Source organism: Luteitalea sp. (genome assembly GCA_009377605.1).
Classification (GTDB): Bacteria; Acidobacteriota; Vicinamibacteria; order Vicinamibacterales; family Vicinamibacteraceae; genus WHTT01.
Map to the genome: position 1 here is coordinate 1 of WHTT01000018.1, position 57,671 is coordinate 57,671.

The following is a 57,671-nucleotide window of genomic DNA, read 5'->3' on the forward strand; positions in this document are numbered from 1 at the left end:
GGACACTCGCAGGCCGCACGGCCCTCTCTCAACAGCCTTGTGGCCTACCCGGCGAATGGCGTGGCCAGGGCGGGGAAGGGACCCGTGTTTCTCAGTGCAATACGAATGCCTATCGCCTGGACCACATTAACCAGTTGACACCTGATTCTCTGTCACCTGAAACTGCTCACACAGTGTGGCACCGCGTCCTCTTCGGAACAAGTCTGGCAGCGCTGGGACTTGCCGTTTCGGTTACTCGTGCCCTTCAGGCCGCGCAAGCACCGCCCCGCGTGCCAGACGCCTCCGATCCTTCCTCGATTGCGGATCTCGCGCCGCTGTCAGCGCCCACCGACGCCCTCATGGCGGGCGCCGTGGAGGCATTCCGGCGTGGCGACCTCTTGCGCGCGCGCGATCTCGCGACGCGCGCGCTGGCAGCGGGCCAGCGACAGGCGCCGCTCTACAAGCTGCTGGCGGTGACCGAATACCTCCTTGGGGATGCGCCACAGTTCGAGACCCACATCCGAGAGGCGCTGGCCCTCGCCCCTGAGGAGGCGGACCTGCACTATCATCTGGCGCGCCACCTCTACGAGCAGAAGCGGTATCGGGAAGCTGCCACATCCTTCGGGCGAGCGAGCACCCTCAGCCCGGACCACTACAAGGCGCGCTACTACGAAGGTCTCGTCGCTGAGGTCATGGGACAACCGGACCGGGCACGCGAGCTGTTCAGCAATGCCATCGCGACGATCGAGCGGCTTCGGGTTCGTTACGTGTGGCCCCACGTGGACCTTGGCCGGCTCTTGGTGGATCAGGGTGACATCGAGCGCGGGCTGGGCTGGCTCTATCGAGCCGTTCGCACCGATCCAGAGCTTCCCTACGGGCAGTATGAGTACGCAAAAGCGCTCCTTCGCGAAGGGCCGACGGCCGACGTCGAGCGCGCTCTCTTGGAGGCAATCCGCCTCGATCCGGGTTACGCGTCGGCGTACTACGTGCTAGCCCGTTATTACGCGAAGATCGGCGACGAGCAGCGGGCACAGCAGACGTTGGCGAAGTTCAAGGATGTGCAGGCCGACGACATGCCATCGCCCTACGGCTTGCGGCGGTGACGGGGCCTACCATTGCAACTCCTGACGCTTCTCACGTTCGCCCTCTTCACCTCCCTCGTGGCTGTGGCAACCTGGCGGCTGACCAGGCAGGATGATCACCTCACCGGAATCGGCTACTTCCTTGCCGGCCGCCGCCTGACCGCACCGTTCATCGCGGGCTCTCTGCTGCTGACCAACCTCTCGACCGAGCAGATGGTTGGGCTCAACGGCGCAGCCTTCAACGATGGGCTCGCCGTGATGGTTTGGGAGGTCGTCGCCGTGCTGGCGCTGGTCGCCATGGCGTTGTTCTTCCTGCCGCGGTTTCTCAAGAGCGGGATCGCCACGGTGCCGCAGTACCTGTGCGAGCGCTACGACGCGGTGACGCGCACGATCGCGGACGTGATCTTTCTCAGCGCGTACGCCGTGATCCTGCTGCCAATCGTGTTGTACACCGGCGCGGCGGGACTGAGCCAGATGCTCGACATCCAAGGGCTCCTCGGGATCTCGGGGGATGCGGTGACCTTCCTCGGTCTGCGGGTGGACGCGGACACCTGTGTGTTGTGGCTGATGGTCTGGCTCGTGGGACTGATCGGCTCCTGCTACGCGCTGTTCGGCGGGCTGCGGACGGTCGCGGTCTCCGATCTGATCAACGGGATCGGGCTCTTGATCGGCGGGCTGCTGATGACTTACTTCGGCCTCGCCGCGGTCGGCACCCTGCAAGGCGATGGGGGAGTGGTCGAGGGGCTCCGCCTCATTCACTCACAACAATCGGCGCGCCTCGACTCGATCGGAGGACCCGACTCGTCGGTGCCCTTCGCGACCGTGTTCACTGGGATCATCCTGCTCAATCTCTTCTACTGGTGCACCAACCAACAGATCATTCAGCGAACCTTTGGCGCCAACTCCCTCAGGGAAGGGCAGAAGGGCGTACTGCTCTGCGCCGCGCTGAAGCTCCTCGGCCCGCTCTATCTCGTGCTCCCGGGCATCGTCGCCTACCAGCTGTACGCCGAGCAAGGGGTGCGGGCAGACTACGCGTACGGGACACTGGTCCGCGACGTTCTGCCCTGGCCCCTGGTGGGCTTCTTCGCCGCCGTCATGGTCGGCGCGATCCTCAGCTCGTTCAACTCTGCGCTCAACAGCACCACGACGATCTTCAGCTACGGGATATACCAACCGTTCATCAACCGCGACTCGAATGATCATCAGCTGGTCCGCGCGGGCAAGATCGTCGGATGGATCATCGCCATCGTCTCGATGCTCATCGCGCCGTGGTTGGCGCAAACCGAGAGCATCTTTGCGTACCTCCAGAAGATGAACGGTCTGTATTTCATCCCGATTTTGAGCGTGGTCGTGATCGGAATGCTCAACCGGCGCACGCCGCCACTTGCGGCAAACACGGCGTTGATTCTCGGGCTCGCGCTGATCGCTGCCGGCTACTTCGTGCCGCTCGGCCAGGAGGTCAGCGACGGGGTCACGCGGTATCGGTATCTCGCCCCGGACGTCATGCACGAGTTCCACTTCCTGGGCCTCGCGTTCGTCGTATTGGTCGCCGTAATGCTGGCCATTACATCCCTCAGACCGCTTCCGCAACCCTGGCAGCAGCAGTATTCCGGCGATGTGGAGATGACGCCTTGGTCCGGAGCCAAGGGCTACGGCGCTGCACTTTGCCTGTTCGTCGCGCTGATCTACATCGCCTTTGCGGGCGGGACGGGATAATTGCATCATACGAAAAAGGAACCGGGTACCTTTCGGGGTCGAAAACGTACCCGGTTCCTTTTAGCGTCCACTCCAGTCCGCTGGCACGTCGACGTACGAACGATCGAGCTCGGCAACCGAGGCACAGCCGAGCAGCTTGAGTGTGCGCAGAAGGTCCGTCTGGAGAATCTGAATCGCGCGCGCCACTCCCGCGCCACCCGCCGCGCCCAAACCATAGGCATACGCCCGGCCGATGAGGACCGCGCTGGCGCCAAGGCATAGCGCCTTCGCGATATCGGTCCCGCGACGGATCCCACCGTCGAGAAACAGCTCCGCCTTCCCGCCGACGGCCCCGGCAACCTCCGGTAACGCACGGAGGGTGGCTCTCACGCCGTCGAGCTGGCGGCCACCGTGATTGGATACGACAATGCCCTGCGCCCCCTCGTCTATGGCGCGCCGTGCATCTTCGGCGGTGAGCACGCCCTTGACCACCAGCGGCCCCTTCCACACCTCACGGATCCATTTCAAATCGCTCCAGGTCACCGCGGCTTCTTCGAGGGCGACGCTGACGTCCGCATACGACATCGGGCCTTTCCCCGGAATGACGACGTTGGGAAACTGCATGAGCCCACCATCGCGAAGGAAGCCGGTGAGCCAGCGCGGACGCGCGAGCAGCTGCGGCGCATAACGAAGCTTGGACACGATGTTGCCACTCAGCAGCTCTTGGCTGCCGTTCCGCACGTCCCGCTCACGGAGCCCGGCAACTGCTGTATCGATCGTAATGACGAGCGCCGAAAATCCTGCCGCGCGCGCGCGTTCAATGGCGGCTTGGGCCACGTCACGCCCACCGACCAAATAGAGCTGATACCAGAGCGGTCCGGTCGATCCCGCCCTGACTTCTTCGAGCGTGCATCCGGACAGCGTGGAGAGCGTATACGCCGTACCGGCTTCGCCCGCGGCGCGTGCGGCCACTGCCTCGCCGCGCGGATAGAACATGCGGGTGCTGCCCACAGGCGCCAGCAGGAAGGGCACGTTCAGGCGGGTGCCCAGAGCCGTTGCTCCAAGATCGCAGCTCGCCACCGTTACGGCATGGCGCGGCCGAAACGTCACCGTCTCGAAGGCCCGCCGATTCTCGCGCAGCGTCACCTCGCCCTCGGCGCCGCCATCGATGTAGTCGAAGACCACGCGGGGCAGCCGGCGCTTGGCAAGCGCCCGCAGATCATCGATATTGACGACGCGCGGAGGGAAGACCCGGCGCGCGGGACCGCTATCGAGCGACATCATGAGGTAGGGCGCGCTCGCCGAGCGCGCCGTGCTAGAAAGTTTTCAGGTAGATGTTGCGGAACTCCACCTTCATCGGATCACCGCTGTGCATCTGGAAGCCGATCAATCCGCCGAGCGACCGGTTCTCGGCGTCGTCATCCACGAGTAGGCTCGTCACCTGCCCGTTCACGATCTGCACGATCATGTTCGCACGCGCGATGATGTGCACATGGTTCCAGTCGCTGGTCTTGATGATTGCCTTGAGCTCGTCGGCGCTTCGCTCCAGGTTGCCAACGATTCGCGGACGCGCACCCTCGCCAGCCGGCACGTAGACCGCCTGGCCGCGCCGCGCGAGAAAGCCACGCCCGCGCTCCTCGTAGATCATCCCGGTGTAGGCGTTCTCGAAGTCGATGTCTGCCTGGTAGCCCGCTAGCACCCACTTGCCAACGTCACCGCCGGCCGGCACCTGCGCGCTGCGGATCTGGATGCCACTGTTGGTCGCGCTGAGACGGAACTCGACTTTCAGCTCGAAGTCCTTTGGCTCGCCGCCGCGCCAAATGAGAAAGGTGTTCTGCTCGACTGGATTCTCGGCGGTGCTCTCCCCGACGAGCGCGCCGTTCTCGACTCGCCAAAAGGAGGCGTCGCCATCCCATCCGTTCATGCTGCTGCCGTCGAAGATCGGCTCGAACCCCGTGTGGTCGTCGAGCGCGAGCGGCTCGGCGTCGGGCGCGGACGGCTGTGTGCGCACCGCAGGTGACGTGGTTTCATGGACCAGGGGTAACGGCGGGGCAGCCCCGCCAGAGCTTCCAGCGGCGCAAATTGCCGCCGCAACAGTCGCGGCTCGCATCACCTGGCGTGGGCATATCCTCGGAGCGGTTTTCCTCTGGTCAGTGCGCATCACCATCCCTCCACGGTCCCCCCGCGGTGCACGATACCGCCTCGGCAAGGTCGCTTCAAAGCGTATTTCATCGGTTGGACGCATTTTACGTAGAGAAACGTCGCCGCGCGTATACTGTTGCACCTAATCCCCAAGCTGGTGCGGTCTGCCGCGCCAGATCACGAGGTTTTCTCGTGCGCCGCCATCCCGCAGGACCCGGCTTCGTCCATTTCGCAGTGCGATACACGTGCGCGCGAACTGTCTTCTGTTTCCCCGCCGGCGGCGACGTGACAAAATTGTCCCGCACCATAGCAGGAGGGATGTGGGATGTCAGCAATGACCCCGCCGAAGCTGCCGACGGCGGCAGCGGCAGGAAGTGATACGGGTATGACCAGCCAATCGCCTGCGCGGGATCGGTATTTGGTCAAGTCAGTCGTGCACTCGTCTCAGTTGTTGTCGGCGTTTCGCTCGCCCGGCGAGGCATTGTCTCTGCGTGAGGTCACCGCCCGAAGCGAGCTCCCCAAGAGCATGGCGTTCCGGCTCCTCTACACGCTCGAGCGATGCGGCATGGTCGAGAAGGTCAGCGAGAACCTGTATCGATCGTGTCTGCGTCCGTTCAAACAGAAGCTCCACAGGCTCGGGTACGCGGCGCAAGGCACCGACTATCAGTTCTCGAAGGAGGTCTCGGCAGGGTTGATCCGCGCTGCGAACGCGGAAGGCATCGAGCTGATTTCCGTCGACAACTGCTACAACGCGAAAACGGCGCTCCGAAACGCTGACGTGCTCGTCCGCGAGAAGGTCGATCTCGTGATCGAGTTCCAGACCGACGAGTACGTCGCGCCGATCGTGGCCGCGAAGTATCGGGAAGCAAACATTCCACTGATTGCCATTGAGATCCCGCACCCCGGTGCCACGTACTTCGGCGCGAACAACTACGAGGCGGGTCTCATGGGTGGGCGCCAGCTCGGTCGGTGGGCGAAACATCGCTGGCACGCCGAGGTGGACGAGATCCTGCTGATGGCGTTGCCACGCGCCGGCAGCTTGCCGAAGATGCGGCTGACCGGGATGCTGGTGGGGATGAAGGACATCTGTCCGTCACTCGAAGGCTGCCGGGTCACATATCTCGATGGTGATGGCAAGCTCGGAACCAGCTTCGAAGCCATGCGGCGGCACTTGCGAACCACGCGGGCGCGTCGTCTGCTGGTCGGCGCCATCAACGATCCGAGCGCCTTGGGCGCCCTGCGCGCGTTTCAAGAGGCAGGCCGTACCGAGTGCTGCGCGATCATGGGGCAGAACGCCTCACCGGAAGGACGCGACGAGTTGCGCGAACCGGACACCCGCCTTATTGGGTCGGTCGCGTACTTTCCCGAGCGCTACGGTCCAGCCATCGTCGGGGTGGCACTCGATATCCTGCACCGACGACCGATCCCGCCAGCCGTATTCGTCAGGCACCAGTTGGTCACGCCCGACAATGTCGATCATATCTATCCGAATGACGAGTTGATGCACATGGTACCGGCGTAACCGGAAAAGGGGACTGTCCCCCTTTTCCGGTTCAGCGCAGGAACGCCTCGGGCAGACCGCCATCGACGGGAATCACATGGCCGGTGGTCTTGGCGCTGTCGTCTCCGGCCAGCCAGCAGATCGCGTTTGCGCAATCCCGCGGAAGAATCGGCTGGTGCGTAATCGTACGACGCGCATAGAACGCCGCCAGCTTCCCGCGCAGGCTCTCGGTCGATTCGTCTTCCGTGTGCGCGATGCCGTACTTTTTCAGCGCTACGATCACGCGATCACGCGGAAACATCGCGGACCCTTCGATGACCGTCGCCGGCGCGATGCCATTCACGCGGATGAGCGGCCCCAAGCCGATGGCCAGCTCCCGGATCAGATGATTGATGGCGGCCTTGCTCACATCGTAGGCCTCACTCCCACGCTTCGGGACGATCGCGTTCGCCGAGCTCGTCAAGACCATCGTCGCCGGCAGGCCCTGCTCCTTCAAGACCTTCGCTGCTTCCTCCGCCAGCACGTAGTTGCTCGTGACGTTGATTTGCAACGCCCGGCTCCAGACCTCTTCCACGTTGGCATCGGGGTCTGGCGTGGGGTAGATGGCCGCTGTATTCACGACGATGTCGAAGCCGCCGAAGCGCAGCACGGCCTGACGCAGCGCCGATGCGATCGTCTCGCGCGACGCCAAGTCCAGCGGCACCGCGGCGACCATCTCGCCGGACGACAGCGCCGCCGTCTCCCGAGCGGCCGCCTCCGCGCTAGCCGCGTCCCGATCGGCAATGACCAGATGACCGCCACGGCTGGCAATCTGGAGCGCCACCTCGCGGCCAATGCCGCTAGCACCACCCAAGACGAGGGCCACCTTGCGACTGAGCTCGCGCTCGGGCGGCATGCGCTGGAGCTTTGCCTCTTCGAGCGCCCAGTACTCGATGCGGAACGCTTCCGACCTCGGGAGCGCGACGTAGTTGTGGAAGCTCTTGAACTCGCTCGCCTGGTCGGCGTGCCGCGCCTGTGGCAGATGTCTGGCAGGGCGACCCTTTAGGGCCGCCGTGTCCTCCGTGCCTGCGTGCGCCTCCAGGGCGTTGGCGCCGGCCATGACGTGAATCGCGTTGAGGAAGAACTCCGTCGTGATGCGGGCTTCGCGCTTGCTCTTGCCAAACCCAAACACGCCGAGCCCCGCGATCACGACGACCGAAGGATTGGAGTCTCGAAGAGCGGGAGAGTCAGGCTGCGCGAACGATCGGTAGTATGAGACGTAGTCCTCGCGATACCGCTCGAGACGCTCGAGGATACGCGCCTTCAACGCGGGGAGCTCCTCTTCTGCAGGATTCCACGGAATGAACAGTGGACAGATGCGAGTCCGGAGGAAGTGATCTGGACAGCTCGTGCCCATCTGGCACAGCTCTGCGGCCCACTGTGAGCTCGCGAAGGTGAGCGCATCGTCCGAATCGTCATCGTGGGCGATCACGCGCCGCGTCGAAGAGACGAGACCCCGGAGGTACGGCAGCACAGCCGCTCTCAGTGACTCGCGATCGGATGCTGCGGTCACTGCCGGCCCGCCGAACATGGGCCGCTCGGAACGTCGCGCGTGGTCTTGGATGAGCTCGCCCATCTGGTCGATCGTCTTGATGCTGTTCCAGTAGCAGTCGCGCTGTGAATCGCCCCAGGTGAACAAGCCGTGGCTCCCCAGAACGATGCCGTCACATCCCGGGTGTTCCTCGACGGCGCGCCGCAACATCAGCGCCAGCTCGAAGCCGGGACGCTGCCACGGCACCCACACGATCCGGCGCCCGTACCGCTCGTTGAACGCCGCGAGCTTCCGCTCACCGTTTGCGCTCGCCGCGAGCGCGATCGCCCAGTCCGGGTGGAGGTGATCGACATGGGGAAACGGCAGAAAGGCGTGAAGGGGAGTGTCGATTGAGGCGGCCACACGGTTCTCGCCGAACGCGCACAAGGGATAGTACGCAACCATCTCGTCTTCGTGCGCTTCACCGCGATAGCGTGAGATCAGGCTCTCGAGCCGGTCGAGCGAGAGGATCGCAAACCCGGACGCGCCGATCGACCTGAGGTCGCCGCCGCTGCCCTTGACCGCAAGCACACGCTCCGGCTTTCCGGAGACCGGATCGGGTAGCTGGAACTTCGAGCTCGTGTTGCCGCCGCCGAAATTCGTGATGCGCAAGTCGGCGCCAAGCAGATTCGAGCGATAGCGCAACAGCTCGAGAGGGCGGTCTTCGAGGGCCGCCGCTTGCTCATCCTCCCATAGGTCCTGCAGAAATTTGGTCTCGCTCGTGAGCGTATCAGACATACATGAACTCCACGTACTCTTGAAAGCGTCGATAGTGTGGCTCCCACCGCTCCGATGCTGATGGCTCGAACCGCTCGACCGGGAAGGACCGGTCGATTACGCGTCTGGCCTCGTCGAGGGAGGCCACCGCCTGCGTCGCGAGCATCTGCATGGCGATGTTCCCCAGGGCAGCGGCCTCGACGGGCCCCGCGACCACTGTCCGGCCTGTGGCATCGGCGGTGAACTGGTTGAGCAGCCGGTTCCGTGAGCCTCCGCCGATGATGCGGATCTCGTCGAACCTCGTTCCCGTGATCTCTTCGAGCGACTCGAGGACGACGCGATACTTGAACGCGAGGCTCTCGAGAATCGATCGCGTGTACGCGGGTGGCCCCGACGGCTCCGGTTGTCCTGTTTGGCGGCAGTATTGCGCAATGGCCGATACCATGTTCTCCGGATGGAGGAATGCCCGGTGATCCGGGTCGAACAGCGACAGGAACGCATGCTGATCCTCACCGGCAGCCGCCATCAACTCCGCGTAGTCGAAGCGCTGTCCCGCCGCCGCCCAGCTCCGCCGGCACGACTGCAGGAGCCACAAGCCGCCGATATTCTTCAGCAAGCGCGTCGTTCCGCAGACACCGCCTTCGTTGGTGAAGTTCAAGTCCCGAGCCTTCGGCGTAATCAGCGGCGCGGCGCGTTCGGTCCCCAGCAAGGACCAGGTCCCCGAGCTCAGGAATGCCGTGGTGCCTCCGCCCCACACTGATGCCACGGCGGAAGCCGTGTCGTGACACGCTGGCGCGACCACCGGTATGCCAGCGACCGTCGTGGAGACATCCTTGGTGATCGGTCCCATCACGGTTCCCGGCTCGACGATGGGCATGAGGAGCTGTGTGGGCAGCTCGAGATCGGCCAATAAGTCTACAGCCCAAGAGCGCGTCGTTGCATCGACGAACTGCGTGGTCGTCGCGTTCGTGTACTCCGAGTTGAGTCGACCCGTGAGCCAGTAGTTGAGCAGGTCCGGAATCGTGACCAGCGCGCGGGCGGCGGCAATGACGGCCGGCGTGGAACGGCACGCCGCATAGAGCTGGTACAGCGTGTTGATCGGCAGGAATTGAATACCGGTGACGGCATAGATCCGCTCGGGCGCCACCCGTTCGAACACCGCCTCCATGATGCCTTCGGTGCGTGTGTCGCGATAGTGATAGGGCTCCTCGAGCAGCTCGCCATCCTGTCCCACGAGCGCGTAGTCGATACCCCACGTATCCAGCCCCACGCTCTCCAGCCCCATGCCGGACACCCCATCCAGCGCCCGCTTCATCTCGTCCCACAAGCGCCGGATATCCCAGCGGAGTGAACCGTTTCGCCGAATCGGCTCGTTGGGAAATCGGTCGATTTCCCGCACGTCGAGGACGCCCGATTGCAGTCGGCCGAGCATCGCTCGGCCACTCTCGGCACCGAGATCGAACGCAAGATAATGAGCGCTCACGCCACCCTTCCTTCAGCCGCGAAAACCCGCCGATGCTCCCACGGCCCGGCTACGCCTCTCCACGGGATCGCCCTTGGCTGAGACGCTGATTTGTTGCGCCGCGCCAGACCAGCCCCTGGCCAACGCCACCAGGATACGCCGACACCCGGGACGTCAAACAAGCCTTTCTTTGATCGGCGACACGGTTTTGCAGAGCACAACACAACGGCGACGCTTCCTTTCCGAGCACACCTGGACTAATCTTCGCCGAGGTGGCGGGACTTCTTGTCGAAGCGAGCGCGATCACCAAATCGTTTGCCGGCGTGCGCGCGCTGCAAGACGTGTCCTTCGAGCTGCGGGCCGGGGAAGTCCATGCGCTGATTGGTGAGAACGGTGCGGGCAAGTCCACGCTGATCAAGATCATCACCGGCGCGGAGACCGCGGATGCCGGCACGCTGAGCGTCATGGGCACGCGGATCCCGCACATGGATCCGGCCACCTCGCGGTCGCTCGGCATTGCGGCCATTTACCAACAACCCAGCCTCTTTCCTCATCTGAGCGTCGCGGAGAACATCGCTCTCGCTCTGGAGAGCGGGCACGCCTGGCGCCGGGTCGACTGGCGAGCCAGGAACCACCACGCCGCCGAGCTGCTGGCGCGCGTTGGCGCCTCCATCGAGCCAGCACGGCTCGTCGAGACGCTGAGCATGCCCGAGCAACAGCTCGTCGAGATCGCCAAAGCCGTGGGCGCCGACGCGAAGATCCTCATCATGGACGAGCCCACCGCGTCGCTCACCGGACGCGAGGTCGAGAGCTTGTTCAACGTGATCGCGCTGTTGCGCGGTCACGGCGTCGGCATCATCTATATCTCGCATCGGTTGGAGGAGATCTCCACCATCGCCGACCGTGTGACCGTCCTACGAGACGGCGAGGCAATCGCCATACGAGAGGTCGGCCAAGTCGCACGAGGCGAGCTCATTCAGATGATGGTAGGGCGCGAGCTCGCCGCCGTATTTCCGAAGCGTGTCGTGACCACGGGGGATGTCGTGCTCGAGGTGCGCCACCTGTCTAGTCGGGCGGCGGGCGTCGACGACGTGACGTTGTCCGTGAAAGAGGGCGAGATCCTCGGCCTGGCCGGTCTCGTGGGCTCCGGTCGAACCGAGTTGGCGGAAACACTCTTCGGTCTGAGGCCGGCTGATAGTGGTGACATTCTACTGCGCGGCGTGCCGGCCCGGATTGCCTCACCGGCGGATGCCATTCGGCTGGGCATCGGCTACCTGCCGGAAGATCGACGGCAGCATGGAGTCCTGCTGGACATGCCGGTAACCGCGAACACGAGCCTCGCAAATCTGCGAGCGGTCGCACGCCGAGGACTCATCGATCGCGCTCTCGAGCGAGCGACGGCTCGGCGCTATGTCGATCAGTTGCGAATCAAGACCGCCTCGGTCTCGGCAAATGTTGGATCGCTCTCCGGTGGCAATCAGCAGAAGGTGGCGCTCGCGCGCTGGTTGTCGATCGAGCCCAGGGTGCTGATTCTCGACGAGCCCACGCAAGGAGTGGATGTCGGCTCGAAATCGGAGATTCACGCGCTCATGCAAGATCTGGCGGAGCAGGGTCTTGCCGTTATCATGATCTCGTCGGAGCTGCCCGAGATTCTCGGGATGAGCGACCGGATCGCCGTGATGCGTGCCGGCACGCTGAGCGGTGTGCTGGCGCGCGAGGAAGCCACACAGCAGAAGATTCTGGACTTGGCGCTGGAGCACACCGATGGAGTCGGCAAGGCGAAAGGCCCGCGCTACGAGGGTCAGCACAAGTGATGCTCAGGCGCCACCGTAGGGAAGTCTCCGTCGTCATTGCCATCGCGGCATTGGCGATAGTCCTCGCAGCCGTCGCCCCTGGCTATTTTGCGCGCGCCAACCTCAGGGATCTCTTTCTGGCAAATCTGCCGGTGCTAATTATCGCGCTCGGTGCGACGCTCGTCATCCTGACCGGCGAAATCGACATCTCCGTGGGATCGGTGTTCGCCGTTTGCGGCGTCACGGCCGGCCTGGCGGCAAAGGCCGGTCTTCCCGTGCTGGCCGCCGGTCTCGCCGCGTGCGCTGTCGGCGCCGCCACGGGAGCGATCAACGGCCTGCTGGTCGCCAAAGTACGCGTGCCCTCGATCGTGGTCACGCTTGCGATGATGGTGGCGCTCCGTGATGCGCTGCGATGGGGCACGGAGGGCGCGTGGGTGCAGGATCTGCCCACAGGGTTCCAGTGGCTTGGACTGACGCAATCGCTGTACCCCGTCGCGATGGGCGCCGTCGCTATCGCCCTGGTTGGCGCGATGGCGTGGGGGATGCGCCACCTGGCCGTCGGACGAGCCATCTACGCCACGGGATCGAATCCAGATGCCGCGCGGCTCGTGGGATTCGACACCGCGTTCGTCAAGCTGTCCGTCTTCGCTGTCGCTGGAGGGTTGACCGGCCTTGCGGCTCTGCTGAACGCAGTGCGCTTCAACCAGATCCCGACCAACGCCGGATTGGGCCTCGAGATGAAGGTGATCGCCGCCGTCGTCGTCGGCGGCGCAGCCATTCGTGGAGGTCAAGGGAACATCGTGGGAACGCTGCTCGGCGTCACCCTCCTGAGCGCCATCGGTCCTGCGCTCACATTCCTGGGCGTGAGCGCGTACTGGGAACGAGCGATTCAGGGCGGTATCATCCTCGCGGCGGTCGCCCTCGATGCCGCGCGTGAACGCGCCGACACACAGAGGACAAGGATCAGGCCCCAGGGACCCGCCTATGTTTGACCGTTGGTTCCCGAATGGCGAGTGGATCCTCCTCGTCGCGCTTCTAGTCGAGATTGCCATCTTCTCCGCCATCGCGCCGAACTTCCTCACCCTGGGTAACGGCTTCGAGGTCACCAGGCTGAGCATCGAGCTCGGCCTGCTCGCGATCGCCCTCACGCCAGTCATCATTACGGGTGGCATCGATCTCTCCGTCGGCTCGCTGCTGGGCTTGGCAGCGGTGCTCTTTGGTGCCGCCTATCGCGACTGGGGCCTCCCGCTGCCGGCGGCCGCGTCGATCGCCGTGCTCGTCGGCCTCGCGGGTGGTGGGTTGAATGCGCTCTTGATTGCGCGGCTCAATCTGCCGCCGCTGATCGTCACGCTGGGCTCGTTCTCCCTGTTCCGCGGGCTTGCGGAGGCCGTCACGCGCGGCGCGGTGAATTACACCGAGTTTCCCAGCGGCTTCCTGTTGTTGGGGCAGGGATATCTATGGAGCGTCGTACCAGCACAGCTCCCAATCTTTCTGCTCGTCTTCGTCGCCTACGTCATTTTGCTGCACCGTTCGGTGCTCGGTCGTGCACTCTACGCGATTGGATTCTCGGCGGCCGGCGCCCGTTATGCCGGCATCCCCGTCTCGAAGCGCCTGGCTCTCGTCTATCTTCTCGCCGGCTTGGTCTCGAGTGTCGCCGCGCTCATCTATGTGGCACACCTCGGCCAAGCAAGGTCGGACGCGGGGACCGGTTATGAGCTGGATGCGATCACAGCAGTCGTGCTCGGCGGCACCTCCGTGTTCGGCGGGCGCGGCAACTTGTGGGGCACGCTCCTTGGCCTGGCGGCACTCTCGGTCTTGAAGAACGGCCTACACTTGGCCGCGCTGCCGTCCGAGCTCACCGGCGTGTTGATCGGCACGCTCCTCGTGGCAACGATTGCCGTCGACCGTCTGCGCACGCGTGGACACGCCCCGCTCGCAGTACATTCCGAGGAAGAGGAGACACCTGTGAAGAACAGCCAAGTGGCGATCCTGTGCGGCGCGATCCTCGGCGGCGCGATCCTGGTGGCCGGCACGAATGTCTGGCTGATCCGGTCCATCCAACCGGTGCTTCGCGGCGGCTCCGAGGCCAGTGCGCCCACGGGCACACGACGGCCTGTGGTTGCCGTCATGCCAAAAGCGAAAGGGGACCCGTATTTCGTCAGCTGCCGCACCGGCGCCGCGGAGGCCGCGAAAGAGCTTGGCGTCGATCTGATTTGGGACGGGCCGACCAGCCTGGATGCGGCAAGACAAAACGAGCTCGTCGAGAACTGGATCACGAGGGGCGTGGACGTCATTGCGGTGGCGGTGGAGAACCGAGCGGGGATATCAACGGTGCTGAGGAAAGCGCGGCAGCGTGGAATCGGCGTGCTGAGCTGGGATGCGGATGCCGAGCCGGACGCCCGCGACTACTTCGTCAACCAGGCCACCCCTGAAGGCATCGCGAATGCGCTGACAGACGAGGCGGCGCGCCTTCTCGACGGCAAAGGCGAGTTCGCCATCATTACCGGTGCTCTCAGCGCCGCGAATCAAAACGAATGGATTGCCTTCATCAAGAAGCGGCTCGGCGACAAGTACCCCGATCTCCAGCTCGCCACGATTCGCCCGAGCGACGATGACCGCGACAAGGCCTTCTCCGAAACACAAACGATTCTCAGGGTGTACCCATCGGTCGAGTTGGTGATGGCCATCTCCGCGCCCGCCGTCCCTGGTGCAGCCGAAGCCGTTCGCCAGGCGAGACGCTCGGATGTCAAGGTCATAGGGCTCTCGCTGCCCAGCATTTGCAAGCCGTACATCGACGCTGGCATTGTGCAGACGATCGTGCTCTGGGACACGCGCGACCTCGGGTACCTCACTGTGTACGCGGGCTCACTCCTGGCCCAGGAAAGCATTCCAGAGGGGACGAAGTCGCTGGAAGCCGGCAGGCTCGGCTCCGTCGAGGTCCGCGGGACAGAGATCGTGCTCGGTCCTCCGGTCCTCATCAACAAGGCCAACATCGCGCAATTCGATTTCTAGGCGTCAGGGATCAGTAAGTCGCGCGGCCGCCGCTGACGTCGTAACACTGGCCAGTCACGAAGCTGGCGCCTTCGGAGGCGAGGAAGGCCACAACGGCAGCCACCTCCTCTGGCTTGCCGAGGCGGCCGAGTGGAATGCGGCTCGTCATGTACTCGACCTGCGTAGCGGTCAACGTGTCGAGAATGCCGGTCTCGATCACGGCAGGTGCGACGGCATTGACGCGCACCCCCGTGGCGGCCACCTCTTTCGCCAGCGCCTTGGTCAGCCCGATCACGCCAGCCTTGGCCGCCGAGTACGGCACCATGTTCGGGTTACCTTCTTTGCCGGCGATGGAGGCAACGTTGATAATCGCGCCGCGGCGCCGCTCCAGCATGTGGGGAATCACCGCTCGGCAACAGAGAAACACGCTCGTGAGGTCGACGGCCATCATCCTCTCCCAGTCCTCGTCCGTGACGTCCGCGATGGGGGCGGCGCGGCCGGCAATGCCGGCATTGTTGACGAGCACGTCGATCTGGCCGTGGCGATCCAGTGTCGTGCGCACCAGCGTCTCGACGCTCGTGCGACGAGCGACGTCGGTTTCGATCGAGATGGCAGGGTAACCGGCGTCAGAGAGGCGGGCCGCGGCTTCGGCTGCTGCGGCCGCGTCGAGGTCGGCGAGAACCACGCGGTAACCGTCGCGCCCGAGCCGCTCAGCGATGGCCAGCCCGATGCCACGTGCTGCTCCAGTGATAATGGCGACAGAGCTCATGCGTCATTACTATACGGTGAAGCTAGTGTCCTAGCTCTCGAGCAGCAACTGACCGGGATCCTCGATGAACTCTTTGATCTTTACGAGGAACTGGACCGCCTCGCGTCCGTCGACCATCCGGTGATCATAGGTGAGCGCCACGTACATCATTGACTTCACGACGACCTGACCACTCACAGCAATCGGACGCTCTTCCATCTTGTGTAGCCCGAGGATACCGACTTGCGGCGGGTTGAGGATAGGCGTGCTCAGCAGCGACCCAAAGACGCCCCCGTTGGTAATGGTGAACGTGCCGCCGCGCAGATCCTCGAGGGTGAGCTGGCCCTCCCTGGAGCGTGTTGCGAAGTCTTGGACCGCGCGCTCCATATCGACGAAAGTCATCAGCTCGGCATTGTGCAGCACTGGCACGACGAGGCCCCCCTCGGCGCCAACCGCCACACCGATGTCGTAGTAGTGCTTGAGGACGATCTCCTCACCTTGAATCTCCCCGTTGAGGCGAGGGAATGCCCTGAGTGCGCCGATCGCCGCCTTCACGAAGAAAGAGGTGATCCCGAGGCTCACGCCGTACTGCTTCTGGAAGGCTTCTTTGCGCCGCTTTCGCAGCTCGATGATCGCGCTCATGTCGACCTCGTTGAAGGTCGTGAGCATCGCCGCGGTCTGTTGCGCCGTCACGAGGTTGCGGGCAATCGTTAGACGCCGCTTGGACATGCGCGAGCGCTCCTCGCCTCGCTCACCGGGCGCGACACGCCGGGGCGCCGCGGCAGGAGGAGCAGCGGTCGGGCGCGGAACGGCTACCGGGCGAGCGGGGGCAGCGCCAGACGCCGTCGTCTCGGCCGGCTCCGCTGTTCGTCGAGCGCGATCGACGAACGACTCGACATCGCGCCGCATCACGCGGCCCGCTTCGCCGCTGGGTGGCACGGTGGCGACGTCCACCGCGTGCGCCGCCGCCACGCGCTTGGCGGTTGGCGTGGTTCGCCCGCCTTCGCTCGCCTCCGGCGAGCTACGGCGAGGCAAGCCCGTTTCCTGTTTCCCGCTTCCTGTTTCCGGTTTCCCGACTCCTGCTTCCTGAGATTCCTCGATGGTGCCGAGCTGTTCCCCAACCTTCACATCCTCGCCCGCCTGGCGGACGATCTTTGCCAGGACGCCGGAGCGCTCGGCGCCCACCTCGACGTCAATCTTCTCGGTCTCCAACTCCACGACCGGTTCTCCAACGCTCACCGCGTCACCTTCCGCCTTCAACCAGCGCGCGACGCGCGCCTCCACGACCGACTCACCGAGCTGTGGAACCACGATACTTGCCGACACATCCACTCCTTCTTCGCGACAATGCCTTTTTCAGCTTCTACTTGGCCGTCACCTTCTGGCGGACCTCGCGCCCGGCCGGCGCTGCCCCCGGGGCTTCGTGCTCGAGCGCCTGAACGACGAGGAACCGCTGATTGACCTCGTGCCAGGCGTGGGACCCCTCTGCCGTGCTGGCGCACCGCGGCCGCCCGATGTACCGGACCCGCAGGCGCGAAGCGGCCAGCGCTTCGAAGCAGGGCCGCACGAAGTCCCAGGCGCCCATATTCTGTGGCTCCTCCTGGAGCCACACCACTTCGTCTGCGTGCCGATAACGTTCGAGCACAGCAGACACCTCCGCATCGGGAAACGGGTAGAGCTGCTCGAGGCGGCAGATGGCCACGCGCGGCTCCTTCGACCGCTCTTCAGCGCCGATCAGATCCACGAACACCTTGCCGGAGCAAAAGAGGACGCGCCGCACCTCGTCTGCCCGTGACGCCGCGTCCGCGTCATCGATCACGGGCTGCCAGTGGCCTTCTGCGAGCTCCCGCGGTGCAGAAGCCACCAGCGGATGCCGCAACAAGCTCTTCGGCGTCAAGACGATGAGCGGAAGCGGATCGGAGCGAAGCAGGAGCGCTTGCCGCCGGAGCAGGTGAAAGTACTGCGCTGCGGTAGTGCAGTTGGCAAGGCGGAGATTGATGTCTGCCGCGACTTGCAGGAAGCGCTCGGGCCGCGCGCTCGAGTGATCCGGGCCTTGACCTTCGTAGCCATGCGGCAGTAGCAAGACGAGCGAGGGGCTCTGCCCCCACTTGGCGCGAGCCGACGTGATGAACTCGTCGATGATCACCTGCGCGCCGTTGATGAAATCACCATACTGCGCCTCCCAGAGAACGAGTCGGCCCGGCTCCTGAATGCTGTACCCGTACTCGAAGGCCACCGTGGCGTTCTCGGTGAGCGGGCTGTTGTGGATCTCGAATGCAACCTTGGCTTGCGGGATGGATTGCAGCGGTATGTGGCGCGCGCCCGTTTGCACGTCATGGAAGACCGCGTGCCGATGGCTGAACGTGCCACGCTCCACGTCCTCACCCGTCAGGCGGATGGCGATGCCATCCTCCAGGATCGACGCGAAGGCCAGCTCCTCGGCCGTGGCCCAATCGACGCTGCGCTCGTTGGTTGCCTTGAAAACACCCCGACGGCGATCGCGGCCACGATCCAGCTTGCGGTGCTGGGTGAACCCCGGCGGCCGCTCGAGTAGGGCCTCGTTCAGCGCGCGCAGCCGGTCGATGCTGACGGCGGTCTTCACTCGCCGCGCGGCGCCGGGGGGCGGCGGCTCCGGCAGGACCGGCCGGTAGTCTTCGGGCCGTAGCGACTCGAGCACCTGCTCGAGGTGTCGCAAGCGCTGCTTGATCAGCTCGTCCGGCAGCTCCGGCGCTGCGCCGTGGTCCACGACCCGTTTCGCCCAGGCCTCGCGGACCGTCGGATGCGCGGCGACCTTCTGATACATGAGTGGCTGTGTGAACGACGGCTCGTCGCCTTCGTTGTGTCCGTACCGCCGGTAACCCACCAAATCGATCAGGAAGTCGCGCTTGAAGCGCTCCAGGTATGCCCAGGCCAGGCGCGCCGCCGCGAGGCACGCGACCGGGTCGTCCGCGTTCACGTGCACGATGGGAATCTTGAAGCCGCGCGCGAGACCGCTTGCGTACGACGTGCTGTACGACTGTTCCGGTGTGGCCGTGAAGCCGAGTTGGTTGTTGACGATCAGGTGGATCGTCCCGCCAACGGTGTAGCCGCGGAGACGCGAGAGATTCAGTGTCTCGGCAACGATGCCCTGACCGGGGAAAGCGGCGTCACCGTGGATGAGCAGCGGCAATGTGCGCGCCGGGTCGAACCGCGGCGCACCAGGCCGATCGACGAGCGTGCCTGCCGCGCGCGCCATCCCGGAGGCGACCGCGTCAACAAACTCGAGATGGCTCGGGTTGGGTGCCATCGACACAGTCAGGCCGCCTTCGACCCGGCTTGCCGCTCCGGCGTGGTATTTGACGTCGCCGGTCCACCCGAGGTCGATTCGAAAGCCGTCGCGTCGCTGAACCGGCTCCTTGAACTCGGCCAGGATCTGCGCGTACGGCTTGCGCAGGATGTGGGCCAGGACGTTCAGACGGCCGCGGTGAGCCATGCCGATGAGCACGTGCGACAGCCCGTTGCGTGCTGCGCCTGTCACGACCTCGTCGAGCATCGGGATGAGGACGTCGAGCCCTTCGATCGAGAAGCGCGTCTTGCCGGGGAACGTCCGATGTAAGTAGCGCTCGAATACCTCGACCTCGGTCAGGCGGTCGAGCAGATGCTCTTCGTCGATTGCGGCATGCGGCGGACTGAAGCGTCCAGTCTCGGCCGCCATGCGGAGCCATTCGCGCTCCTCTGGCACGAAGACGTGCGCATAGTCGTAGCCTGTCGTCGAGCAGTACACGCGCCGCAGTGCCGCGATGGCTTCCGCGGCAGTCGTCTTGCCCTCCGCCAACGGCCCGCCGACGAGCGTCGCGGGTAGTCGCCGCAACGTCTCCTCGGTGACACCATGGGCTTCAGGGGCCAGCGACGGATCTCCGACTGGCCGCGTACCGAGGGGGTCGAGCTGGGCGGCGAGGTGACCATACCGACGGATGCACTCCGTCAAGTTGACCAGGCCGACGACCGCGCTCATGCTTTCGACTGGCGCGGCACTGGCCATCCCGACGGCAGGGGCAACCGTCAGATCCGACGGCGGCGCCCAGGTCTGAAAGAATTCGCGCGCATCAGGATCGACCGACTCGGGGTCGCGGCGAAAGCGCTCGTAGAGCTCGGCGACATACCCGGCGTTCAATCCCTGGAAGTCCTGCCATCCGCTCATAATCGAACCCACGCAAATTCTGTATTGTACGCCAAACGTCTCCCTGGAATCCTACTCGTCGGTGGGCTCAACCCAGTGATGGAGTGGCAGGCGGGGTAGGGGATAGCCGTTCCGCACGGCGGACATGCGGAGGCTCTAAACGTCCAGCTCTTGGGCTTCTTCGGCGCGCTCCATGATGAAGCGGAATCGCGCCGAGGCATCGCGGCCCATGAGCTCGTTGATAACGCGGTCGGTGAGGATTTCGTCGGCAATCTCCACGCGCAGCAGGCGGCGGCTCTTCGGGTTGAGCGTCGTTTCCCAGAGCACCTTGGGCATCATCTCGCCGAGTCCCTTGAAACGCGTGATCTCCACCTTGCCCCGGCCATTCCCATGCTGGGCGAGGAGCTGCGCCTTTTGAGCCTCGTCCAACGCCCAGTAGGTCTCCTTGCCGGCATCGATGCGGTAGAGCGGCGGCTGCGCGAGAAACACCTTGCCGCGGCGAATCAGCTCCGGCAAGTGGCGATAAATGAACGTGAGGAGCAACGTCGAGATGTGGTGACCGTCCGAATCGGCATCCGCGAGGATGATGATGCGGTTGTAGCGAAGCTTAGTGAGATCGAACGACTTCCCGAGCCCACAGCCGAGCGCGGTGACGAGATCTGCGAGCTCCTTGTTCTCGAGCACCTTCGCGAGCGACGCGCTCTCCGTATTGAGCACCTTACCGCGCAGCGGCAAGATCGCCTGGCGCGCACGATCGCGGCCCTGCTTGGCGGACCCGCCGGCCGAGTCGCCTTCGACGATGAACAGCTCGCTCTGCTCGCGATTGGTGGTGGTGCAGTCACTGAGCTTTCCTGGCAGCGTGAGCCGGCCCGAGGTGGCGCTCTTGCGCGTGACTTCCTGCTGCGCCGCGCGGCTTGCCTCGCGCGCCCGCGCCGCCAGAATGATGCGTGCGACGATCGCTTCCGCCACCGACAGGTTGTGATTGAGCCAATGCTCGAGCGCCGGGCGAACGAGCGAGTCGACGGCCGAGAGCACCTCGGGGTTGTTCAGTCGATCCTTGGTTTGCCCCTGAAACTGCGGATCGGGGATGAAGACACTCAGAACGCCGACCAGCCCCTCGCGAATGTCCTCAGCCTGGATCGTGACGCCTTTGGGCCAGAGGCTATGCGTCTCGATGAAATTGCGTACCGCTTTGCCGATAGCCGCCCGCAGACCGTTCTCGTGCGTGCCTCCCGATCCGGTCGGGATACCGTTCACGTAGCTGCGCAGCTCCTCGTCGGTGGACTCGCTCCACTGCAGCACGAGATCCAGCCGAAGACCGTTGTCGCGGGCAACCACGAACGGTGCCTCATGGATGCGTGTGACATTGCGCTCCGACAGAATCTTCTGAAGGTAGTCGACGAGTCCCTGCTCGTGCGCGAACACCCGTTTGTGGCCGGTGCCCCGGTTCTCGAAGGTCAGCTTGAGGCCGCGGTGCAGGTAGCTGGCCACCTCCAGCCGGTACAGGATCGTGTCGGCGTCGAACTCGACCTTGGGAAAGATGATTGGGTCTGGGTGAAACGTCACCGTGGTACCGGTGCCGCGCGCCGCTCCGGCCTTCTTCAGCGGCCCAACCGGCTTGCCCTGTTTGAAGCGCTGCTCCCAGAGCGTGCCATCACGTTTGACACTGGCTACCAGCTCCTTCGACAGCGCGTTCACGACGCTGGCACCCACACCGTGCAGACCGCCCGCCGTCTTGTAGGTACCGTGCTCGAACTTACCGCCAGCATGCAGCGTCGTGAAAATGACCTCGAGCGCGCTCTTCTTGGTCTTCGGGTGCGGGTCCACGGGAATGCCGCGGCCATCGTCACTAATCGTCAGCGTCGAGCCATCCTCGTGCAAGGCGACCACGATGCTCGAGGCATGGCCGTTCATCGCCTCGTCTATCGCGTTGTCGAGCACCTCCCACACCAGGTGGTGCAACCCGGCCGGGCCAACGCCGCTGATGTACATACCGGGGCGCTTGCGGACCGGCTCCAAGCCTTCGAGAACTGTGATGTCCTTGGCTGTGTAGGCGCTCGTGCTGGCCATCGATACCGTGCGATTCTGCCCCGAAACTGCAACTCGAATGCGAGTCGGCGAAGGTGCGGCGGGAGCGACTCGAACCGCCGCTGGGACGGCAGCCGTCTCAATAGTAGCAGGTTTGCGATCTGTGGTCGCTGGCCCGAGGTAGGGCGCGTTCGCCGAACGCGCCGTCCGGACACCTCGGTAAGGGAGGGCCGCCTCGGCGAGGCGGCCCTCCCTCCTATTTGATGAACAGCATCTCGCGATAGGTGGGCAGCGGCCAGAGCTCCGACGGCACGATCAGCTCGAGCCGATCGCCGGACTCACGCAGGGCGCTCATTGCGGGAATCACCTTGCTCCGCATGTAGCGCGCGTGCTTTTCGGTCGTTGCGTGACTGTTGCTGTCGAGCAGCGCCGCCAGTGCGTCGGTCCGCTGTTTGAGCGTGTCGACGAGCTTGGTCAGATCGCCCAGGAGCTTCTTCGCCTCTTTGCTCGTCCCGCCCGCCGCCTTCACCGCCGCCACGCTCTCGGCCACCTGCCGCTGATAGGTGAGCGCGGCAGGAAGGACGTACCGGTTCGCCATCAAGACCATGAGCTGACCCTCGACATTGAGAGTCTTGACGTACGTCTCCAGCATCACCTCATGGCGGGCATGCAGCTCACGCTCGTTGAGCACCTTGTACTTCTCGAACGTGGCGACCGTCTCCGGCTTGGTGATCTCGGGCAATGCGTCCACCGTCGTCCGCAGGTTCAAGAGCTTCCGACGCGCAGCTTCTTTCTCCCACTCCGGCGCGTAGTTGTTGCCGTTGAAGATAATCGCCTTGTGCTGCTTGATGACCTTCCGCAGGAGCTTGCCGACGGCCGTCTCCAGCGTCTCGCCCGACGCCACGGCCTTCTCGAGCTCCGTGGCCGCGTAGTCCAACGATTCCGCCACTGCGACGTTCAGGACAATGTTCGGCAGCGCAATGCTCTGACCGCCGGATACGGCGCGGAACTCGAACTTGTTGCCGGTGAAGGCAAACGGACTCGTCCGGTTCCGGTCGCCCGCGTCACGGAGCAACTTGGGCAGCACGGGGACGCCGGTATCGAGGATGCCGCCGTGCTTGGTGCTCCGCGCGCTACCTTTCTCGATCTGCGTGAAGATGTCCGTCAGCATGTCGCCGAGGAACACGGAGATGATGGCCGGCGGTGCTTCTTGCGCACCGAGCCGATGGTCGTTACCGGCCCCAGCGACGCTGGCGCGTAGCATGCCTTGCCACGTGTGCACGGCCTGCAGCACGGCCGCACAGAAGACGAGAAACTGAATGTTGTCGTGCGGGGTGTCCCCGGGATTGAGCAGATTGTTCCCGAGACTGTCGACCATGCTCCAGTTCAAGTGCTTGCCGGAGCCGTTGATGCCCGCAAAGGGCTTCTCGCTCAACAGGCATGCCAGGCCATATCGCGGCGCGATCCGCTTCATGAACTCCATCGTCATCATCTGATGATCGGTGGCGACGTTGGCGTTCTCGAAGACCGGCGCGACCTCGTACTGGCTCGGCGCCACTTCGTTGTGACGCGTCTTGACCGGAACCCCACACTTGTAGAGCTCGGTCTCCACTTCTTGCATGAACGCAAGGACCCGCTCCGGAATGGAGCCGAAGTATTGATCCTCCAGCTCCTGCCCTTTGGGCGGCCGTGCTCCGAAGAGCGTCCGATTGGCGTTGATGAGATCCGGGCGCGCGAAGTAGAAGTAGCGGTCGATCAGGAAGTATTCCTGCTCCGGCCCGCACGTGGTGACCACGCGCGTCGCCTGCGAGCCGAACAACTTGAGAATGCGCACCGCTTGCGCCGAGAGCGCCTCCATCGAGCGCAGGAGCGGCGTCTTCTTGTCCAGCGCCTCACCGGTCCAGCTCACGAACGCGGTCGGGATGACCAGCGTGGTGCCGTTGGCGGTCACGAGCAGCCAGGGTGGGCTCGTTGGATCCCACGCGGTATAGCCGCGCGCCTCGAAGGTTGACCGCATGCCGCCGGAAGGAAAGCTCGAGGCGTCAGGCTCGCCCTTGATCAGCTCTTTGCCGCTGAACTCCGCCATGGCGCGTCCGTTCGAGTCAGGCTGAAGAAAGGCATCGTGCTTCTCCGCGGTAACGCCCGTCAGCGGCTGGAACCAGTGCGTGTAGTGCGTGGCCCCCTGCTCGACGGCCCAGTCCTTCAGGGCACTCGCAATCGCGTCCGCGACCGAGAGATCGAGGGGCTGGCCGAGTTGAAGCGTCCGCTGCAGCGCCTGATACACGGGTTTCGGCAGCCTGGCCTTCTGGAGATCGTCGCCAAAGGCCAGAGAGCCGAACAGCTCGGTTGCCCGTTGGGTGGGGCGCGTGAGATGGCGCCCCTCGTTCATCGACCACTTCCGAATCGCAGTAATAGCGTCCCGTGCCGCCGCAGAACCCATATCGTTGGTGCCCCTTCTGTCGTGTGGAGTCGGTGGCGCGACAGCTGTGGTTATCCTGCTGTCGCGAGGATTTTGCAAATTATGCATGAACCGGTGTACGCCTGGCAATAAGAAACGCCACTATCCCGCTATACGGCACGATCTCGCGCACGCTATGCACGTGACCATGGACACCGTGCAAGCTCTTCACGACGCCTTACGCATCATTTATTCCTCTTCACGCATTGAGGTTGGGTCACGAAAAGGAACCGGGTATCTTTTCGGTCGCGAAAAGGTACCCGGTTCCTTTTTTCGCGTGCCGATCTACTCCAAGGTGGGGATCGCGGGTGGTGGCGATATCACCCGGACGAACTGACCGCGCTGGAGGAGCTCGCGGCCCTTCCCGCCGCGCCCGGTGACGTCGTACTTCGCGGGACTGATGGTCTGCTGCGCGCCGCGGCTCGTTTCCACGGTCAAGCCGTCCTGGTCTCGGCGCGCCGCCATGAATCCCAGCACGCGATCGCGGGTGGGATCGATCTTGATGAGGATGACGCCACGGCCTGGACCGCCCAGGTAGTTCACCTCCTCGACACGGCACAGGACGGCACGCGCTTCCCGCGTGGCGGCGACAATCGTCTCGCGTCCGTCCACCACGGACACGCCCACGACCTCGGCGCCAGCCGCCGGACGCGCAAACCGGCGGCCGGCGCGCGTGCTCGGCTCGATGAACGACTCGAGGCTGAAGCGCAGACTGTAGCCGTCAGTGGTGACAGCAACCACCTGGCTCGGCGGGACAGCGCCCTCGGTTGCAGGCTTGAGGCCGGGCGTGGCGCGCGGGTCGAGGCTCCGCACCGACACGACCCGCTCGCCATCCTTCAACTTGAAGAACTTTTGGATCGGCTCTCCGTAACCGCTGGAGGCAGGAACGTCGACGAGCCGACAAGTGTACGCTACGCCGAAGTTGGTAAAGAACGCCACGGTCGCCCGCGTGCTGCCGGCGACCGCCGCCAAGACTTCATCACCTTCCCTCAGCCGCGTTGTCGACAGATCTTTCACTTCCTTCTGGCGCTTCACCCACCCGTCTCGCGAGACAATGACGACGTTGTCCTCTTCGACGATGAAGTCATCCGGGCGGTAGTCCGTTTCTTCGGCGACACCTTGGATGATCGTGCGCCGCGTGTCAGTTTTGGGGCTGTAGGTCTTTTGAATCTCCTCGATCTCCTCGCGCACGATCTGCCAGCGGCGGTCCTCGCTCTTCAACAGCCCTTGGATCTGGCGCTGCCGCTTGCGCTTTTCCTCGAGCTCCTTCCGGACAATCAGGATCTCGAGCCGAGCCAGACGATAGATCTTGAGCTCGAGAATTGCATCCGTCTGATCGGCGTCGAGGTCGAACTGCTTCATGATCTTCTGCGCCGCATCAGCCTTGCCGTCCGATCGACGAATAATGCGGATAATCTCGTCCAGCGCGTCGAAGACCTTCTCGAAGCCCTCCAGGATGTGGATGCGCCTGGCGAGCGCCTGCAGCTCATGCTCCAGCCGTCGCGTGACGACGTCGAAGCGAAAGTGCAGGAAGTACCAGAGCGCTGCCTTGAGCTCGAGGCGCTCTGGCCGGCCGACGTCGTCGGTCTCGGTCGGCACCAGACAGGTCAGGTTGACCGGGATAGTGACCTGCAGCGGCGTGTGCCGAAAGAGATACGCCAGCACCATCTTTTCGTCCACATCCCGCTTCAGCTCCAGCTCGATCCGCACATCGTCGGTCGACACGTCGCGAACGTCGAGGAGTGGTGGCAGCTTGCGCGAGACGACGACATCGGCAATGCGAGACACGAGCTCGGACTTGTCGATGTTGTAAGGGATTGCCGTGATGTGGACGATCTTGCTCGTGCGCGTGGCATCGGCAACCTGCCACGTTCCGCGAAGACGGATGGCGCCACTACCAGTGCGGTAGATCTCCTTTAGCTCGTCCGGCGTGTTGAGAATCTGGCCGCCGGTGGGGAAGTCCGGGCCCTTGACGTACCGACACAACTGCACACTGGTGAGATCTGGATTGTCGATCAGCTTGAGCAGCGCAGTGGACACTTCACCCAAGTGATGCGGCGGCACGTTGGTGGCCATGCCGACCGCAATCCCCATCGCGCCGTTCACCAGCAGGTTCGGAACGCGCGAGGGCAAGACGACCGGCTCGGTGCGCGTGCCGTCATAGCTCGGCCGGAACGGAACGGTGTCTTGCTCGAGCTCCGTCAGCAGCTCGTCTGACAGCCTTGCGAGGCGGCACTCCGTATAGCGCATCGCAGCGGCGCGATCGCCGTCGAGCGATCCAAAGTTGCCGGATCCATCGACGACCGGATACCGCATCGAGAAAGGCTGAGCGAGGCGCACGAGCGTGTCGTAGATGGCCACGTCACCGTGCGGATGATAGTTCCCCATCACATCGCCGACGACCTTGGCGCACTTGCGATATTTCGCGTCGGCAGTCAGGTTCTGCTGCCACATCGTGTAGAGGATGCGGCGCTGCACAGGCTTGAGGCCGTCGCGCACGTCCGGTAGTGCCCGCGCCGTGATCACAGACAGCGCATAGTTCAGATACCGCGACTGCGCCGCCTCGTGCAGCGCGACCGGCTGCTCACCGTCCGCACCGCCGCCGGGTGGCGGAGGCGGGGGAGGACCACCGCGTCCATCGCTTTCGGGAAGGTCGAACAATGAAACGTCTGATTGTGCTCTTCGTCTTGCCATAGACACAGATTCGAGAAGCTGTCGTAGCGCAGGGCTTTTAGCCCTGCCAAGGACTGTGGGCAGGCCTAAAGGCCTGCGCTACGGCTGATCCCCTAGAGACGTCGCAATGCCGTCTCGGAAAGGGTGCAACGGTTATTCCAGATCTGCGGGGGGGACGGCGTCGATCCATTCCCTGTAACTGCCGTTGTAACGAACCTCGCGCTGGCGGGCCACGGCGCGAGCCAACAACTCACTGGCTTTGCTGGGCGCAAGCGGGGCCACCGTCTCGAGGTGCGCGGCGACCGCCTGCGCTGCCGTTGCACCCCGCATCTCGGCCACCTGCGTGAGCTCCGCGATATCGTGTGCGTCGGACTCATTGGTCCCCAGATAGTGCTCGACCAGATACTGTGCCACCTGCTTGCCGTGGTCCTGCGATGCCTTGATGTTGCCTCGCCCAGTGACGACATTGCCAATACCAAACACCCCTGGAACTGACCGGTACCGACCGGTGTCCCAGTCGGCATAGTCGTAGTAGCTGCCTTTCGTCACAACACCGGGGATCGCCTCCGGGATGCTGCCAATCGAGCTGACGATGAGCTCGGACCGCAGCTCGAACGTCTGATCCGGCAACGCCACCACGCGGTTGCCGTCCAGCCGCGTCTCACACAGGCGCAAACCGGCGACCCGGCCGCCCTCGACCATGAGCGATTGCGGCAAGGCGAGCGGACGCACGCGAAAGAGGTATTTGTCCTGCGCCTTCTGGAGGATTCGGCGTCGGACGGCTCCAACCTTCTCCAGTTGTTCCGGCGTCGCCTTTGGCGGCGCCGGCGTCAGCGGCATGTCCTCGACGCGACGGCGGTAGACCAGCCAGCCATCTTCGACGCCGAGCGATCGGGGATCCACGCCGTGCTCCTGACATACGGCAGGGATGCCATGGTGCTCGAGATCGTACATCGACGCGTCGATCCCGCGATCGCGCAGGGCGCGGCCATAGAGCTCGAGCTGAATGATCTTGATGACGTCGATCGACGCGAGCCCTCCGCCTACGCAGATTGTCCCAGGCGCGACATGGTATCGGGGCCCTTCGTACCGCGCCTCGTTCATGTGATTGAACCAGTACACGAATGGATTTTGATAGACGAGGCCACGATCGACGTACTGCTCCGCTTCAGGCACGTCGAGAGGTCGATCCCGCCACGCGCCGTTCCCGAGTAACACTGCGCTCCAGCCCCACGAGACCACATCGAGGAAATCGATGTCGGTGCCAAGCCGGGTGCAGGGGACGAAGAGCACGCCGGGGCGCTCCAGCCTGCTGTCGATCTTGCGGTACTCCATGCGGCGCTGGGCGCGGTGCCACCGCGGAAGGCCGTCCTCGATCTTGCCGTACGGCCGCGCATTCTGCTCGTAGACGACCACGCTGACGCCGCGCTCCGAAAGGTGCTCCGCGGCCACGGATCCCGAGCAGGCGCCGCCAAACACCGCCACGACATGGGTAGGACGATCCAGCGTCATACACCCCTCAGATCAGCGCAGGTGACACGGTGACACGGTGACACGGTGACAAGGTGACAAGGTGACGGGGTGACGGGGTGACAAGGTGATAAGCAAGCTCGGACGCAGAACGTGCGCCAGCGCATTGGACCGACCCGCCACGCTTCTCGACCTGGACCTCCAGCATCCGACCACCCCCTCGCCTTGTCACCCTATCACTCTGTCACCTTGTCACCCCTGCTCACGGCGTCGCCGGCGAGATATCGACAGCAATGTGCCGCCACTTGCCCTGCCGAAACCGAACCACCGAGAGAAGGCAGCGGGTGATGTGACCGAGCACGATAGCGGTCCAAATATCCACCGGCTCCAGCCCCCTGAGGACATCGAGCGTCGCGCAGAGGCCGAGCGGAATGACGATCTGTGACACGAGCGAGATGTAAAAGGGGCTCCGCGTATCGCCACTCCCTTGGAGGCCGCCCGTGTAGACGAGCGCCACGGTGACGAAGAGTCCCGAGATGGCGAGGAACCGCAGGAGCTGCACGCCGAGCGACATGACCGCGGCCCCTTGCATGCCAAAGATCCCGAGCAGCGCGTGCGGTACCACCACGAAGGTGCTGCCCACCAGCACGGCGACACCGAGCCCGAGGCGCGCAGCCACACTCGCCGCAGCGGTGGCGCGCTCCGGGCGTCCGGCGCCGAGGTTCTGACCGACGACGGCCGCCGTCGCCCCCATCAGGCCCACCGATGTCCAGGTGATGAACGCAAAGAGCTGGCCGTAGCCGATCGTATACGCCGCTTGTGCTTCGGCGCTGTGAGCGAGCGACCCAATGTAATGCAGCAGCAGCACGCCGCCTACGTTCATCGCGATGCCCTGAAAACCGGTCGGGAGACCGAACCGAAAGAGCGACCGTATGATCTCGAAGTCGGGCCGCCACTGCATCTGCCACGTGAAGTGCACCGGCAACCGCCCGGAGAAGAGCAGCCAGAGGGACAGTGCGCCAACGATACCCGCGGCGAGTACGGTGCCCAACGCCGCGCCCTTCGTGCCCATCGCCGGAATGGGCCCGAGACCCGCGATCAAGATGACGTTCAGGACCACGTTCAGCGCGGTCATCAGGATGCCGAGCCGCAGGGGCGTCCGCGCGTCGCCCGCAGGGCGGAGCGCCCCTCCCATCATGAAGAAGACCACCAGGCCGATGCTCAAGCCGAGCATGATGCGCAGATAAGGCAGTGCCTCGCGCTGGACGTCGGGCGTGGCGTTGACGAAGGAGAGCAACCACGGCGAGGCGACGTAGCCGATCGGCGCCAGGATGCCGAAGACGAGCAGGAGCGAGGTCAGCAGCGCCTGGTAGACGACCCGGTCCACTTTCTCCGCATCGCCGGCGCCGGCAAAGCGCGCCACGAGCACGGCCATGCCCGACATGAGCGAGCTCACGAACACGATCACCACGAGAAAGATTTGCCAGCTCACGCCCACGGCCGCATTGCCGGTATAGCCGACGAAATGCCCAATCATCGCGTGGTCGACCAAGCCCTGGAGCCCCCCGATGACGTTTTGGAGCATGCTGGGCCAGGCCAGATGCCAGACGGCGCGCGCGAGCGACCCTTCCACGATCCTGCGGTCGAAACGTCGTGACGGGGCGGAATCGGCCATACCAGCCAATCTTAATTCGGGGCGAGGCGGGGGCCGGACCACGATACCCACGAAAGTTGACAAAGGGAGATAGTCCCCGTTGTAGACTACACGCTCGCCGCCTGCACCGAAACCGTGCCGGACGGAGTAGCCTCCGTGGGCCGCGCGGCGAGCTTGTCACGACTGCTCGGAGTAGAGAGTGATGTCGCTACTCGATCGGTTCCGTCAACCGCGATGGAAGCATCCCGATCGCGCGGTCCGTGCCAGCGCCGTCGAAGAGCTCGGCGATGAGGAGCAGGACGTGCTCCGGGCCATTGCCCGCGAGGACGAAGACGCCGCCATTCGGCGTCGCGCAACCGCCAGACTCGACGACCCCGCCCTGCTGGCCGAGATCGCGCGGACGGACACGAGCCAGGAGGTTCGGGACGAGGCGCGTGCGCTCCTGCTCGACCTCGCGCTGGACGAGCAAGATCCGGCGCGCGCCGAAGCGGCGCTGGCGGCCATCGACGACGAGCGGGATCTCGCCATCCTCGTGAAACAGGCCACATCCGAAGCCCTGGGTCTGTCGGCGGTCGGCCGCCTGAGCTCGGAACGGATTCTGGCATCGACAGCGCGGCACGCCGCGCACCGCGCCGTGCGGCTCGCGGCGCTCGAGCGGGTTCAGGATTCCGGCGAGCGGCTTGCCGTCGCCACCAAGAGCGAGCACAAAGACGTCGCGCTCGCCGCGCTGATGGGCGTCACGGATCCCGAGCAACTCGAGCAGGTGGCGGCACGCGCGCGCAACAAGCTTGTCGCCCGGCGGGCCCGCGCGCTGCTCCGCGCTCAGGCGCCAACCCCTAACGCCGAGCTGCCCGAAGAACCGATGCCAGACGCCGACGAGATTTGCGCGCGCCTCGAAGGCGCCTCCGCCGCCACCGATCCCCGTCTGGTCGCCTATCGCCTCGATGAGGCGGAGGCCCTCTGGGCGGAGCAAGATGACGCCGTACGTCAGGCCCCTGAGCCAGCCGCTCGCTTCGAGGCCGCCCGTCAGAGTGCCCGTCGTCACCTCGAAGTCTTGGAATCCGAACGGCGCGCTCGGGAGGAGGCTCGGTCGAGGCACGAGGCCGTCCTGATACCGCTATGCGAACGCATCGAAGGCGTGGAAGGGGAGGACATCCCCGAGGCGCTCGCCGCAGCGGCCGAGGCGTGGTCGGCACAGGACCACACGACGGTCGACCCGGAGCTGACGGGACGATTCGAGCGAGCGGTGCAGAGCGCCGAAGCACGGCACCGGCGCTGGCGCGACGAGCGCGAGCGGGTGATCGCGCTCGAAGCGCTCGCGACCAAGGCGGAAGCAACCGTCGAGCTCCCAGACCTGGCCGATGCCCACGCGCAATGGGCCGACGTGCTCAAGGGGTGGACCGCGCTGGGCCGCCCCGTGACAGGCGGCCCCGTCACAGGCGGCCCCATCACAGCTGGCCCCGTCACAGCTGGCCCCGTCACGGACGCTGCTTCCCCCGATGCATCCACCGACGAGACGCTGGTCGCGGAATCGGGCACAGGAGCCTTCTTGGGGGCCTCCTTGGGGGCCTCCTTGGTCGCGCGGTTCCGTGCGGCGGAAGGGCGCTTGGCGGCACGCGCGGCGGAGGCCCGCGAAGCGCAGGCCCGGGAACGCCGCCAACGCCTCGAGCAACTATCGGCGCTCTGTTCGCGGCTCGAGGCCCTCGTCGAGCGCCATGACCTCACGCTCAAGGACGCGGACCAGGCGTGGCGCGACGCCCGCACGGCCGCCGACGACATCGGGAACCTCCCGAGCCGCCAAGATCATCTCCACATGGCGGGCCGGCTGCGCGCCGTCCAGACCACGCTCTTTGCCAAATTGCAAGAGATCCGCGAAGTGGACGACTGGAAGCGCTGGGCAAACGCCGGGGTCCAGGAGGAGATCTGCCAACAAGTCGAAGCGCTCCGGGAGGTCGAGGACGTCCTGGAGGTCGCGCCGAAGCTGCGCGACCTGCGCCAGCAATGGAAGCAGGTGAGCAGCGGGCCGCGCGGCGAAGAGGGTAGTGTGCTGTGGCAGCGCTTCCGCACCGCCGTGGACCAAGCACAAGTGCGCTGCGACGCGTACTTCGCGCAGCGCGCGGTCGAAGAGGCGGACCGCGTTCATCAAAAGCAGACGCTCTGCGAGCGGGCCGAGGCGCTCACCGACTCAACCGACTGGCTCCGTACCGCCGAAGAGCTCAAGCAGCTGCAGCTGCAGTGGCAGTCCATTGGCTCGCTCAGAGGCGAGCAGGCGCGCGAGCTCGCTGCGCGGTTCCGCTCTGCCTGCGATCGGTTCTTCACACGGCGTAAAGAGGATCTGACGCAACGGAAGGCCCTCTGGAGCGCCAATCAAGCCAAGAAGGAAGCGCTGATCCAGCAGGCAGAAGCGATCGCCGACACGACCGACTGGGCCAAAGGGCTCGAAACGCTCAAGCGCCTTCAGATCGAATGGAAAGCAGTCGGCCCGGTGAAGCGACAGAAGTCCGAGGCGCTGTGGAAGCGATTCCGCACAGTCTGCGATCGCTTTTTCGATCGCTACAAGAACCGGCATCAGATCGAGATCGAGGCGGCCAAGGACGCGCGGGAGCAACTGATCAGCGAGCTCGAAGCGCTCCTGCCAGCGCCCGCAGCGGAGCCGTCCGCGGTGCACGACGCCACACCGGCGCCGCACGAAGGCGAGGTGCTCACCGCGAACGACCCTACCGCGAACGACCCCACCGCAAACGACACAGGGTCGCCCCAGGCGAGTGAAGCCGCTCGGCCCGATGCAGGCGGAGCCGATCCCGAAGGGCCTCCGCCCGTAGACGTACGAGAGCGCGTCGAGAGCATCTGGCGGCGATGGCGCACGGCGCCGCTCGTTCCGAGCGGGCTCCATGCGGTGCTGGAGGACCGCTTTGCGGTGCCTTATGGCCGGCTCATCGACCTCCATCCGGCGATGTTCCGCCATACATCGCTCGACCCGAATGAGAATCTACGACAGATGGGAGAGCTGTGCGGGCAGGTGGAGGGCCTGCTGAGTCAGTTGGGCATGCAATCGCTGGAGAACCGACCGACGGTGGCGCTGGCGTCGCTGCTCAAGGAAGCGCTCGCCTCCAACACCATTGCCGGCCGCGTGGATGACCAGGCGCGCCGGCGCACCGCGCTGGACACGGTGCGCGCGTCGCAGGCGATGTGGCGGACACTCGGACCCGCGCCAGGCGAGCAAGGCCGGCTCTTGACCGCACGGTTCAATCGCGCCTGTCGGCGCTTCTTCGATCAGCAGGGTGGCGGCTCACGCAAAAAAGTATCGAGCCCGTCACGCCCGCAGGGGAATGGCCGCAACAAATCGGCCGCTGCGACGGGCGGGCCGCCGCCCCGTCGAGAGGCGGCCACCGACTTCGCCGCTTCGATGGAGCCGCCACCACCGAGCGCGGAGCGGAAACAAAGCTCCAGCGACAGGTAGAAACGGATTAGCGGCCTTCTTCGAGATAGGTATACCCGCGGAGGCCTTCCTCGTAGAAGTTCAGCAGGCGGCCGGACTCTTCGTAATCGAGCTTGCCGTCGCGCACGGCGGTCTCGACGTCGGTGCGTAACTTTCCGAGCAGCGCGTCCGCATTGAACTCGACGTAGTCGAGCACCTCGCGCACGGTATCTCCCTTGATCACATCGTCCAGCACGACCTCGTCATTGCCGTTGAGGCTGACGTGCACGGCGTTCGTGTCACCCAGGAGGTTGTGAAGGTCGCCCAGAATTTCCTGGTAGGCCCCGACCAGGAAGACACCAAGATAGTAGGGCTCGCCGTTGAAGCCGTGCAACGGGAGCGTCCGCTTGACGTCCCGGCGATCGATGAACTGATCGATCTTGCCGTCGGAGTCGCACGTAATGTCCCCAATCACGCCACGCTTTCTGGGACGCTCATCGAGCCGGTGGATCGGCATGATCGGGAAGAGCTGCTTGATTGCCCAGCTATCCGGGATCGACTGGAACAGCGAGAAGTTGCCGAAGTAGGTATCCGACAGGTAGTCATCCAACCCCTGCAGATCTTCCGGCACGTCGTCCATCTGCTGGACGAGCTTTTGCAGCTTGACACAGATCGCCCAGTACAGATTTTCAGCCATGCAGCGCTGATCGAGCGATAGATAGCCGCCGGCAAAGAGGTTCAAGGCCATATCGAGCGCCTGCTGCGCGTCGTGGTAGCTCTCGAGCGCATTGCGCGCCGTGACGTTGTGGTAGGCCTCGATGAGATCGACGAGCGGCTGCTCCATGTCATCGGTCGGCTCGGTCGGAATGCGCTCCTCACCGAAGCCGGATACGCCGAGCACGTTGAAGACGAGCACGCTGTGGTACGCCACCACCGCCCGCCCACTCTCAGAAACAATGGTGGGGTGGGGCACCTCCGCCTCATCGCACACGGTCTGGACGTGGTAGACGACGTCGTTTGCGTACTCCTCGAGGGTGTAGTTGGTGCTCGACTCGAAGTTCGTCTGCGAGCCGTCGTAATCAACGCCGAGCCCGCCGCCGACGTCGAGGTACTCGAGGCCGGCGCCCGCCTTGGCCAGCTCGGCGTAGATGCGCGCCGCTTCGACCAGCGCCCCCTTGATGATCCGAATATTCGGGATCTGGCTGCCGAGGTGAAAATGGAGCAGCTTGAAACAGTCGGCCATGCCGCGCGCCTTCAGCTCCTCCAACCCACGGAGCATCTCGGCAACCGTGAGGCCGAACTTCGATCGGTACCCGGCCGATGAGTGCCAGCGGCCACTCCCTCGCGACGCCAGCTTTACGCGCATGCCAATCGTCGGCCGCACGCCGACGCGTGCCGAGTACTCGAGAATCAGGCCGAGCTCCGTGTACTTCTCTACGATGGGAATCACGCGGCGCCCTATCTTCTGCGCCAACATCGCCATCTCGATGAACTCGGCATCCTTGAAGCCGTTGCAGACGATGGGCGTGTCGTTCGACGCCAGCGCAGCCACCGCCAACAGCTCCGGCTTGGAGCCCGCCTCCAGGCCAAATTGGTAGGGGCGGCCGAACTCCAGCACCTCTTCGACGACCTGCCGCTGCTGGTTCACCTTGATGGGATACACGCACATGTAACGCCCGGTGTAGTTGTGTTGGGTGATGGCGTTTTGGAACGCCTCGTGAATCTCCTGGAGCCGATGGCGGAGAATGTCGCGAAATCGAACGAGAATCGGCAAGTTGATGCCGCGCAGCTGGAGTCGATCGACGAGCTGTTTGAGATCGATCGCGCGCCGCGAGTCGCGCGTCGGGCAAACGAGGAGGTGCCCTTCCTCGCTGATGCGAAAGTACTCCTTGCCCCAGCGCTCCACCTCGTAGAGCTCCGTGGCTTCACTAATGTTCCAGGCGTCGGTCGCGCTCGTTCCGTGCACTGCTCGTGGGCTCGCAGCTCTCATGGAAACATCATACAGAAAAAGTGACGAGTGACGAGTGACGAGTGACGAGCGGGCGCTTCGCAGCTCCATGGCTATCGTTGCGGCCGAAGCGAAGCGCCGATGCGATCTCCGTTAGCCCGAGCCCAAGGAGGCCCACTCGTCACTCGTCACTCTTGTCGTCACTCGTCACTCTCTTCTCTCCCGCCGATACCGCGCCACGTGCGCAGCGGCCTCCATGTGGCGGCGGGTGACGAGGCGCGCACGGACGCTGGCGTTCTCGCTGAGTAGAATGCGCTGGGCGGCTACCGCACCCACGACCGAGGCGGTGTCCCGGATGTCCACGATCTCGGTAGCGGTGACGCGGCCGGTCAACGCGCCGTGCACGGTCACGTCGCGAGCGAAGACCTTTGCGTGCACCTGCCCATCGTGAAGGATAGTCAGGCAGTGCTCAGGCAGGTCGATCTCACCGTCGAAACGGCCTTCAATGATGAGATCCTCCTCGGCCTTCAGCGTGCCCTTGATCAGAATCGTGCCAGGGATGCGGCAAACTGGAAGCCACGAGTTGCGGGTGTCCTCACGCTCTCGCGCAGACTCGAGCGTACCGCCGACGCCATCGGGTGCCTTGAAAGAAACACTGGAGCTGCTCATTCGGATTCAAGCCTCGCCCCTATCTTAATGGTTCTTGGTCCTTGGTTCTTGGTTCTTGGTGCGCTCTGGCGTACAGCCGCTCCGCAATGTACTAGGCGCACCAAGAACCAAGAACCAAGGACCAAGGACCTACTTGGTCGGTCGTGCCCGGTACTGTTCGTAGAGGCGCAGATGCCGGTTCTCGAGAGACGTGAGGCGGCCGTTAATGAACAAATACTTCACAGTGGTTTGGATCTCGAGCGGGTCGCCGTCTGTAACGATCACATTACCAACCTTGCCGACTTCGAGGGTGCCCACCTGGTCCGCAAGGCCAAAGATCTCTGCAGGGGTCCTGGTAACGGCTGCAAGCGCCGTGTCCCACTCCAGGCCATAGGACACCGCATTGCCGATCTCGTACGGCAGCGTCCGTGAATCGGACGCGTTGAAGGTGCCGAGCGCGAACTGCACGCCCGCGTCGTGGAGCACTGCCGGAGTCGTGTGGCGGATGTCGTACGGCTCGTCTTCCGACGACGGGAGGCTCTGGATGGGGCCGAGCACGACCGGCACCTTGTGCGTCGCCAAGAGGTCTGCGAGCTTGTACGCCTCGGCTCCACCGGCGAGGATCATGCGGAGCCGCTGCTCGTCACAGAACTCGATCGCCTCTTTGATCTCGCGCTCGCCATCGGCGTTCACGACGACCGGCAGCTCGCCGCGCGTCACAGGCACGAGCGCCTCGAGCTTCAGATCGCGGGACACGCGCTCCTGCTTGCCTTTCTCGATCGCCGTGGCATAGTGCCGCGCCTGGTCGAGCCACTCGGCCAGCTCGCGAACCTTCTTGTCATGCTCCTTCTTCGCCTCGGCGAACGAACGCTGTTGCCGAGAGAACGCGCCCGGTCCGCCGCTCGTCGAGCGGTACGTCGGCCAGTTGACGACGAGCGCCACGCTCCGGCTCAACAGCATCTCCTCGACCGTCCAGCCAGCGAGATGAATGGCGGAGGCTTGACCGGGAATCAGTGGAGAATCGCCTATGCCCGGCACGCTCAGAGCGTGCGTCAGGCCATTCGCCCGCGCCACGGGAATGTGCTCGCTCGCCGGATGGACGGCCTGCGCCGCCACGAGCTGTGGGCTGAAGTCGCCCAGCTCCTCGGAATCGTTCGTGGCCGCAACCGCACCAATCTCCGTCAACCCGAGCCCGCTAATAGCGTCGAACAGCCCCGGATAGACGTGCAGACCGTCGCCCTCGATCACCTCGGCTCCGGATGGAATCGGAGCGTCCGCGCCGACCGCAGCAATGCGGCCGTCGCGGATGACGACCGTCCCTCGCTCGATGGGTGAGCCCGCAAGGGACACGATGCGAGCGTCCCGAATGGCGTACGTGGTGGGAGTCGGAGGCGACTCGGGCTCCTGCCCGCTGCCAACTGTGACCGTCGCTGCAATCGCGACGAGCAATGGAGCCGTCGTCCGAGCGCTCATGGTTGCTGCTCCTTCGGCACACGACTGGTAGTGGTCTCGACCGTTGGGCGCTTCGGCGCCGCTTTCTCCTTGTCGGCGTCCTCGCGTGCCCGTGCCTTGGCGAGGAGCTCCTGCTTTTCCTTCTCTCGGGCCGTCCGCTGGGCGAGATCTTTCTCGCGGTCGAAGTAGAGCTGTCCGTCAATGTAGACCTTCTGCGCCACCCCGTAAACGCTCAGAGGATGGTTCTTCCACAGGACCAGGTCCGCGTCCTTCCCCTCGTCTATCGACCCGACCCGCGCGTCGATGCGAAGCTGACGAGCCGGGTTGAGCGTCACGAGCTGCAGCGCCTGCTCTTCCGATAGATCGCCGTACTTGATCGCCTTGGCGGCTTCCTGGTTGAGATGGCGGACCTCTTCGGCGCTGTCGGAGTTGATCGAGACGACGACGCCCCGCTCGGTCATCAGTGCGGCGTTGTACGGAATGGCATCGAAGGCCTCGACCTTGTAGGCCCACCAGTCCGAAAAGGTAGACGCCCCCGCGCCATGCTCGGCGATCTCATCGGCAACCTTGTAGCCCTCGAGCACGTGTTGGAACGTCGCAATCTTGAAGCCGAGCTCCTCAGCCACCCGGAGTAATTGCAAGATCTCGTCGGCGCGGTATGCGTGGGCGTGCACGAGCCGCTCGCCCTCGAGCACTTCGACGAGCGTCTCGAGCCTGAGGTCCCGAGCAGGCGGCACGCCCGATCGACCGCCCGCCTCGTAGCGGCGCCACTTGGCTCGGTACTCCACGGCTTCGGTGAACGCCTGACGGATGACGTCCACCACTCCCATGCGCGTTGCTGGATAGCGCCGTTCGGTCCCAGGCCGAGCCGAGGAGTTGGAGCGCTTTGGATTTTCCCCCAGCGCAAACTTGATGCCGGGCAGCGCCCCTTCGAAGCGCAGGTCGTCGGCATCCTTCCCCCAACGCAGCTTGATGACGGCGTTTCGGCCGCCAATCGCGTTTGCGCTCCCGTGCAGGATGTTGGCCGTCGTCACGCCGCCCGCAACTGCACGGTACAGGTCGATGTCGGTCGAATCGAGGACATCGTCGGTGCCGACCATCGAGGAGACGGAGATGCTGCCTTCGTTGACGCCTCCCTCGACGGCCATGTGCGAGTGACAGTCGATGATGCCGGGCGTCACGAACAGGCCAGAAGCGTCGATGACGGTCGCCGTGCCGGGTGCGTCGACCGAGGCCCCGACGGCCGCAATCTTACCGTCCCGAATCAGGATCGACCCTCGATCGATCCGGCCGTGGCTGGCTGTAAGAATCGTCGCGTCGCGAATCAGGACGACATCATTGCCGGCGTCCTGTGCGCGCGTCGGCTGGGCGGCGCTCCACGCCAGCACCATGAGCGTGACCATCAGGACTCGACACCTCTTCTCTCGCGTCATGGCCGCCCTCTTTCGGCGTCGCCGCTCGCCAGGCTCGTGGTCGGCTTCTCGTCCGGCTCGGCCGGCTGGTCCACCGGCTCGAACTTCTGGCCGTCCACGAACACGAGGGCCACTTTGGTCTTCTCGTCGAACAGCTCACCTTCCGTCACCAGCACGTTGGCAATCTTCCCGGTCTCCAAGCTGCCGAGACGGTTGCCCACGCCGTAGATGTCGGCTGCATCCTGCGTGAACGCGCGAAGCGCCGCCTCACGGGTGAGGCCAGCGTCCAGGGCCCGCCGCACGTTCTTCAGCACCTCCTTGGGCGTCGCGAGCCCATCGGAGTAGAACGCGAACTTCACGCCGGCCTTCGTCAACGCCGCCGGCGTCGACGGCGCACGCTCGCGAAATCGCAGCACGCGCAGAGACACGTCTTCTTCGGGATCGGCATCCTTCGCCTGCTCCGGCCACTTGAGGCTGACGAGCATGGGCAGCTTGCCCGCGGCCACGGCCTCGGCCACGTCGTAGGCGCCCTGCGCGCCATAGATGGCGGCGTTCAACTCGAGCTCGCGGGCAAAGTCGAGCATGCGCAAGATCTGCGGGCGGTTGGTGGCTGGCAGGAGAATGGGCCGTCGCTCCGCAAGCACCTGGGACACGGCCTCGACCGTGCGATCGTACTCGGGACGCTTCTGGCCGCGTGGCGTTTTCTCGTACGCTTCCTCGACAGCCATCCCGTGCCGCGCGTCCAGAAATGTCTGGCGCACGTACGCCAACACGCCCATCAAGGAGCTGGGGAAGCCGGCAGCACGCTCCAATGGCTCCAGCGAGATCGGTAGCGCCACCGATGGGGCAACAACCATGTCGCCGGGCCGCTCGCCGGCGAGGTTCACGACTGACGCCTGCCCCGGTAAGATGCCGCGACTGGGCGCGACGACCGCCGCCGTGAACCCGGCGGAGCGCCACTCTTCGACGCGCTCGTCCTCCGCCTGGAGGCTGTCGGCCGCCAGCGCCCATGGCGTCGATCCTGGCCGGTCCTCTGGCCCGCGGGACGCCGGGCGCCGCGGCTGACTGGACGCAGATGGTGAGCTCGGCGACCGTTCCGCGTCCGCCGACGGCTGTGCGCGCTGCGATCGGGGCAGCCCGATGGTCGTGAGCGTGTCGATGAGACCCGGATAGACCGTTAGGCCGGTGCCGTCGATCACCTCGGCCTCGGGCGGCACCGTCACGCTCGCCCCCACGGCGGTGATCAGGCCGTCACTGAGCACGATCGTTCCCCGCTCGATGATCGAGCCGGTGACCGGTACGATGCGGGCGTCACGGATCGCATAGTAAGGCGGCGGGGCTGCCGTCGGCGCGGCCACCAACACGCCCACACACACGATCGGCAGCAACCAACGCACAAGGCCCACGGCAATTCTCCTCCAGAAGCGATGGTAGGGCGCGTCAGCCTCCCGCGCCGGGTAGCGAGCACCCGTGGCGCTGCGGACACGGCCGCCTCGGCGGCCCTACCTCGTTCTCGTCAGTGGAGCTCCGGGGGGCATCGAACGACCACTGCAAAGCGCCAAACGGCCCCAAGATTGTACGTCGGTTTCGCTACGCGCGCACAAGGTTCTCTGTTTACGCCAGCGTTGGTAAGATGACGGGAAAATGTTGCGCTTGGTCGAGCGACTCTTCGGCGATGGTGAGATTCGCGAGCGGGGCGTCCTCCTGGCGCGCGCCGGCTATACGCTTGCCGTCTATCGCGACTGGCGCCGGCAGGAGGACGATCTCGTCGCCGGCGATTACGTGATCGAGGGACACCTGATGGCGGATCCAGAAACGCTCGCTCGTCTGGTCGCGCCGCTGACACCGCGAGAGCTGCTCCTCGATGATGGCCGCCGACTGCAGATCCTGATCGTCAGCGCCGACGGCGCAATCATGAACGTCGAAGGAGAGACGTTTCGGTAACCGTCGCCGCTGGATCGGCAACCTCGCCTGCTTGGAACAGCCGGTCGAAGTTCCCGGCAAAGATGAGCTCGCGATCTTGCTCGCCGACACCGAGCTCGTCGAGCGCGGCAACCTGTGCGTCGTACACGGCTCGGTGCCAGCCCCGCGGGAACCAAGAAGAGTCGGTGCCGAACAGGATGCGCCGCGGCCCCATGACGAGAAGCGCCTGCCGAAAGACGTTGCTGAGCGTCAAGCCGGGCCAGTACTTCGTCCAAGAGTTGGAGCTCGAGGTGTCGACGTGCACGTTCGGGCAGACATCTGCCACCATGAGCAGCTCACGCAGGAACCCAGCGCCAAAATGCGGCACGATGATGGGGAGCGTCGGATGTCGCGCCGCCAGTCCTTGCAGCTCGAGTGGATTGCCGTAGCGTGCCTCGAACACGGTCGGCAGGCCAAGCCGCTTGCGAATGCCCAGTGTCAGCACGCCGCAATGCACGAACAGGCAGCTTCCCGGACGACCGGCGAGGATGTCCGCCAGGCACTCGACCGATTGGTCGGTCAGCGTGTATTTGTGCATGGCTGGAAACAGGCAGACCATGCGGAGTCCCTTGGCGAACGCGCTGGCGACCGTCATCTCCGCGCCGCGCACGAGCGGGTTCACCATGCACGCGCCGACAAAGCGCGTCGGGTGGCGAGCAAGCGCCGCAGCAACCGAGCTCTCGTCGTGCGGCACGCTGGCAATCAGCATTGCCCGCCCCACGCCGTTCGCGTCGAGCGCCGCAACCCAGCGGTCCGCCAGAAGATCGACGCCATCCGGATGCTCCCAGCTCGCGGCCTCGGTGACGCGGTGGCCACGCTCCGGCTCTTCCCATCCTTTCAGGGTGGCGAGCGCGTCGAAGAAGCGTGGTGAAAAGAAGTGGCAGTGAGAGTCGTTGACCGGCATGAGTGTTCCTCCACCCGCCGTAGCGTGCTCGGTACGTTACCTTGGCCCCGTCACATCTTCTGCACGTAGCGCGCGCGGCCTTTCCGCCTCCGCGCGCCGCGCTTCGGCGGACCCGCCGTATACTTCCGGTGCTTGAACGTACCATAACATCACGGGCCGCCACTTGTGGAGTGTCGTCGTAATTGGTGACGCCAGACGATGAGCAGCACGATGGCCACGGCCGTGAGGCCAAGACCGAGCCCGATCCAGAGGCCCACGACACCCGCGCCGGCATGGAAACAGAGCAGATATCCGACCGGCAGGCCAAGACACCAGTGCGCGACAAAGTTGTAGACGAGCGGCGTGCGCGTGTCTCCGAGGCCTCGTAGCGCGCCAGTCGCTGTCACCTGAATGCCATCAAAGACCTGATACAGCGCATACACGCGCAGCAAAACGACTCCCGCAGCAATGACAGCCGTCTCACGCGTGAACAGCGACACCAGAAATCTGGGCACGCTGGCGAACACCGCCGAGCTGACGAGCAGGAACAGCACCACCAATGCGATCGCTGCCCACCCCCCATGCGCCGCGCTCAGCAGGTCGCCCCGTCCGAGCGCCTGGCCGACGCGAACGGCTGCAGCCGACGCCATCCCAAGCGGCACCATGAAGACGAGCGCTGCCAAGTTGAGGGCGATGTGGTGCGCCGCGAGAGACGAGGGCGTGAGCAGGCCGGCAAGCACCGTGATGGCGGCAAAGACGCCGATCTCCAGGACGAGCTGAACGGCGGCGGGTAGGCCAAGCGCGACGAGCCGCTGCAGGCGAGCGGGGTCGATCTGGCGCGGCGTTTGCCACAATCCGCTCGGATCCGCCCGCTCCGCTCGCACGATCGCCACGGCAAGCACCGCGGCCATATAAACGCGGGACAGGAATGTTGCCCACGCGGAACCTGCAACGCCCATCGCGGGCAGGCCGAGGTTGCCGTAGATCAGCGACCAATTCGCCAGCACATTGATGAGGTTCGCGGACACGAGAGCAAAACCGACCGGTCGCGTCAGGGAAAGCCCTTGCAGATAACGTCGGAACGCGGCGTACATGAGGAGCGGCAGCAGCCCGACGTCGAGAATCCGGAGGTAGGTGGTCGCCATCGGCAGCACGCTCGGGTGGACCCCCATCCGCTCCAGCAGCTCCGGCACCGTCCAGACGACGAGCGTCAGCGGCACGCTCACCAGAACTCCCAGGACGACGCCGTGTAAGAGCCAACGATGGCACTCGTCCTTGCGTTGCGCGCCAAATGCGCGCGAGACGAGGGTGTCGAGTCCGAGCAGCAGCCCCATCCCAAAGATCGCCACCGCCATGAAGGAGTTGCTGCCAATTCCGACGGCACCAATGGCCGCAGGACCGAGCGGGCTGACCATCAGCGTGTCGACGACGCTCATGGCCATCCAGCCGATCTCACCTGCAACCACCGGCCAGGCGAGACGGAGCGTCGGCCGAAGCTCGGCGACAAAACGGCGGCGGCTCGAGCGCCGCTCAGATATCAGATAGGGGAGCGTCGACGGCCCGATCCGCCATCGGTTCAGGAAGCGACGACGATGACATTCGCTGGATCATAACGCCCGCCCTTGCTTTCACCTGTTTCCCAGTCGACGGTGAGCGGAGTCGAACCGTCGACTCGCAGCGAGCGCAGTCTAAGGGTCGAAGGGCGATTCCTCATTCCCGATTCCTGATTCCTGATTTAGGCTGAGGCAATGGAGATCCCTGAGTCGATGACCGTTGTGGGCGTCCGCCAGCCGGGAGGGCCTGACGTCTTAGAGCTCGAAACGCGACCCGTCCCGGAGCCGGGAACGTCCGAGATCCTGATTCGTGTGCAAGCGGCCGGCGTCAATCGGCCTGATGTGCTGCAACGACAGGGCAAGTACCCGCCGCCGCCCGGGGCTTCCGACATCCTCGGCCTCGAGGTTGCCGGCACGGTAGTCAAATGCGGTTCCGGTGTGACGCGCTGGGTAGCGGGCGAGTCGGTGTGCGCGTTGCTTGCCGGCGGTGGCTACGCCGAATACGTGGTGGCGCCGGAGCCGCAATGCCTGCCACTTCCTGAAGGCCTTACGGCGCGTGAGGCCGCCGTCCTCCCGGAAACGTTCTTCACGGTGTGGACGAACCTCTTCGATCGAGGTCGTCTGGAAAAAGGCGAGACGTTACTCGTCCACGGCGGCGCCAGCGGCATCGGAACGACAGCCATTCAGACGGCAACGGCCTTCGGCGCCACGGTGTACGCGACGGCAGGGACGAGCGCGAAGTGCGACGCCTGCCTCCGCCTGGGCGCAACGCGCGCGGTGAACTACCGCGACGAAGACTTCTTGGAGGTCCTTCGCGCGGAAACGGCGGGCCGCGGCATCGATGTCATCCTCGACATCGTTGGCGGCGACTACTTTCCCAAGAACATCGCGCTCTTGGCGGTTGAGGGGCGTCTGGTGCAGATCGCGTTTCTGCGCGGTACGACGGTCTCGCTCGATTTGGCCGACATCATGCGGCGCCGGCTCACAATCACGGCATCGGTGCTGAGAAGCCGGACCGTGGCCGAGAAGGGAGCGATTGCAAAGGCGCTGCTGAGACATGTCTGGCCGCTCCTCGCAGCCGGACGCGTTCGACCGGTGATCCATGGAGCGTTCCCGCTTCGCGAGGTGGCCGCGGCCCACCGCCTGATGGAGGCAGGGGAGCACATCGGCAAGATCGTCCTGGACGTGTGACGGCGTCGGGAGGGATTAGAATGGCGTAAACGGCCATGCATCGCATCCAGCCGGCGCGGCTGCTGTCCGGTACCGTCGCGGGTCAGATCGGGGTTGACCGAGCCGTGGCGGAGCCGGTCCCGACCGTGCCAGGTGCCGACACCGATCGCCGAGGGCGTGTGATCCGCGGCCGGGCGCTGATCTTCTGGGATCTCGCGCGCCCCGGCCTGAAGCGGGACGCTATCGATACCGATCAAATCACTCCAGCAGCCGACTGCGTCTCCGAGAGCCTCGACACCCTCGACGAGCGATGGAAGGCGGGCGCCTTTCGCTACATGATGCCCGACTTCAGGCGGCGGGTGCATCGCGGCGAGACGTTTCTCATCGCGGGCGATCGCTTTGCCATTGGCTCGTCACGCGAGATGAGCCCGGCGGGATTGCAGGCCGTTGCCGAGGAAGTCGGTCTCGAGCTCGTGGTTGTCTGCGGCCGCCAGATCGGCGATATCTTCCGGCGAAACGCGCTCAACTTGGGGCTGCATGTCCTAGAGTGTCCCGACGCGGTGACCGACGCGCAGGATGGCGACATGTTCGCATTCGATCCTGACACGCGCCGGGTCGTCAACCAGACACAAGGCCGGGCATACGAGCTCATCCCACTGGCGCCAAAAGAGGAGATGATCCGCCGCGGCGGCGGCATCTTCGCGGTCGGACGGCGCGAGCTGGCCCGCTCCATCGTGGCGACGCCACGCGTCGTGTGGCCCGACGAGACGCGCGCGCGTCACATGTCGACGACCGACCAGATCATCTGGGCGCACCGCGTAGATACGGACGCCCAGGTGGAGCCAGGCGCGACGCTGCGCGTGTACGCCGATCTGCTGCCTGCCTCCGATGGGACGGCGCCGTTTGCCATTCACACGTTCAACCAAATCACGGGCGGAGCGACGATCGCGCCACGACAGGCGGCGATCGCCAACGATCATTTCGTCTTCACGGAACGCGAAGCCGACGCCAAGCAGACGGCTATTGGCTTCGAGTTCGCCGAGCGCCACGGCCTTCGCCCGCCGTACTACGCAACGCCTGGCGACGGCATCTTTCATTTCTACTTTCCAGAACAAGGGCTGATCTATCCGGGGCAGGTCGTTGCCGGTGCCGACTCGCACAGCCGGGCCTACGGAGCGTACGGCGCCGTTGGTATCGGTGTGGGATCGACGACGGTCGGCTTCGGCTGGGCGACTGGCTATGTGTACGTCACGCTGCCGCGCCAGCGCCGCGTGCGTCTGACGGGCAGTCTGCAGCCGTGGGTCGGGGGCAAGGACATCGTGCTCGAGCTGTTGCGGCGCTGGGGCACGCCCCAGGCGCAAGGGATGTCGGTGGAGCTGGTCGATACGCAGTCGCAGCTGCCAATCGCCTACCGCAACACCATCGCGAACATGATGGCGGAGGCAGAAGCCTGGAATGGGATCTTCGCGCCGGACTCGATCACGTGGAGCTGGTATCGCGACCAGGGACTCACCGAGCTGCCATACCCTCCACTCGTTCCCGGCGCCGATGCACGCTACGAGCTCGAGGACGAGATCGATCTCACCGACGTGCGTCCGATGATTGCGAAGCCGTTCAGCCCCGACAACGCGTTTCTCGCCGCCGACGTCGCGCGCGAGCATATTACGTTCAGCAAGGCGCTCATTGGATCATGCACCAATGGCAGCTATGTGGACCTCCTGCAGGCCGCGCTGGTCGTGCGCGCCGCACGACTGGCGGGCGCGACGCGTGTGGCAGCGCCACTGCTCATCTTTCCTGGCTCTGGGGGTGTCGCGCGTCAGATCGAACAAGCGGACTCGCGTCTGAGCGGCGAGTCGGTAGCCCAGGTCTTTCGGTCGGTCGGCGGTCAGATCCGTCGCTCCTGGTGCGGCCCTTGCTTTGGCCAAGGTCCAGACGCGCTGGCGCGCGGTGAGCGCGCGATTACGTCGTTCAATCGCAACTGGCACAATCGCATGGGTGTCGGCGGCGAAGGCTATCTCGCGAGCCCTGCTGTCGTCGCGAGCTCCGCGCTGGTCGGCTATATGGCACCTCCGGAGGAGCTCGGCCTGACCTGGGATGCCGACCGGTTTGGCGTGTAGGGCAACGGTTGGTACGAGCTTTGTCGGCCTTGCCGCGCATCGCTTACGCCCTCTGCACGCCGTCAAGGTTCTGAGACGCGGGTAGCCCGAACGATGCTCGCAACAACGGTGATCCAAAACGGTGCCAAGAAAGAGCACACCATGCTTGTGCTCCACGGCGTGTTCGGCCGAGGACGCAACTGGTCCTCGGTCGCCAAGCAGGTGGTGGCTCGTCGTCCCGATTGGGCGCTGCATCTGGTCGACCTGCGCCTCCACGGGGATTCACTCGCCATGACGCCGCCGCATACGATACGCGCCGCAGCATCCGACCTCGTCGCGCTGACCGAGGCGCAAGAGCTGACGATTGACGGCGTGCTCGGTCACTCGCTGGGTGGGAAGGTGGCCCTGGCGCTCGCGGATGCGTGGCAGGATCGTCCGTTACAGGTGTGGCTGATCGACTCGACACCGGAAGTCCGCGCGCCGGCGGGCGACGCGTGGGACATGCTCGGGCGCGTTCGCTCATTGGCTCCGGCGTTCGCGTCGCGTGAGGAGGCGATTGGGGCGCTGGAAGCATCCGGGTGCAGCCGCGGCGTGGCGGGTTGGATGGCGACCAATTTGGAGGCTCGCGACGGAAAGCTCGTGTGGCGCCTGGACTTCGACGCCATCGAGTCGCTGCTGCGGGACTTCTATGCGGCTGATTTGTGGCACGTTCTGGAATCGCCTTCCAGTCGTCACGACATACAGATCGTCAAGGCGGAAGAGTCGGAGACGCTGTCAGCGCCCGCCGTGGAGCGGCTGACGGCTGCGACGCAGGCCAGCGATCACGTGCACCTTCATCACGTCCCGGGCGGGCACTGGCTCAACACGGACAACCCGTCGGCGCTCGTGGACCTGTTGTCGGCGCTGCTTTGAGGCCGCTCGCCCGACCTCAACGTCGGGCCTACTCCAAATCAGCCTTGAGCTCGGCGAGGAGCGCCAACGCCTCGAGCGGGGTCATCTGATCGATCTCAATCGAGCGGAGTCGCTCTGCCAGCTTGTCGTCTGGGCCGAGCGTCTGAAAGAGGCCGAGCTGCTGCCGCGCGTCATGGCCGCGTGGCATGCCGGTGAGCGACGGCCGTCCGCCGCGTTGGAGCTCGTCCTGCTCCAGCCCGCTGAGAATCTCGCGCGCACGCGCAATAACCGGCCGAGGCAGGCCGGCGAGGCGGGCGACCTGAATCCCGTAGCTGCGATCGGATCGGCCCGGAACGACCTTGCGGAGAAAGACGATCTGATCTTTCCACTCCCGCACCGTGAAGTGCGCGTTCACCACCGAAGGGAGCGCGTCCGCCAGATCCGTGAGCTCGTGATAATGCGTCGCAAAGAGCGTCTTGGGACGCGCACGCGCGTTCGTGGCCAGATACTCTGCAACCGCCCAGGCAATGCTCAAGCCGTCGAACGTCGCGGTCCCGCGTCCAATCTCGTCCAGCACCACGAGGCTTCGCGCGGTCGCGGTATTGAGAATGCTCGCCGTCTCCTGCATCTCCGCCATGAACGTCGACTGGCCGCGCGCGATGTTGTCCGACGCGCCGACGCGGGCGTAGATGCGGTCGACAATGGAAAGCTTCGCTTGGCGAGCGGGAACGAAGGAGCCCGCCTGTGCCATCAAGCAGGTGAGGGCGACTTGGCGCAAATACGTGGACTTGCCGCCCATGTTCGGGCCGGTGAGGATGGAGAGCTGTGCCGCGGTGTTGTCGAGCCGTGTGTCGTTTGGCACGAACGCCTCCCGCGACAGGCGCTCAACCACCGGATGCCGGCCGTCCACGATCTCCAGCTCGTCACCATCGTGCACCTGCGGTTTCGTATAGTTGTGGCGTGCGGCCACTTCGGCGAACGCGGCGAGCACGTCCAGCGCCGCCAGGGAGGTGGCGGTCCGCTGGATCCGTGGCGCCTCCAACGCGACCGCCTGGCGCAACGCGTCGAACATCTCGACTTCACGCACGAGCAGCCGCTCGTCGGCCCCCAGCACCCGCTCCTCCTGCTCCTTGAGTGCCGGTGTGATGAAGCGCTCGCCGCCCGCGATGGTCTGTTTGCGCTGATAGTCGGGCGGCACGGCGTGAAGGTTGGCCTTCGAGACTTCGATGTAATACCCAAAGACCCGGTTGAAGCGCACCTTGAGAGACTGGATCCCGGTCCGCTGCCGCTCGGCCGCTTCGAGGCCGGCAATGCCCTGCTTGCCCGACCGACTGATGCCCCGCAGCTCGTCCACCTCACCATCCGCCCCATCCCGCACGAGACCTCCGTCTCGTGCCAACGCCGGTGGATCGTCGACGAGCGTGTGCGCGATCCGATCCCGGACGTCCGCGAGCTCGTCGAGCCCTTGGGCGAGCTCGCAGATGAGCGGTGACTGCAGCGCTTCGATGATGCGCCGAACACGTGGAACGGCCGCCAACGATTGCCGAAGGCCCACCAGGTCCCGCGGACCGGCAGTGCGAAGCGCGATGCGCGCGACAAGGCGCTCCATGTCGTGCACGGAACCGAGCGTCTCGCGCAGCTTGCCACGCTCGACGGCACGAAACGCAAGATCTTCGACGGCGTCGAGACGCGCGTGCACCTGCGCCACATCAACGAGCGGCCGGAGCAGCCAGGCCCGGAGCCGCCGTGCCCCCATGGCCGTCGTCGTGTCATCGAGCACGTGCAGCAGTGAGCCTTCACGACTTCCATCGATTGCGCGCACCACCTCGAGATGGCTGAGCGTCGTGTTGTCCACGATCAGCGCGTCACGCTTCTCACGCCAACTCAGGCCGCGCACGTGTACCAAGTCGACTTTTTGCGTGTCTCGGAGGTAGTGGACGAGCGCACCGGCGGCCGCAATCGCTGCCGTGTGGCCGTCCAATCCGAAGCCTTGCAGCCCGGCCACCTGAAGCTGATCGAGCAGCACGCGGGTCGCCGTGTCGAGATTGAACGCCGACGGCTCGACCGCCGTGATCCGAAGCCCGTCCCGGTCGACATCGACCAGCAAGCGCTCGACGTCGCTGCCAGCAGGCACGAGCAACTCCCGCGCCCTGAGCAGCCGCAGCTCTTCGCCGAGCGCCTCCACGGCCCGATCGCCCTCGAGCTCGGTGACCGTGAACTCGCCGGTCGACGGCTCGAGCGTGGCCAAGCCCAAGAGCCGCCGTCCTTCGGTGGCGCGCGTCTCGATCGCGAGCGGCGCGAGCGCGGCCAGAAAGATCGGCTCTCGTGCGTCGAGGTAGCCAGCATCGGTAAAGGTCCCAGGCGAGACCACACGAACAACCTCTCGCTTGACAATGCCCTTGGCCTGCTTGGGATCTTCGACCTGGTCGCAGATGGCCACACGGTGCCCCAGCTTGACGAGCCGCATCATGTAGCCGTCGATCGCATGATAGGGAACACCACACATCGGAATCCCGCCGCCGGCGCTGTCCTTCTGGCGCGCCGTGAGCGTGAGATCGAGCGCTCGGGACGCGACGAGCGCGTCCTCGTAGAACAGCTCGTAGAAATCGCCCATGCGAAAGAGCAGGAGCGCGTCGGGATACTGGCGCTTGGCCTCCTGATACTGTTGCATGGCCGGCGTGAGCGGCCGTGAGGGAGACGTCATCAGGAATCGGGAATTGGGAATTGGGATTCAGGAAACAGGAATCGGGATTCAGCGTTCAGAACGCAAGACTCAGAACTCAGAAACTCAAAACTTCATACAATTGTATCGAGGAATCGCGGCCGGCCGTGATAGCCGCGGTGGAGAGCACGGCGCGTTCGGCGAACGCGCCCTACCATAGACGAGGGTAGGGCCGCCTCGCCGAGGCGGCCGCTAGGTACACGAAACCGTGTTGATCGTTGCACTCGATACTACGACGCCCGCAGGCAGCCTTGCCCTCTGGCGCGACAATGAGCTCGTCGAGGTCTGCTCTGGCGATGCGCAGCGCACACATGCCGAGCGACTCCCCAGCGATCTCATCACCCTGCTGACCGGTCACCGGTACACGCTCGCCGACGTCGACCTCTTCGCCATCGTCTCCGGCCCCGGCGGCTTCACAGGTTTACGGGTTGGTATCGCCACCATTCAGGGTCTGGCGCTCGTCGGCCACCGAGCTGTATTTTCGGCCTCCACGCTTCTCCTGCTGGCCGTCGCCGCCAAGAACGCCGCTTCCTCATCATCTACTGTCCAACGGCCACTGACCACTGACCACTACTCAGGAAGTACACTCGTGGGCGCTTGGATGCACGCTGCCCGTGGCGAGGTCTTCACCGCCCTGTACCGGCCTCTCGATGACATGCACGCACCACGGTCGCGTGTCGCCCCTCTCGAAACGAATATCACCGGTCGCGTGGGACTGGTCGCCATCGAGGAGGCGTCGGTCGACACGCCAGAGGGACTGGCCGCGCGCTGGCAGGCGCACGTACCATCTGCACGCCTCTGCCTGATGGGTGACAACGCGGGCGAGCTCGCTGAGCCGCTTCGCCGACGGTTCGGCGACGGTATGGACCTTCGCTCGCCGCCGCCCCTCGCTGGCGTCCTTGCCACGCTCGCTGGGGCGCTTCCGGACCTGGCCGTGCCGCCTCACGCCATCGTGCCAACCTACGTGCGCCGGCCCGATGCGGAGCTTGCCCGTGATCGAATGGCCTCTCCGCCTGGGAGTCACTCGTGAGCGGATGGCTCGTCGAGCCTCTCGTGGCGGCGCGCGATCTGGACGAGGTTCTCGCGCTCGAACAGGCTGCGTTCACCAACCCGTGGACACGTGACATGTTCGAGTGGGAGCTGACGGGCTCCGATGTCTCGGCCGTCTACGTCGTGCGTGCGGACCGCTCGGCTCCGGTCTCCGGTTACTGCTGCGTTTGGCTCCTGTTCGATGAGCTGCACATCAACCACGTAGCGGTCGACCCTGCACTGCGAGGGAAGGGCATCGGGCGGGCGCTCATGGGGCAGGTGCTCGCCGATGCGACGCGACGCGGTGCGCGGCGGGCGACGCTCGAGGTACGCGCATCGAATCATGCGGCGAAACGACTGTACGAAAGCCTGGGGTTCGTGCAGTCCGGCATCCGGCGCGGGTATTATACGCATCCGTGCGAGGATGCGCTTATCCTTTGGTATGACATTCCGGCCGACACGCCGTTGGCGTCCGAATGCCCGCTTGGCGCGTCTGAAGAGAGTGCCGACATCTCCTCAGGCCCCGATCGGCGCGAGTGAAGCAAGTTCCTTGGTTCCTGAGGAGATGTCAGGCCCCGCGGAGCGGGGCCCAGCCCATAGACGGCCCCAGCGAAGCGCAGCTTCGCTGGGGATTGCAAGCCCTGAACACTGGTGGTAGAGTCCCTTCGACCATCACACGGATTCCCATCCTGGACCCTCGGTCAAGAGAGGAGGCGAAGCATGCCAACAGCCTCACACGAGCTGCGTGAGCACCTGCTCAGGACGAACACGGAGTTTCGGGAACTGTGGGAGCGGCACCACGAGCTGGATGTCCAAATCGTCGAGATGGCGGACAAACCTCATCTCTCCGAGAGCGACCAGCTCGAGGAAATCCGACTCAAGAAACAGAAATTGCAGCTCAAAGACCGCATGGAGGAGCTCTTGCGCCGCCATGCGGACATGGCGATACCTCCCTCGACAGCGGCCTCTTCTTTACCTGCGAGCTCACCATCCCAGCGGTGAGCCCACGAACAGGGGCACGGTACGCCGTGCCCCGCTATACCAACCGCGCGCGACACCGGGACCTGCCCGGCGGGCTCGGCGAACGTGCCTTACCATGGTGGAAGGTAGGGACGGGCCACCCCAGCGCGGCTGCCGCGCTGGGGACCCCGGCGCCTCGCCGAGGCGTCCGTTACTCGGTCCTTGTGTCCCATTCCTCAGTCATGCACATAGATCGAGCTGGTGCACCGTTCCTGATGGGCAGCCTCATCCCGGCTGTGGCCTGCGCGCTCGCGCGCCGCACCGGCTGGGCCATACCGTTCATCGGGCTGGCAGGCTTCATGGCCTTCTTTTTCCGCGATCCGGAGCGCGTTCCGCCGGACGATCCCGATGTGGTCGTCGCGCCTGCCGACGGCCGGGTGATGGTGGCGGGCGTGGCCGATCCGGCGGCCGCGCCACCTGGCGACTGGCAACAGGTGAGCGTGTTCCTGTCGCCACTCGACGTCCATATCAACCGCGTGCCGTATGGCGGGGAGCTCGTGCGCCTGGCCTTCACGCCCGGACGATTTCTGGCAGCGTACAATGCAGACGCAGCCCGTGAGAACGAGCGCAATATGCTGTGGGTACGGCGGAGCGATCGCACGGTCGCCTTCCAACAGGTCGTGGGCATCCTCGCACGCCGGATCGTCTGCCGGGTGCAGGTGGGCGATCGGCTGGAGACGGGTCAGCGGTTTGGGCTCATGAAGTTTGGGTCCAGGATGGACGTGTTCCTCCCGCCAGCCTGCAGGCTGGAGGTACAGCCGGGCGATCGCGTGCGCGCCGGCGAGAGCATCGTGGCACGGTGGGCATGACGTGTTGACCGTTCTCCAAAGACGACCGCCCGCGTCGCGCCGGTTCCGGCGCGGCACCTACCTGCTGCCGAGCCTGTTCACGCTTGCGAACATGTTCTGCGGCTACGCGTGCATCATCTACGCGATGCGTGGCGAGTATGTCACCGCCGCCCCCTTCATCGGCGTGGCCATGGTTCTCGACATGCTCGATGGCCGCATTGCCCGGCTCACGAAGACCTCGAGCGCCTTTGGTGTGGAGTTCGACTCTCTGGCAGACGTCATCTCGTTTGGCGTCGCACCAGCCGTGCTCGCGCTGGCGTGGGGGTTGACACCGATGGGACGGGTTGGCTGGGTCACCGGCTTCATTTACGTGTCGGCCGTGGCTATCCGCCTGGCGCGCTTCAATATCCAGAGCTCGGCAAATCCGGACAAACGCTACTTCGCTGGGATGCCCTGCCCGCCGGCCGCGGGTGTGGTGGCAGCAACCGTGTTCGCCTGGCCCTACGGCCTCACCGCCTGGCACGGCGTGTTGGCGTTACCGCTCTTGCTCGTCCCGGCCCTCCTGATGGTGAGCACGATCCGCTATCGCAGCTTCAAGACCTTCGACCTCCGGAAGCGCCGCTCCTACCGAAATCTCATCTTCCTCGCCTTGATGATCGCCGCCATCGCGGCGGAGCCGCAGGGGACGCTCGTCTTGATGGCCTACACGTACCTGCTGTCTGGTCTGGTCGGCTACGCCTGGACGCGGGTCCGTCGCAAGCCGGAATCGGCAGCGCCGGCTCATGACGAAGCGGCGAGGAGGGTGAGGGGGTGACAGGGTGAGGGGGTGACAAGGTGACAAGGTGACAAGGTGACAGGGTAATCGGGGTGCAGGTCCCAGCAACGTAGCCTCTCGTGCAACCACAAGCCAGCGGCGCCGCGCCACGTGCGCTCGAATAACCCCGCTCACCTTGTCACCTTGTCACCTTGTCACCTTGTCACCTTGTCACCCCCTCACCCTGTCACCGCTCACCGGCAGCACCATCGTCACCTTCGTCCCTTCACCTTTCCGGCTCTCGAGCGTCACCGACCCGCCGTGCATCTCGACGTTCCGCCGTGCGATCGAGAGACCGAGTCCGGTTCCGGCAGCTTTGTTGGAAAAGTACGGCTCGAAGACTCGGCCAAGCGCATCCTCATCCATGCCGACGCCGGTGTCCATGAAGGACACATGTACCCCATCGTCGGCGCGCACGGCCTCCACGGTCAGGGTTCCTCCCCCGGGCATGGCGTGGATCGCGTTCTCCATGATGTTGATCATGGCGCGACCCAGGAGCATGCGATCTATCGCGAGCAGCGGCAGCTCGCGTTCGACCTCGACGTTCAGTTGCACTCGCTCTGTCAACCCCGCCCGGTAAGGCCCGATCACTTCTTCGATGACGTCGGCGATAGGCGTCGGCTGCAAACGGGCCGTGGGCGATGCGGCAAAGCTCGCAAACTCGGCGGCGATCTGCCGGAGGACGCGGACTTGAGACAGGACCGTCTCGAGACATCCTTCGAGGACGGGGGAGAGCGGCTGTCCGCGGTCCCGGTGCACACGTAGCAGGTGCTCGGCCGCCAGCTGAATAGGCGTGAGCGGGTTCTTGATATCGTGCGCAACCTGGCGGGCCATTTGCGCCCACGCCTCCAGGCGCTCGGTCCGCGCGAGCTGGTCGCGCTGCCGCGCCAGGTCCGCCGCCATCGAGTTGAACGCCTCCACGAGCCGCTGGAGCTCGTCCGCCGTCCGCGCCATGACGCGCGCGTCGAGATCCCCGGAGGCGATACGCCGGCTGGCGCGCGTGAGCCGCTCTACCGGATCGGCAATTCGGTGCGCCATCGAATAGCCAATGCCGGCGCCGAACAGAATGAACAGGATGGCGCCGAGATGCACGCCCCGATCGAGCTCGTCGATCTCCTGCTCGATCTCACGCTGGCGTGAGGCGAGTGGCACGGTGAGGATGGCCTCGTCGTGCCCCGGCAAGTGGACCGGGACGGCGGCCAACTGGTAGCGCATCGTGCCGATCTGATCTGCGGCAACCAGGTTCGGGAGCTGCTGCAGGACGATCGCGCGGTAAACCTCGTCGTGTGTCCGTGTCGAGAGCAGCCTCGAAGCGTAGAGGTCGCGCTGGCTCGTCGCCATCAAGGACGCCCCCTCGAAGATGTTCACGTCCTGTTGAATCACCCGGCTGATCCCAAGCACCTCATCGTCTGTCAGGAGGACGTCGCCGCGCGGGTCCTCTCGCTGGGCAATCGCCTCCTCGATGACGCGTCGCGCGACAGCAGCCGTTCTTGCGGCTTCCTCCTCGACGTCGGCGCGCAACCGCGTCGCGACGAACGCCCGTACGAGGACCGCGAGAATCACGACGGGGATCACCGCCGCGGCCACGAACGCGAGAAACAGCTTGCGCGCAAAGCTCGTGCGCACCTCACGCACGAGGGCGTGGGCTGGCTGCGACTCGCGGCCCAACCAGGCGATCACGTAGCCCGCGAGGAGCACGAGCAGATACAGCGCCCCGGCAAGTGTCACCAATTCGGCCAGATGCATCAGGTGGCCGAGCGGGCCCACGATCGGATAGCCCACCAAGAAGATGGCGTTGCGATTGTTGACCACGTAGACGTTGGAGAGGGTCTCGCCACTCGAGAGCCGTGTCCAAAACGGATCGCGTGACGGCCGGTAGGCGCGCTGGAACACGTCCGCTCTCAGCGGCCACGGACGACGCATCGACGTATAGACCGGTGTCCGGCCCCACCCGTAGGCAACAAGGTCCACGTCCTGCCCGCCGCTCTCGCTCGCTTCGGGCACGCCCTCGCCGCGAAACAGCCCGTAGTAGGGGTTCTGAGGCGACAGAAACCGCAACGCTTCGTAGTCGATGCTCGCCTGGACCGAGAGCCCACCCACGATGCGCTGGGTGCCCGCGGGGCCGGGGGCGCAAATGGCGCGCTCCGCATGCAGCAACGTCCGCTCTTCGGCTCCAAACCTGGACGCCTCGGAGTAGTAATCCCAGGTGCAGGACGTTCGCTGGAAGAGCGGCACCGTGCCTGCGTACTCCGGCAGGTTGAAGGCGAACCGGCTGAGTAGCCGGCCGTTCGGCGGCGGCGCGTGGAGCGCAATCGAGGAGGTCAGCCCAGACCGGGCGAGGGCCGTCGTCCGCCACACCAGGTACGCTTGGTCGGTGGAGGGCTGCTCTTGACCCTGGTCCGCAGTGACCAACCCAGCGAGTGTGGGCGCGAGCGTGGCAATCGCGTCGATTTGGTCGAGCGACTCGATGAGCCGCTGCTGGAGGTCCTCCAAGCGCCTCATCGCCTGTCTCGCGTACTCGGTCTCGATCAGCCGACGCTTGTCATGGTCGGCCTCGTGAAACAGGGCAGGGTAGAGGAGCAAGGACGGCACCAGCAGCGCGAGGAAGAGCCCGACGAGCCTGGTGGTCGGCGAGCCGTGGCGATACCATGCGATGCCGCGAGCGGTCATCCAGGCCGCAGCCGCGCTGGCAGCGAGCGACAGCATGACCGCGGGGGCTGACACGTCCACGTGGCGCAGACTTGACATCACCACCCAGACAAAGCCTGGCAGCAACCACAACAGCGGGACGAGCAGCCGCATACTCCAACGGCGCCGGTCCAGACGCCACCGTGCTGCCGTAAGCCGCAGGGCCATGACACCGGACCAGACCGTCGTCGCCTCGAAGAGAATCAATCCGAACACCAACGCGAGGCGCGCCGGCTCCCACGGCGAGAGCGAGAGCTTCAGCCAGTCGATGTCGCTGCCACCGATCGTGTCGTCGACCACGCGCACCATTGCGGCCACGGCGAGCGCCGCGGCCGATCCGCCCACCAGCTGCCAGAATGCAAAGCGTGCCAGCGCGCCGCGTGTGCCGAGCGGAGAGATGCGCACGGATCGGCAGATCACCGTCGCGCGCCGGACGGGATCGACAAAGAGCGTCAAGGCGGCGACCGCGATTGCGCCGGAGATGAAGAGGTCCAGCGGTACGCGGTGAATCCAGCCAAGCCATGATGACGCGTATGTCGCCGGCGAAAGGAGCCCACCCGCCGAGGCATCTGGGACCAAGGCGGCCCAAAAGAGGAGGCGCGCCCCAATGAGCGCAGCAAGCGCGACTCCGGTCAGCTGCACGTAGCGCCCGCGCGAGCGCACCCGGCGACGGGACACGCCCCAGACCGCGGCGACGAGCAGCGCTGTCACGCCGAGAATGGCGAAGGCGAGCGCGCGGATCCGGCGGCGGCCGTCGGCACGCAGGCGCGCCAGCTCACCGGGTGACACATCCGCTTGGAGCAAGGCTTGGCCGTCCGGCGCGCGGATGACGACCGCTTCACGGCCGCTCCCCCGTTTCGGCGCGGCGAGTCGGACGGGGGTCATCGACACCGGGGCAAGCTTCGTGGGAAGCGGGAAGGAGATCTCGCCGGCGTCGTAAGCCGAGTCGGGTGGCGAGAGACCACGTTCGGCGACAACGGTTCCCAGCCTGATGGCTTTCTTGCCCGAAGCCGGACGCTCGATCGGGGCGACATCCACCAGTCGCCAGCCAAGGG

General features: G+C 65.1%; 37 protein-coding genes (1 of these 37 running past the window's edge). 16 read left to right on the forward strand and 21 right to left on the reverse strand.

Annotated features, from left to right (window positions below; genetic code table 11):
- The first annotated feature begins 173 nt into the window (after nt 1-173).
- Both GEV06_08090 and GEV06_08095 read left to right on the forward strand, forming a co-directional pair.
- Complete coding sequence (locus GEV06_08090) at nt 174-1,082, forward strand: tetratricopeptide repeat protein (protein MPZ17854.1); 909 nt, start codon at nt 174-176, stop codon at nt 1,080-1,082.
- A gap of 12 nt (nt 1,083-1,094) precedes the next feature.
- Nucleotides 1,095-2,777, forward strand: coding sequence for a solute:sodium symporter family transporter (locus GEV06_08095; protein MPZ17855.1), 1,683 nt, complete (start codon nt 1,095-1,097; stop codon nt 2,775-2,777).
- A gap of 60 nt (nt 2,778-2,837) precedes the next feature.
- On the opposite strand, the gene GEV06_08100 is transcribed toward GEV06_08095, so the two are convergent.
- Both GEV06_08100 and GEV06_08105 read right to left on the reverse strand, forming a co-directional pair.
- Nucleotides 2,838-4,037, reverse strand: coding sequence for an alpha-hydroxy-acid oxidizing protein (locus tag GEV06_08100; GenBank protein ID MPZ17856.1), 1,200 nt, complete (start codon nt 4,035-4,037; stop codon nt 2,838-2,840).
- A 34-nt stretch (nt 4,038-4,071) separates the two neighbouring features.
- Nucleotides 4,072-4,866, reverse strand: a complete 795-nt coding sequence (locus GEV06_08105; GenBank protein MPZ17857.1) for a DUF1080 domain-containing protein — start codon at nt 4,864-4,866, stop codon at nt 4,072-4,074.
- A 417-nt stretch (nt 4,867-5,283) separates the two neighbouring features.
- Here GEV06_08105 and GEV06_08110 point away from each other — a divergent pair, with 417 nt between their 5' ends.
- The gene (locus GEV06_08110) at nt 5,284-6,420 is read left to right on the forward strand and encodes a substrate-binding domain-containing protein (protein ID MPZ17858.1); all 1,137 of its coding nucleotides are present in this window, start codon (nt 5,284-5,286) and stop codon (nt 6,418-6,420) included.
- 31 nt (nt 6,421-6,451) lie between these two features.
- Here the strand turns inward: GEV06_08110 and GEV06_08115 are convergent, their stop codons facing one another.
- Together GEV06_08115 and GEV06_08120 are read right to left on the reverse strand one after the other, a co-directional pair.
- Nucleotides 6,452-8,707, reverse strand: a complete 2,256-nt coding sequence (locus GEV06_08115) for a bifunctional rhamnulose-1-phosphate aldolase/short-chain dehydrogenase (protein MPZ17859.1) — start codon at nt 8,705-8,707, stop codon at nt 6,452-6,454.
- Nucleotides 8,700-10,118, reverse strand: a complete 1,419-nt coding sequence (locus GEV06_08120; GenBank protein MPZ17860.1) for a rhamnulokinase — start codon at nt 10,116-10,118, stop codon at nt 8,700-8,702. Before GEV06_08120 ends, GEV06_08115 begins: the two co-directional genes overlap by 8 nt.
- Before the next feature lie 302 nt (nt 10,119-10,420).
- On the opposite strand from GEV06_08120, the gene GEV06_08125 reads away from it, so the two are divergent.
- Genes GEV06_08125 through GEV06_08135 form a run of 3 tightly spaced genes read left to right on the forward strand, consistent with a single transcriptional unit; the run spans nt 10,421 to nt 14,953 of the window.
- Nucleotides 10,421-11,962, forward strand: a complete 1,542-nt coding sequence (locus GEV06_08125; GenBank protein ID MPZ17861.1) for an ATP-binding cassette domain-containing protein — start codon at nt 10,421-10,423, stop codon at nt 11,960-11,962.
- Nucleotides 11,962-12,933 (forward strand): ABC transporter permease, encoded by a 972-nt coding sequence (locus GEV06_08130; GenBank protein ID MPZ17862.1) that lies wholly within the window; start codon nt 11,962-11,964, stop codon nt 12,931-12,933. Before GEV06_08125 ends, GEV06_08130 begins: the two co-directional genes overlap by 1 nt.
- The gene (locus GEV06_08135) at nt 12,926-14,953 is read left to right on the forward strand and encodes a substrate-binding domain-containing protein (GenBank protein MPZ17863.1); all 2,028 of its coding nucleotides are present in this window, start codon (nt 12,926-12,928) and stop codon (nt 14,951-14,953) included. The genes GEV06_08130 and GEV06_08135 overlap by 8 nt, the downstream gene beginning before the upstream one ends.
- A 10-nt stretch (nt 14,954-14,963) precedes the next feature.
- Here GEV06_08135 and GEV06_08140 read toward each other — a convergent pair whose 3' ends face one another.
- The 8 genes from GEV06_08140 to GEV06_08175 form a co-directional block, all read right to left on the reverse strand.
- On the reverse strand, nt 14,964-15,701 hold the full coding sequence (locus tag GEV06_08140) for a glucose 1-dehydrogenase (GenBank protein MPZ17864.1): 738 nt from the start codon (nt 15,699-15,701) through the stop codon (nt 14,964-14,966).
- 30 nt (nt 15,702-15,731) lie between these two features.
- Nucleotides 15,732-17,006 carry a 2-oxoglutarate dehydrogenase complex dihydrolipoyllysine-residue succinyltransferase gene (gene odhB / locus GEV06_08145; protein MPZ17865.1) on the reverse strand — a complete coding sequence of 425 codons (1,275 nt, stop codon included), beginning with the start codon at nt 17,004-17,006 and terminating at the stop codon, nt 15,732-15,734.
- Between the two features lie 37 nt (nt 17,007-17,043).
- Nucleotides 17,044-19,860, reverse strand: coding sequence for a 2-oxoglutarate dehydrogenase E1 component (locus GEV06_08150; GenBank protein ID MPZ17866.1), 2,817 nt, complete (start codon nt 19,858-19,860; stop codon nt 17,044-17,046).
- A 135-nt stretch (nt 19,861-19,995) separates the two neighbouring features.
- Nucleotides 19,996-21,909, reverse strand: coding sequence for a DNA gyrase subunit B (locus GEV06_08155; protein ID MPZ17867.1), 1,914 nt, complete (start codon nt 21,907-21,909; stop codon nt 19,996-19,998).
- A gap of 214 nt (nt 21,910-22,123) precedes the next feature.
- Nucleotides 22,124-24,307: a glutamine synthetase type III gene (locus tag GEV06_08160; protein MPZ17868.1), complete on the reverse strand. Its 2,184-nt coding sequence runs from the start codon at nt 24,305-24,307 to the stop codon at nt 22,124-22,126.
- Between the two features lie 303 nt (nt 24,308-24,610).
- Nucleotides 24,611-27,019, reverse strand: a complete 2,409-nt coding sequence (locus GEV06_08165) for a DNA topoisomerase 4 subunit A (protein MPZ17869.1) — start codon at nt 27,017-27,019, stop codon at nt 24,611-24,613.
- A 132-nt stretch (nt 27,020-27,151) separates the two neighbouring features.
- Complete coding sequence (locus GEV06_08170; protein ID MPZ17870.1) at nt 27,152-28,510, reverse strand: hypothetical protein; 1,359 nt, start codon at nt 28,508-28,510, stop codon at nt 27,152-27,154.
- A 220-nt stretch (nt 28,511-28,730) separates the two neighbouring features.
- A complete protein-coding gene (locus tag GEV06_08175; GenBank protein ID MPZ17871.1) occupies nt 28,731-30,143 on the reverse strand; it encodes an MATE family efflux transporter in 1,413 nt (470 codons plus the stop codon).
- 181 nt (nt 30,144-30,324) lie between these two features.
- Between GEV06_08175 and GEV06_08180 the strand changes: the two genes are divergently transcribed.
- Nucleotides 30,325-33,582: a DUF349 domain-containing protein gene (locus GEV06_08180; GenBank protein ID MPZ17872.1), complete on the forward strand. Its 3,258-nt coding sequence runs from the start codon at nt 30,325-30,327 to the stop codon at nt 33,580-33,582.
- 7 nt (nt 33,583-33,589) lie between these two features.
- Here the strand turns inward: GEV06_08180 and speA are convergent, their stop codons facing one another.
- From speA to GEV06_08205, 5 genes are all read right to left on the reverse strand, one after another.
- Nucleotides 33,590-35,530: a biosynthetic arginine decarboxylase gene (speA, locus tag GEV06_08185; protein ID MPZ17873.1), complete on the reverse strand. Its 1,941-nt coding sequence runs from the start codon at nt 35,528-35,530 to the stop codon at nt 33,590-33,592.
- 165 nt (nt 35,531-35,695) lie between these two features.
- A complete protein-coding gene (locus GEV06_08190; GenBank protein ID MPZ17874.1) occupies nt 35,696-36,157 on the reverse strand; it encodes a hypothetical protein in 462 nt (153 codons plus the stop codon).
- 129 nt (nt 36,158-36,286) lie between these two features.
- Nucleotides 36,287-37,609: an amidohydrolase family protein gene (locus tag GEV06_08195; protein ID MPZ17875.1), complete on the reverse strand. Its 1,323-nt coding sequence runs from the start codon at nt 37,607-37,609 to the stop codon at nt 36,287-36,289.
- Complete coding sequence (locus GEV06_08200) at nt 37,606-38,991, reverse strand: amidohydrolase family protein (GenBank protein MPZ17876.1); 1,386 nt, start codon at nt 38,989-38,991, stop codon at nt 37,606-37,608. The genes GEV06_08195 and GEV06_08200 overlap by 4 nt, the downstream gene beginning before the upstream one ends.
- 26 nt (nt 38,992-39,017) lie before the next feature.
- Complete coding sequence (locus GEV06_08205; protein MPZ17877.1) at nt 39,018-40,406, reverse strand: amidohydrolase family protein; 1,389 nt, start codon at nt 40,404-40,406, stop codon at nt 39,018-39,020.
- A 238-nt stretch (nt 40,407-40,644) separates the two neighbouring features.
- Here GEV06_08205 and GEV06_08210 point away from each other — a divergent pair, with 238 nt between their 5' ends.
- Entirely contained in the window at nt 40,645-40,944 is a 300-nt protein-coding gene (locus tag GEV06_08210) for a hypothetical protein (GenBank protein MPZ17878.1), read from the forward strand.
- Here the strand turns inward: GEV06_08210 and GEV06_08215 are convergent.
- Both GEV06_08215 and GEV06_08220 read right to left on the reverse strand, forming a co-directional pair.
- Nucleotides 40,913-41,866, reverse strand: coding sequence for an amidohydrolase family protein (locus GEV06_08215; protein MPZ17879.1), 954 nt, complete (start codon nt 41,864-41,866; stop codon nt 40,913-40,915). The two genes, GEV06_08210 and GEV06_08215, sit on opposite strands and share 32 nt — an antisense overlap.
- 149 nt (nt 41,867-42,015) lie before the next feature.
- Nucleotides 42,016-43,311, reverse strand: coding sequence for an MATE family efflux transporter (locus tag GEV06_08220; GenBank protein MPZ17880.1), 1,296 nt, complete (start codon nt 43,309-43,311; stop codon nt 42,016-42,018).
- 282 nt (nt 43,312-43,593) lie between these two features.
- Between GEV06_08220 and GEV06_08225 the strand changes: the two genes are divergently transcribed.
- From GEV06_08225 to GEV06_08235, 3 genes are all read left to right on the forward strand, one after another.
- Nucleotides 43,594-44,589 (forward strand): zinc-binding dehydrogenase, encoded by a 996-nt coding sequence (locus GEV06_08225; GenBank protein MPZ17881.1) that lies wholly within the window; start codon nt 43,594-43,596, stop codon nt 44,587-44,589.
- 35 nt (nt 44,590-44,624) lie between these two features.
- Nucleotides 44,625-46,685 carry a hypothetical protein gene (locus GEV06_08230; protein ID MPZ17882.1) on the forward strand — a complete coding sequence of 687 codons (2,061 nt, stop codon included), beginning with the start codon at nt 44,625-44,627 and terminating at the stop codon, nt 46,683-46,685.
- 93 nt (nt 46,686-46,778) lie between these two features.
- Nucleotides 46,779-47,576 (forward strand): alpha/beta fold hydrolase, encoded by a 798-nt coding sequence (locus tag GEV06_08235; GenBank protein ID MPZ17883.1) that lies wholly within the window; start codon nt 46,779-46,781, stop codon nt 47,574-47,576.
- A gap of 28 nt (nt 47,577-47,604) precedes the next feature.
- Here the strand turns inward: GEV06_08235 and mutS are convergent, their stop codons facing one another.
- The gene (gene mutS, locus GEV06_08240; protein ID MPZ17884.1) at nt 47,605-50,259 is read right to left on the reverse strand and encodes a DNA mismatch repair protein MutS; all 2,655 of its coding nucleotides are present in this window, start codon (nt 50,257-50,259) and stop codon (nt 47,605-47,607) included.
- 226 nt (nt 50,260-50,485) lie between these two features.
- Between mutS and tsaB the strand changes: the two genes are divergently transcribed.
- The 5 genes from tsaB (at nt 50,486) to pssA (ending at nt 53,928) form a co-directional block, all read left to right on the forward strand.
- Nucleotides 50,486-51,307, forward strand: coding sequence for a tRNA (adenosine(37)-N6)-threonylcarbamoyltransferase complex dimerization subunit type 1 TsaB (gene tsaB / locus GEV06_08245; protein MPZ17885.1), 822 nt, complete (start codon nt 50,486-50,488; stop codon nt 51,305-51,307).
- Nucleotides 51,304-51,846 carry a ribosomal-protein-alanine N-acetyltransferase gene (gene rimI, locus GEV06_08250; protein MPZ17886.1) on the forward strand — a complete coding sequence of 181 codons (543 nt, stop codon included), beginning with the start codon at nt 51,304-51,306 and terminating at the stop codon, nt 51,844-51,846. Before tsaB ends, rimI begins: the two co-directional genes overlap by 4 nt.
- Before the next feature lie 180 nt (nt 51,847-52,026).
- Nucleotides 52,027-52,308: a DUF465 domain-containing protein gene (locus GEV06_08255; protein MPZ17887.1), complete on the forward strand. Its 282-nt coding sequence runs from the start codon at nt 52,027-52,029 to the stop codon at nt 52,306-52,308.
- 200 nt (nt 52,309-52,508) lie between these two features.
- Nucleotides 52,509-53,135, forward strand: coding sequence for a phosphatidylserine decarboxylase family protein (locus GEV06_08260; GenBank protein MPZ17888.1), 627 nt, complete (start codon nt 52,509-52,511; stop codon nt 53,133-53,135).
- A gap of 1 nt (nt 53,136) precedes the next feature.
- Nucleotides 53,137-53,928 carry a CDP-diacylglycerol--serine O-phosphatidyltransferase gene (pssA, locus tag GEV06_08265; GenBank protein ID MPZ17889.1) on the forward strand — a complete coding sequence of 264 codons (792 nt, stop codon included), beginning with the start codon at nt 53,137-53,139 and terminating at the stop codon, nt 53,926-53,928.
- Nucleotides 53,929-54,099: 171 nt separating this feature from the next.
- Here pssA and GEV06_08270 read toward each other — a convergent pair whose 3' ends face one another.
- Nucleotides 54,100-57,671, reverse strand: the 3' portion of a protein-coding gene (locus tag GEV06_08270; protein ID MPZ17890.1) for a HAMP domain-containing protein. 454 nt of this gene lie beyond the right edge of the window; only the last 3,572 of its 4,026 coding nucleotides appear in the window; the start codon falls outside the window, past its right edge; its stop codon occupies nt 54,100-54,102.

Excerpts from the sequence above, each read along its gene's own strand:
- GEV06_08150 (MPZ17866.1), bottom strand. The coding sequence starts at position 19,860 with ATGAGCGGATGGCAGGACTTCCAGGGATTGAACGCCGGGTATGTCGCC.
- GEV06_08135 (MPZ17863.1), top strand. The coding sequence starts at position 12,926 with ATGTTTGACCGTTGGTTCCCGAATGGCGAGTGGATCCTCCTCGTCGCG.
- GEV06_08195 (MPZ17875.1), bottom strand. The coding sequence starts at position 37,609 with ATGAGCGCTCGGACGACGGCTCCATTGCTCGTCGCGATTGCAGCGACG.
- GEV06_08105 (MPZ17857.1), bottom strand. The coding sequence starts at position 4,866 with ATGCGAGCCGCGACTGTTGCGGCGGCAATTTGCGCCGCTGGAAGCTCT.
- GEV06_08175 (MPZ17871.1), bottom strand. The coding sequence starts at position 30,143 with ATGGCCGATTCCGCCCCGTCACGACGTTTCGACCGCAGGATCGTGGAA.
- GEV06_08130 (MPZ17862.1), top strand. The coding sequence starts at position 11,962 with ATGCTCAGGCGCCACCGTAGGGAAGTCTCCGTCGTCATTGCCATCGCG.
- GEV06_08180 (MPZ17872.1), top strand. The coding sequence starts at position 30,325 with ATGTCGCTACTCGATCGGTTCCGTCAACCGCGATGGAAGCATCCCGAT.
- GEV06_08115 (MPZ17859.1), bottom strand. The coding sequence starts at position 8,707 with ATGTCTGATACGCTCACGAGCGAGACCAAATTTCTGCAGGACCTATGG.
- GEV06_08210 (MPZ17878.1), top strand. The coding sequence starts at position 40,645 with ATGTTGCGCTTGGTCGAGCGACTCTTCGGCGATGGTGAGATTCGCGAG.
- GEV06_08155 (MPZ17867.1), bottom strand. The coding sequence starts at position 21,909 with ATGGCCAGCACGAGCGCCTACACAGCCAAGGACATCACAGTTCTCGAA.
- GEV06_08140 (MPZ17864.1), bottom strand. The coding sequence starts at position 15,701 with ATGAGCTCTGTCGCCATTATCACTGGAGCAGCACGTGGCATCGGGCTG.
- GEV06_08160 (MPZ17868.1), bottom strand. The coding sequence starts at position 24,307 with ATGGGTTCTGCGGCGGCACGGGACGCTATTACTGCGATTCGGAAGTGG.
- GEV06_08100 (MPZ17856.1), bottom strand. The coding sequence starts at position 4,037 with ATGTCGCTCGATAGCGGTCCCGCGCGCCGGGTCTTCCCTCCGCGCGTC.
- speA (MPZ17873.1), bottom strand. The coding sequence starts at position 35,530 with ATGAGAGCTGCGAGCCCACGAGCAGTGCACGGAACGAGCGCGACCGAC.
- GEV06_08215 (MPZ17879.1), bottom strand. The coding sequence starts at position 41,866 with ATGCCGGTCAACGACTCTCACTGCCACTTCTTTTCACCACGCTTCTTC.
- GEV06_08255 (MPZ17887.1), top strand. The coding sequence starts at position 52,027 with ATGCCAACAGCCTCACACGAGCTGCGTGAGCACCTGCTCAGGACGAAC.
- GEV06_08235 (MPZ17883.1), top strand. The coding sequence starts at position 46,779 with ATGCTCGCAACAACGGTGATCCAAAACGGTGCCAAGAAAGAGCACACC.
- GEV06_08165 (MPZ17869.1), bottom strand. The coding sequence starts at position 27,019 with ATGGCAAGACGAAGAGCACAATCAGACGTTTCATTGTTCGACCTTCCC.
- GEV06_08225 (MPZ17881.1), top strand. The coding sequence starts at position 43,594 with ATGGAGATCCCTGAGTCGATGACCGTTGTGGGCGTCCGCCAGCCGGGA.
- GEV06_08110 (MPZ17858.1), top strand. The coding sequence starts at position 5,284 with ATGACCAGCCAATCGCCTGCGCGGGATCGGTATTTGGTCAAGTCAGTC.
- GEV06_08200 (MPZ17876.1), bottom strand. The coding sequence starts at position 38,991 with ATGGTCACGCTCATGGTGCTGGCGTGGAGCGCCGCCCAGCCGACGCGC.
- GEV06_08190 (MPZ17874.1), bottom strand. The coding sequence starts at position 36,157 with ATGAGCAGCTCCAGTGTTTCTTTCAAGGCACCCGATGGCGTCGGCGGT.
- GEV06_08170 (MPZ17870.1), bottom strand. The coding sequence starts at position 28,510 with ATGACGCTGGATCGTCCTACCCATGTCGTGGCGGTGTTTGGCGGCGCC.
- GEV06_08260 (MPZ17888.1), top strand. The coding sequence starts at position 52,509 with ATGCACATAGATCGAGCTGGTGCACCGTTCCTGATGGGCAGCCTCATC.
- mutS (MPZ17884.1), bottom strand. The coding sequence starts at position 50,259 with ATGACGTCTCCCTCACGGCCGCTCACGCCGGCCATGCAACAGTATCAG.
- GEV06_08120 (MPZ17860.1), bottom strand. The coding sequence starts at position 10,118 with ATGCTCGGCCGACTGCAATCGGGCGTCCTCGACGTGCGGGAAATCGAC.
- GEV06_08230 (MPZ17882.1), top strand. The coding sequence starts at position 44,625 with ATGCATCGCATCCAGCCGGCGCGGCTGCTGTCCGGTACCGTCGCGGGT.